Source organism: Streptomyces sp. NPDC090022, from assembly GCF_044748145.1.
Classification (GTDB): domain Bacteria; phylum Actinomycetota; class Actinomycetes; order Streptomycetales; family Streptomycetaceae; genus Streptomyces.
Genome location: NZ_JBIVFN010000012.1, coordinates 1 through 57,671, shown reverse-complemented (window position 1 = coordinate 57,671; position 57,671 = coordinate 1). Strand labels below are relative to the sequence as shown.

The window sequence follows — 57,671 nt, the reverse complement described above, 5'->3', positions numbered from 1 at the left end:
CAGCGCCTCGGGGCGCGGCGGGCAGCCCGGCACGTACACGTCGACCGGAATGATCTGGTCCACACCCTTGGTCACCGAGTACGAGTCCCAGTACGGCCCGCCGCAATTGGAGCAGGCGCCGAAGGAGATGACGTACTTCGGCTCCGGCATCTGCTCGTAGAGGCGCTTGACGGCCGGGGCCATCTTGTCCGTCACCGTGCCGGAGACGATCATCAGGTCGGCCTGGCGCGGGCCCGGCGCGAAGGGGATCACGCCGAGCCGGATGAAGTCGTGCCGGGCCATCGACGCCGCGATGAACTCGATCGCGCAGCAGGCGAGGCCGAAGTTGAACACCCACAGGCTGTAGCGGCGGCCCCAGTTCAGGACCACCTTCATCGGCTCCGGGGCCAGGCGGGAGAGCACGCCCAGCCGCTTGGGCTCCGGGAGCAACTGCGGGTCCGGGAGCAGCTGCGGCTCCGGCAGGGGCTGCTGCGGGACCGGGCCCGGGCCCGGTGTCGTCACGTCCATTCGAGGACGCCCTTCTTGTACGCGTAGAGCAGGCCGACGGCCAGGAAGCCCAGGAAGATGAACATCTCGACCAGGGTCGTGGCGCCGTAGCCGGCTGCGGCGAAGACCGTCGCCCACGGGAAGAGGAAGATCGAGTCGACGGCGAAGATGACGTAGAGGAACGCGTAGACGTAGTAGCGGACCTGGGTGTGCGCCCAGCCCTCGCCCACCGGGTCGACGCCGCATTCGTACGTCAGGAGCTTCTCGGGGGTCGGCACGACGGGCCGGAGCAGGCGGCCCGCGCCGAACGCCACGGCCACGAAGAGCACGCCGAGGACCGCGAGCAGACCGACGACCGAATAGCTCCGGAAGTAGTCCGCCGCCAGCACGGTTGCGGTCGATACCGTCGGGTCGGGCACGTCCGTTCCTCGCTCCTTGGCAGCTGTCGGCGATCTGTTACGGACGGGAGTCTAGGCCCTGCGTTACGCAGGGTGGGGTTATCCCCCGTTCACTGAGACAAGGGCACCCCATGGCATGACGGGGCCGGGGTTGGCAGGCTGTCGCCCATGACCGCGATCAAGCCAGCCCCCGACGACGACCGGCCTCCGCCGGTGCGCGCGCCCTTCGGCGCGGCGACGTGGAAGGAGATCACGCATCTCCTGACCAACCTTCCCGAATCGATCATCGGATTTGTTTACACAGTTGTCATGGTCTCGCTCGGCGCCGGTCTGTCCGTGACCGTCGTCGGACTGCCGCTGCTCGCGTGCGGGCTGTGGGGGGCGCGGCAGCTGGGGCGGTGGGAGCGGTGGCGGGCGCGCGTGCTGCTGGGGGTACGGATCGAGGAGCCGACGCCGATACCCGGGCCGAAGCGGTCGGGCGGCTTCTTCCCGTGGCTGTGGACGTCGCTCAAGGACCCGGTGGCGTGGCGTACCGCGCTGTACGGCCTGGTGCGGTTGCCGTGGGGCGTACTGACTTTCACCGTAACGCTGACGGGGCTGTTCGTGCTGTGGCCGGTGCTGCCGTGGGTGGTGCGGGCGCTGGCGAACGTGGACCGGGCGTTGGTGCGCGGACTGCTCGTCCCCTCGGACGAGCTGGAGCGGCGGATCGCGGAACTGGAGTCGGACCGCGGGGTCGTGGTCGACACGGCGGCGGCGGATCTGCGGCGGATCGAGCGGGACCTGCACGACGGTGCGCAGGCGCGGCTGGTCGCGCTGGCGATGGGGCTGGGCCTGGCGAAGGAGAAGCTGCTGGAGGACCCGGACGCGGCGGCGCTGATGGTCGACGAGGCGCACGGCGAGGTCAAGCTGGCCCTGCAGGAACTGCGGGACCTGGCGCGCGGCATCCATCCGGCCGTCCTGACGGACCGGGGGCTGGACGCGGCGCTGTCGTCGGTGGCGTCGCGGTGCGTGGTGCCGGTGCGGGTGGAGGTGGACCTGCCGGCGCGGCCGGCGGAGGCGATCGAGGGGATCGCGTACTTCACGGTCTCGGAGCTGCTGCAGAACATCAGCAAGCACGCGGCGGCGCGGAGCGCGGCGGTCGAGGTGTGGCGGTCGGGGGAGCGGCTGCTGATCCGGGTGTCGGACGACGGGCGGGGCGGGGCGCGGATGGACCGCGGGACGGGGATGGCGGGGCTGGCGGAACGGCTGGGGGCGGTGGACGGGGTGTTCGTCGTGGATTCGCCGGAGGGCTCCGGCACGACGGTGACGGCGGAACTCCCCTGGCGCGACCGCTCGGTCCCCCGGACCACGGCCGCGCGCGGAGCCTGAGCCTCCGCCGTCCGCGCCACGGGTACGGCGACCGCCCCACCGGTGGCGGCACACCTGACGCCGGTACGCCGCCCGACGCGCCCGTGACCGTACACCTGCCCGGCACAGCCCGGGCCGGTAGGCCAGCCGACGCCGGCGGGCAGTACGCCGCCCGACGCGGCGATGGCCGCACACCCGCCCGGCACGCCGGTGGCCGTAGGCCCGGCCGCTCGCCCGGGGCCGATACGTCGGCCGACGCCGGTTGGCACGCCGGCCGACGCGCCTGTGGCCGTACACCCGCCCAGCCCGCCCCGGGCCACTACGCCGACCAGCACGTCGCCGCCCGCAGCCTGCGGGCCTGTGCGCCCGCCGCGCGCCGCGCGCCGAGCACCACGTGCCGCCGGGGCGACCGTGCGGGGCCGGGTGCGCGGGGCGTGGCTGACACCGATCAGCGGATCCGGGCATTCCGGGACCCGAGGCCGAGGGGCCAGGCCCGTCGTCGAGGCGAGGCCGGTAAGGCCCGCGGCGTCTGGCGCCGTGCATCGCAAGGCGGAGGAGCTCCCGGGTACGGGACGTACGTGGGTGCTCCGACAACGCAGCGAGGTGCCGTGCCTGGGGGCACCCCAGCGGTAGCTGGGGGATCGTCGTGTACCTGGGCGGGACTACGACGACGGGGCCTGGTGACCTGGGCGTTCGGAGGCCGCGGCGACCGGCGCCCGGATGCGCCGCGGGTGTCGGCCGGGACTCGGGTGGCCCGCACCGGGCCATGGGTGCAGTCGTCGACCGTGGCTGACCTGCGAAGCCGGGGAGCCGGACGCCTTGGTAACCGGGGCGCCACCAGGCCCGCGCCACCCCGGGCAACCGGGCCAACCGGGCCAGCCCGCGCCCGAACGCGGACCCCGCCCCCCGTTACGCCCGGCCCCCCTATTACGTCGGACCCCGCCTCCGCACGGCCCCGGACACCCGCCCCCGCGCCGCGCCCGGGGCAACCGGGCCGGCTCGCACCCGTACGCCGGGCCCCCGACCCGCGGTGACGCCAGGCCCGCCCCGGGTGAGGCGAGCCCCCGTCCCTCAGCGACGCCGGACCCCGCCCCGGCGCGGCCCCCGGCAACCGGGCCGACCCGCGCCCGTACCCGGGCCCCCGGTTACGCCGGACCCCCGTCCGTCGGTGACGTCGGCCCCCGCCCCCGGGTCACGCCTGACCCGCCTCCGCGCGACCCCGGACACCCACCCCGCACGGCCCCGGCCAACCGCACCAGCCCACGCTCATACCCCGGACCCCGGACCCCGGACCCACCCCCGTTCCGCCGGGTCCCCGTCCCCGTCACCCCGGCCCCGCCCCCCCCGGTAGGGATAACCCCCCGTCTCGGACGCCGACCCGCCGGATGGTGGGTCGGGGGTGGGGGCGGGGAGGGTGGGGGCATGGTTGGACGTGGAGAGGACGGGGTGGGGAACATGGTGCGCGTGTTGCGGGGGCCCGTGTCGCGGCGGACGTGGCGGGCGTTCGGGTATCTGATGCTCGGGCTGCCGTTGAGCACCGTCTTCTTCACCCTCACGATCACCGGCGTGAGCCTCGGCGCCGGTCTGCTGGTGACCTTCCTCGGGGTGCCGCTGCTCGCCGGGGTGCTCGCCATGTGCCGGGGTTTCGGCCACGTGGAGCGGGCCCGGGCCCGGGCACTGCTGGGCCTGGAGATCGCCGACCCCGCGCCCGTCCGCCCGTCCAAGCCCGGCGGCATGGGCCTGATCGGGGCCACGCTCAAGAACGGCAGCGCCTGGCGGCACGTGCTGTACTGCGTGATCCACTTCCCGTGGTCCGTGTTCGCGTTCGTCGTCTCGCTCTCCCTGTGGGCGTACGGCTGGGCCTTCCTGCTGTACCCCGCCTGGTTCTGGGTCTTCCCGGCCTTCACCGACCAGCCCGGCCTGCAGGTCTTCCAGAACGGCGACTACGCCCTCCACCTCGACTCGCCCGCCGACATCGTCCTGACCACCCTGACCGGGCTGGCCCTGACCCTGGTCACCCCCGCCGTCATCCACGGGCTCACCGCCGTCGACAAGGCGCTGGTGACCGGGCTGCTCGGGCCCTCGCGGCTGGCCAGCCGCGTCACCGAGCTGGAGTCCGACCGCGGGGTGGTCGTGGACACGGCGGCCGCCGATCTGCGGCGTATCGAGCGGGATCTGCACGACGGGGCGCAGGCCCGGCTCGTCGCGCTCGCGATGGATCTGGGGCTGGCCAAGGAGAAGCTCGCCGACGACCCGCAGGCCGCCGCCCGCATGGTCGACGAGGCGCACGGCGAGGTGAAGGTCGCCCTGCAGGAGCTGCGTGACCTGGCCCGCGGGATCCACCCGGCGGTCCTGACCGACCGCGGCCTGGACGCCGCGCTGTCGTCGGTGGCCTCTCGGTGCGCGGTACCCGTACGGGTACGGGTCGACCTCCCGGCGCGGCCCGCCGCCGCGATCGAGGGCATCGCCTACTTCACCGTCTCCGAGCTGCTGCAGAACGTCAGCAAGCACGCGCGGGCCCGCTCCGCCTCCGTCGACGTGTGGAAGTCGGGCGACCGGATGCTCATCGAGGTCGCCGACGACGGGCTCGGGGGTGCGGGACACAGCCACGGCTCCGGCACCGGCACCGGCCACGGCTCCGGTACCGGGCTCGCCGGGCTCACCGAGCGGATCGGGGCCGTCGACGGGGTGCTCGTGGTGGAGTCGCCGACCGGCGGCGGCACCACGGTCACCGCCGAGCTGCCCTGGCGGGAGCAGGCGGGAGCAGACGGGAGCAGGCGGGCGTAGGCCCCGACCGCTGGTTTCCCGCAGCCACCGGACACGTCATACCCCCGGATCCACGACGAAATCCGGGCGATCCCTGGGATGCTTACGGCATCACAGTGATCGTCGCAGTGATCGCCGAGTGGATACGGGGGCTTGTGAGTCGTGGACGACAGGGTGCGGGTGGTCATCGCCGAGGATTCAGTGCTGCTCCGTGAGGGCCTGACCCGGCTCCTGACCGACCGGGGGCATGACGTCGTGGCCGGCGTCGGGGACGCGGAAGCCCTGCTGAAGACGGTGTCGGACCTGGCGGGCGAGGGTGCGCTGCCGGACGTGGTGGTGGCAGACGTACGGATGCCGCCGACCCACACCGACGAGGGGGTCCGGGCGGCGGTGCGGCTGCGCAAGGACTATCCGGGCATAGGGGTGCTGGTCCTGTCGCAGTACGTGGAGGAGCGCTACGCCACCGAACTGCTGGCCGGTTCCAGCACCGGCGTGGGCTACCTGCTCAAGGACCGGGTGGCCGAGGTGCGCGAGTTCCTCGACGCCGTCGTACGGGTGGCCCGGGGCGGTACGGCGCTGGATCCCGAGGTCGTGGCGCAGCTGCTGGGCCGCAGCCGCAAGCAGGACGTGCTGGCGGGGCTGACGCCGCGCGAGCGCGAGGTGATGGGCCTGATGGCGGAGGGCCGGACGAACTCGGCGATCGCGAAGCAGCTGGTGGTCAGCGACGGGGCGGTCGAGAAGCACGTCAGCAATATCTTCATGAAGCTGGGGCTGTCCCCCAGTGACGGGGATCACCGGCGCGTCCTGGCGGTGCTCACCTATCTGAATTCATGAATAGCTGACACTCTGTCAGACAGCCGGTTTTTGACCAGGCCGTCTCAAAAGACAGTCCACCATGTGAGCGGTCCGGGGAAGGCCACCCCTACCGACGTAGGGTTGGTTTTGGGAACGTGACGCCTCGAAGGAGGTCCAGTTCAGTGACCAGCCAGGTCAGTACCCCAGCCGAGCAGGCCGACGGGGCGGGAGGGGCTGTTGTCGGTGAACAACGCTCGTCCGAGGGCTCGGGGGGCAAGGAAATCCGCCGTCTCGACCGTGTGATCATCCGGTTCGCGGGTGACTCGGGTGACGGTATGCAGCTCACCGGTGACCGGTTCACGTCGGAGACGGCTTCCTTCGGGAACGACCTCTCCACGCTGCCGAACTTCCCGGCCGAGATCCGGGCGCCCGCCGGCACCCTGCCGGGCGTGTCCTCGTTCCAGCTGCACTTCGCCGACCACGACATCCTCACTCCGGGTGACGCCCCGAACGTCCTCGTAGCCATGAACCCGGCCGCCCTGAAGGCGAACATCGCCGACGTACCGCGCGGCGCGGAGATCATCGTCAACACGGACGAGTTCACCAAGCGCCCGATGGCCAAGGTCGGCTACACGACGTCCCCGCTGGAGGACGGTTCGCTGGAGGCCTACAACGTCCACCCGGTGCCGCTGACCACGCTCACCGTGGAGGCGCTGAAGGATTTCGGGTTGTCGCGGAAGGAGGCCGAGCGGAGCAAGAACATGTTCGCGCTGGGTCTGCTGTCGTGGATGTACCACCGGCCGACGGAGGGCACGGAGAGTTTCCTGCGGCGGAAGTTCGCGAAGAAGCCCGACATCGCCGAGGCGAACGTGGCCGCGTTCCGGGCGGGCTGGAACTTCGGCGAGACCACCGAGGACTTCGCGGTCTCCTACGAGGTCGCCCCCGCCACACAGGCCTTCCCCACCGGCACCTACCGCAACATCTCCGGCAACCTCGCCCTCTCCTACGGCCTGATCGCCGCGAGCCGCCAGGCCGACCTGCCCCTCTACCTCGGCTCCTACCCCATCACCCCGGCCTCCGACATCCTGCACGAGCTCAGCCGGCACAAGAACTTCGGTGTCCGCACCTTCCAGGCCGAGGACGAGATCGCCGGCATCGGCGCCGCCCTCGGCGCGGCCTTCGGCGGGTCCCTGGCGGTGACCACCACCTCCGGGCCGGGCGTGGCGCTGAAGTCGGAGACGATCGGGCTGGCGGTCTCGCTGGAGCTGCCGCTGCTGGTCGTGGACATCCAGCGCGGCGGCCCCTCGACGGGACTGCCGACCAAGACCGAGCAGGCCGACCTGCTCCAGGCCATGTACGGGCGCAACGGTGAGGCGCCGGTGCCGGTGGTGGCCCCGCGGACCCCGGCGGACTGCTTCGAGGCGGCGCTGGAGGCGGCGCGGATCGCGCTGACCTACCGGACGCCGGTGTTCCTGCTCTCCGACGGCTACCTCGCCAACGGTTCCGAGCCCTGGCGGATCCCCGATCCCGAGGAGCTGCCCGACCTGCGGGTGCGCTTCGCCGACGGCCCCAACCACACCCTCGCGGACGGCACGGAGGTGTTCTGGCCGTACAAGCGTGATCCGCGGACCCTGGCACGGCCGTGGGCGGTACCGGGGACGGCGGGCCTGGAACACCGGATCGGCGGGATCGAGAAGCAGGACGGCACGGGCAACATCTCCTACGACCCGGCCAACCACGACCTCATGGTCCGCACCCGGCAGGCCAAGATCGACGGGATCGAGGTCCCCGACCTCGACGTCGACGACCCCGACCACGCCACCACCCTCGTCCTGGGCTGGGGCTCCACCTACGGCCCCATCACCGCCGCGGTACGGCGGCTGCGCGCCGCCGGGCTCCCGATCGCACAGGCCCACCTGCGCCACCTCAACCCCTTCCCGCGGAACCTGGGCGACGTACTCGGCCGCTACGGGAAGGTCGTGGTGCCGGAGATGAACCTCGGGCAGCTGGCCACCCTGATCCGGGCGAAGTACCTGGTCGACGCCCAGTCGTACAACCAGGTCAACGGAATGCCGTTCAAGGCGGAGCAGCTCGCGACGGTCCTCAAGGAGGCCATCAATGACTGACACGACGGCAACCGAAGAGACCGCGACCGAGAAGGCGGCGGGCGGAAAAACGGCGGCGGGCGGAACGGCGGCTGCAGGCGGAGAGGCGGCGGGCAGCGCGACGGCGCGCCCGGGCGGCTCGCGCTCGCTGCTCTCGCTGGTGCCGAAGACGGCGGCCCGGCAGTCGATGAAGGACTTCAAGTCGGACCAGGAGGTCCGCTGGTGCCCCGGCTGCGGCGACTACGCCGTCCTGGCCGCCGTCCAGGGCTTCATGCCCGAACTCGGCCTCGCCCGCGAGAACATCGTCTTCGTCTCCGGCATCGGCTGCTCCTCCCGCTTCCCCTACTACATGAACACCTACGGGATGCACTCCATCCACGGCCGCGCCCCCGCCATCGCCACCGGCCTGGCCACCTCCCGCCGCGACCTCTCCGTCTGGGTCGTCACCGGCGACGGCGACGCCCTCTCCATCGGCGGCAACCACCTCATCCACGCCCTCCGCCGCAACGTCAACCTCAAGATCCTCCTCTTCAACAACCGCATCTACGGCCTCACCAAAGGCCAGTACTCCCCCACCTCCGAAGTCGGCAAGATCACCAAATCCACGCCGATGGGCTCGCTCGACGCCCCCTTCAACCCCGTCTCCCTCGCCCTCGGAGCCGAAGCCACCTTCGTCGCCCGCACCATCGACTCCGACCGCAAACACCTCACCGAGGTCCTGCGCGCCGCCGCCGACCACAACGGCACCGCCCTCGTCGAGATCTACCAGAACTGCAACATCTTCAACGACGGCGCCTTCGAAGCCCTCAAGGACCAGACCCAGGCCCAGGAAGCCGTCATCCGCCTCGAACACGGCCAGCCCATCCGCTTCGGCGCCGACGGCGGCCAGGGCGTCGTCCGCGACCAGGCCACCGGAGACCTCCAGGTCGTCGACGTCACCCCCGACAACGAAGACCGGATCCTGGTCCACGACGCCCACGCCCCGTCCCCGACCACCGCCTTCGCCCTCTCCCGCCTCGCCGACCCCGACACCCTCCACCGCACCCCCATCGGCGTCTTCCGCAGCACCGATCGCCCCGTCTACGACACGCAGATGGCCGAGCAGCTGGAGACGGCGGTCGAGCAGAAGGGCAAGGGCGACCTGGCGGCGCTGCTCGCCGGCAACGACACCTGGACCGTCGTCGGCTGATCCGCCAGCCCTCCCCCTGCCGGAACCCGGAACAGGCCACGGCCCGCGGCTCCTCGGAGCCGCGGGCCTTGTGCCGTTCCTCGACCGCCTTCCCGCAGGTCACAGCACTGTCATGACTGTCACCCACAAACGGGCATGACATCCGCCCCGTACGGCGCTACCTTCGTGAGGTTGGCTTGAAGTGACCCAGGAGGGCCCGTGAAGGCAGAGTCGGAGCAGCGCGCGGGTCTGCTCTACGGAATCGGCGCGTACGCGATGTGGGGGCTGGTGCCCCTGTTCTGGCCGCTCCTGAAGCCCTCCGGAGCCATCGAGATCCTCGCCCACCGCATGGTGTGGTCGCTGGCCGTCGTCGGTGTCGCCCTGCTCGCGCTGCGCCGCTGGGGCTGGATACGCGACCTGCTGCGCGCACCGCGCAAGCTCGCCCTGACCACGCTCGCCGCCTCCGTGATCACGGTGAACTGGGGCGTGTACATCTGGGCCGTCAACAACGACGCGGTGGTCGAGGCGAGCCTGGGCTACTTCATCAACCCCCTGGTCACGATCGCCATCGGGGTGCTCGTCCTCGGCGAGCGGCTGCGCCGCGCGCAGTGGGCGGCGGTCGGTATCGGCGCCCTCGCGGTGCTGGTTCTGGCCATCGGGTACGGCCGGCCGCCGTGGATCTCCCTGGTGCTGGCCTTCTCCTTCGCCGCGTACGGACTGATCAAGAAGAAGATCAACATCGGCGGCCTGGAATCGCTGGCGGCCGAGACCGCCGTCCAGTTCCTGCCGGCCCTGGCCTACCTGCTCCTGCTGGGTTCGCGCGGCGAGTCCACGTTCGCCGCCGAGGGCGCCGGACACGCGGCCCTGCTGGCCGCGACCGGCCTGGTCACCGCGATCCCGCTGGTCTGTTTCGGGGCGGCCGCGATCCGCGTCCCGCTCTCCACGCTCGGCCTGCTGCAGTACCTGGCGCCGGTGTTCCAGTTCATCCTCGGCGTCGTCTACTTCCACGAGGCCATGCCGCCGGAGCGCTGGGCCGGCTTCTCGCTGGTCTGGGCCGCGCTGGCGCTGCTCACGTGGGACGCGCTGCGGGCCGCCCGCCGCTCCCGCGTTCCGCTTCCGGTTACGGCGCCGGACGCCGGCGCGGCGACCCCGGCGCGCGAGCCCGCGTAGGCGCGGACCACGGCGCGCGAGCCCGCGCAGACGCGGGCGCGGCCTTCTCTCCTACCCCTCGACCCCCGGTACGGAACATCCGTAACGGGGGTCGTCCGTTATACGAACTCCCCTGACCGGATTGTGGTCTTGACGCACAGTCATATCATCACTGACCATCGGGCTCGCACTGACGCTCCAACCTCGCACGTTCCGTTCCCATCCCCGTTCGGAATCACGGAGCCCCCACATGAGCCTCTCCGTTCCCCGGCGTCTTGCTGCCGTCACCGCGCTCGCGGTCGCCGGCCTCTTCGCCTCCGCCGCCCCCGGTGCGTCCGCCGCGCCGGCCGCGGTCGCCGCGGCGCCCACGCCGCCGGACATCCCGGTTGCCAACGTCAAGGCGCACCTGTCGCAGCTCCAGACGATCGCCACGAACAACGGCGGCAACCGCGCCCACGGCCGGGCCGGCTACAAGGCCTCGATCGACTACGTGAAGGCCAAGCTGGACGCCGCCGGGTTCACCACCACGGTGCAGACCTTCACCTCCGGCGGTGCCACCGGCTACAACCTGATCGCCGACTGGCCGGGCGGCGACCCCAACTCGGTCCTGATGGCCGGCTCGCACCTGGACTCGGTGTCCTCCGGTCCCGGCATCAACGACAACGGCTCCGGCTCGGCGGCGGTCCTGGAGACCGCGCTCGCCGTCTCCCGGGCCGGCCTGCAGCCCACCAAGCACCTGCGGTTCGGCTGGTGGGGTGCGGAGGAGCTGGGCCTGATCGGCTCGAGGTACTACGTCAACCAGCTGCCGGCCGCCGAGCGCTCGAAGATCTCCGGCTACCTGAACTTCGACATGATCGGCTCGCCGAACCCGGGCTACTTCGTCTACGACGACGACCCCACGATCGAGCAGACCTTCAAGACGTACTTCGCGGGCATCGGCGTCCCGACGGAGATCGAGACCGAGGGCGACGGCCGCTCCGACCACGCCTCCTTCAAGAACGTGGGCATCCCGGTCGGCGGCCTGTTCACGGGCGCCAGCAACACCAAGTCCTCGGCCCAGGCGCAGAAGTGGGGCGGCACCGCGGGCCAGTCCTTCGACCGCTGCTACCACTCCTCGTGCGACACCACGTCGAACATCAACGACACGGCCCTGGACCGCAACAGCGACGCCATCGCCTACGCGATCTGGAACCTGGGCGCGTCCACCCCGGTCCCGCCGGGCCCGTCCTTCGAGAACACCGCGGACGTGAACATCCCCGACTCCCCCGGTGCCGCGGTGAACTCGCCGATCACCGTCTCGGGTGTCGCGGGCAACGCCCCGGCCACCACCAAGGTGGACGTGAACATCGTCCACACCTACCGCGGTGACCTGGTGGTCGACCTGGTCGCCCCCGACGGGAGCGTCTACAACCTGCACAACCGCTCGGGCGGCAGCGCGGACAACCTGGTCCAGTCCTACACGGTGAACGCCTCCAGCGAGGTCGCGAACGGCGTCTGGAAGCTCCAGGTGCGGGACACGGCCGCACAGGACATCGGCTACATCAACTCCTGGAAGATCACCTTCTAGGAGGCCGCTCCACCGGCAGGACTCCCGCCGGCAGGACCCGTACGACGAGGACCCGCGCTAGGAGGACCTTCTCTGTAGGTCCTCCTCCAGCGGATCCGGTTCCCTTATCTGCGCCCGCAGTTCCTCGGCGACCGCCGCGACGTCCGCGCGGCCCAGCTTCGCGGCCTCCACCAGGTCGCCGAGGACCTCGGGCGACGGCAGCTGCTTGGCCCCCGCCACCCGCAGGTACGAGCGGGTGGCGGCGGCCGCGTAGAACTCGTTCATCGGCGATTCCAGCGCCGGGCACACCGCGAGCGTGTGCAGGAACGCCGCCGCCCGCCACGCGGTGTCGGGGGCGGGCTGTTCCGGCACCATCACCAGGTCGTTCTGGTGCCGGGCCACGGCGGCGACCACTCCGGAGGGGTCCCACACGGCGGGATCGGACGGGAGATGGTGGGCCAGAGCGGTCCAGGCCCACTCCATGGTGATCTTCAATTGCCGAACCGCTCCTGGAAGTAGCCCCAGTGGTCGGCGAACTCCTCGATGCCGGAGAGGAACGTCTTGCGGTCCTCGTCCAGTTCGCGTTCGGTGACCTCGGTGATCAGCGCGGTGACCGTCGTGCCCAGCGCCGCCGCGCGCGCCTTGAGGCGTTCATGGAACTCTTCGTCCAGGCGGATGGTGACGTGTCTCGACATGCCCTTCACGGTACGGCACGCGGGGCGGGCCGGGACATGGTCCCGGCCCGCCCCGGCGTTCGTGGGAGAACCGGCCCGGCCGGGCCGGCCGCCGGCTACTTGCTGGCGTCCGCAGTCTTCACCAGCGCGTCCTTGGTGACGGCGCCGACGTAGACCTTGCCGTCGTCGGTGATCAGGGCGTTGACCAGACGGGTCGAGAAGACGCGGCCCTCGCCGAACTTCCCGGAGACCTTGTCCCCGAGGGAGTTCAGGAACTGCTCGGCCTCCTTCGGCGCGTTCTTGTCGTTCTCGATGTCCTTCAGGCCCTTGCCGGTGCCCGAGTCGATCCGCGCGACCGTGGCCCAGCCCTCGCCGAGGACCTTCACCTCGCCCTTGCCGTCCATGCCGGCGCCGCCGGTCAGGCCGCCCAGGCCCGGCAGCGACTCCAGGCCCTTGAGAGCGCTGCCGTCCTTGCCGTCCTTGCCGAGGTGCTCCGGGCCGCCGCCCTCGTTCACCTTGGCGCCCTTGGGCGGGGTGAAGTCGAAGGTCTTCGCGGCCGGGGCGGCGAACTCCACCTTGGTGAAGCCCGCGTCCACGATCGGCTTGCCGCCCTGGCTGGAGAGCAGCTGGAAGCGCAGCGGCACGCCGTTCCTGGCGTCGACCGCGATCTGGATCGAGCCGACCGTCGAACCGGCCTGCTTGGGCTTGAGGACCAGCTGGTACGCGTCCCGGCCGGCCACCTGCGCGGTGTCGCCGACGCTGACGTCGGTGGTGGTGCCCGCGGCCTTCAGGGCCTCCTCGGCGAGCTCCTTGGGCGTGGCGGGCAGCCGGTCGGCCGTCTTGCGCTCCTTGCCCTTGCCCTTGCCCTCGCCCTGCGGCGCGCCGTGGCCCTTCTCGTGGAAGACCTCGTTGGACTTGCTGTCGTAGCCCCACAGGTCGTCGCCGTTGTGGATGAGGCTGTACTCGTGCTTGCCGTCGAGGAAGGTCAGCTTCTGCTTGTCCGGGCCGTCGGCGGCGACCTGGAAGGTGTGCGTGCCGCTGGCGAGCTGGGCGACCTTGTCCTCCGGGCTGGCGGAGCCGCCGGTGACCCCGCCGCCGCCCAGCAGACCGGAGGCCAGCGACGGCAGGCCCAGGTCGGTGCTGATCCTGGCGGTGCCGGACAGCTGCTGGACCTCCGAGGCGGCGATCTTCTCGATGAGCTGCTGCGCCGTGACCTTCGGCAGGTCCGGGCCGCCGGCGTTGGCGAAGGCCGGGACCATCGCCACCGTCGCCGCGGCCACACCGGCCACCGCGACCGGCACGGCGTACCGAGCGGCCTTGCGAGACGTCTTCGTGTTCCCTGCCATGTCAGTGACCTGCCCTCTGTGTCTACGGCGGCGATCCCCGTGTCGCCACGCTCACCCGATCCGGTGGGTGGCGTACATCCATATGACCAAACAGAGGGCCTGCGCGGCGTCAGCCCCCGGAGCCAACTGCGCGTACGACCGTGGGATGACACGGAACGGGCCGCCCGCCCCCATCCCGTAGGGGTCGGACGGCCCGTTCCCGAACCGGAAGGGGGACCCGGCGAGGGATCCCCGGGGCGGCGTCAGCCCGCGCGGTGGACCACCGCGTCGCACAGCTCCTCCAGTGCCGCCTTGGCGAAGCACTCGGGCAGCGGCGCCAGCGTGGCGCGCGCGTCCTGCGCGTAGCGGACGGTGTCGCGGCGGGCCTGCTCCAGCGCCGGGTGGACCCGCAGCCTGGCCAGGACCTCGGCGTGCCGGCCGTCGTCGGTGAGGTCGCCGTCCAGGAGGCGGACGAGCTCCAGGTCCTCCGCCAGGCCCTCGCGGGCGGCCTTCTCGCGCAGCAGCAGCACCGGCAGCGTGGGGATGCCCTCGCGCAGGTCGGTGCCGGGGGTCTTGCCGGACTCGTGGCTGTCGGAGGCGATGTCCAGGACGTCGTCCGCCAGCTGGAAGGCGGTGCCCAGGCGCTCGCCGTACTGCGTGAGGATGTCGACGGTCGCCTCGTCCGCCCCGGACATCAGCGCGCCGAAGCGGCCGGAGACGGCGATCAGCGAGCCGGTCTTGCCGGCGATGACGTCGAGGTAGTGGGCGACGGGGTCGCGTCCGTCGCGCGGGCCGGCCGTCTCCAGGATCTGACCGGTGACCAGCCGCTCGAAGGCCTCGGCCTGGATGCGTACGGCCTCCGGGCCGAGGTCGGCCAGGATGTGCGAGGCGCGGGCGAAGAGGAAGTCACCCGTCAGGACGGCGACGGAGTTGCCCCAGCGGGTGTTGGCGCTGGCCACCCCGCGCCGGACGTTCGCCTCGTCCATGACGTCGTCGTGGTAGAGGGTGGCGAGGTGGGTCAGCTCCACGACCACGGCGGAGGGGACGATCCCGGGGGCGTACGGGTCCCCGAACCGCGAGGCGAGCATGACCAGCAGCGGCCGGAACCGCTTGCCGCCCGCCCGCACCAGGTGTTGCGCGGCCTCCGTGATGAAGGGGACTTCGCTCTTGGTGGCCTCCAGCAGACCCGCCTCGACGGCGGCCAGTCCGGCCTGGACATCGGTCTCAAGAGCCTGGTCCCGCACGCTCAGTCCGAACGGCCCGACGACGGTCACGAGGGGTACTCCTGTCTGCTGACGATCACGCTGACGATCACCTGGATTGTCGATGTGTCGCTGCCATCACTCAAGCCAGCGTATCCCGTCCGTTTTCGATCACCGAGAGCGCCTGTCCGGTCTCCACACGCGCACCGCCCGAAGAGCCCCGGTATGTTCGAGTGGAGCCGATAACGACCGGAGATTGTGTTTTGTCCAGAACTGTTCTTGACCGAGACGAGCCGGTGGACCCGGAGTTCGACACTCCGCCGGCCCGCGACGACCGTGGTTTCCTCGGCCACCCCCGGGGCCTGGCCACCCTGTCCGGGCTGGAGGTCTGGGAGCGTTTCTCGTTCCTGGGCATGCAGGCGATCCTCGTCCTCTACTTCGCGGACACCGTGGCCGACGGCGGCCTGGGGATGAGCCCGGCGACCGCCGCCTCCGTCTCGGCGGCGTACGCAACCATGGTCTACCTCGTCTCCGTCGCCGGCGGATGGCTCGCCGACCGGATCCTCGGTTCCTACCGGGCCGTGCTGTGGGGCGGCATCCTCATCGCCTGCGGCCACTACCTGATGGCCGTCCCGGCCACCGCGGCGACCTGGGGCGGCCTCGGCCTGATCAGCGCGGGCACCGGCCTGCTCAAGCCCAATGTCGCCAGCATGGTCGGCACGCTCTACCGCACGGACGACGACCGCCGCGACGCAGGCTTCGCCCTCTACTACATGGGCATCAACATCGGCGCGTTCGCCGGCCCGCTGGTCACCGGCTGGCTGGGCGAGCACCGGGGCTGGCACTGGGGCTTCTCGGCCGCCGCGATCGGCATGACCGCAGGCCTCGTCCAGTACGTGCTCGGCCGCCGCCACCTGGCCGGGCGCAAGCACTCCGCCGAGTTCCCCCTCGCACCGGACGCCATGCGGCGCGCCGTACGGCTGATCGCGGGCGGACTGGTCGCCCTGGCCGCGCTGGGCGTGCTGCTGGCCGCCGCCGGATGGCTGACGATGGCCCGGTTCGTCGACGTCCTCACCCTCGTCTCGGTGATCGCCCCGGTCGTCTACTTCACGGTGATGTTCCGCAGCCCACGGGTGACACCCGCCGAGCGGGGCCGGCTGCGCCCGTACGGGGTGCTCTTCCTGGCCTCGGTCGCCTTCAACTTCATCCTCTTCCAGGCGTACTCGACGATGATGCTGCTCGCGTCGGCCAACGCCCGCACCACCCTCCTCGGCTTCGACTTCCCGGCGAGCTGGTACGCCTCGGCGCTCGGCGCGTTCGAGGTGGCGCTGGCGCCGGTGGTGGCGGCCGTGTGGGCCCGGATGGGGCACCGGCAGCCGCACGCCTCCAACAAGATCGCGATCGGTGTGATCCTGGGCGGCCTGTCGTTCCTGCTGATGGTCGTGCCCACCTCCGGCCACGTCGGCGACACGTACACCATCGCCGCCTGGTGGATCGTCGGCTCGTACCTGCTGCTCGGCCTCGGCGACGTGCTGCTGGAGACCTCCGGGATGTCCGCGACCAGCAAGCTCGCGCCCAAGGCGTTCAGCAGCCAGACGATGGCCCTGTGGTTCCTGTCGCTGGCGCTCGCCAACGGCATCCAGGCCCAGGTCGTCAAGATCTACGGGACGGTCCCCGACCCCGTGTACTTCGGCCTGAACGGCGCCGTCGCGGTGGCCGCCGGCCTGGCCGTGATCGCGCTCGCGCCGTGGCTGCGGCGCACGATGCACCCCGTCCACTGAGGCCGAACGGACTGCCGATGAACATCGTCAAGGAGTTCCCCCACGCGACGGCCCACGAGGACGTCCGCATCCCGCTGCGCGACGGGACCCTGCTCTACGCCCGGATCTGGCGGCCGGTCACGGACGAGCCGGTTCCGGCGCTGCTGGAGTACCTGCCCTACCGGCTCACCGACTGGACCGCCCCGCGCGACGCCCAGCGCCACCCCTGGTACGCCGGCCACGGCTACGCCTCGGTCCGGGTCGACGTGCGCGGGCACGGCAACAGCGGCGGCCGGGTGGGCGACGAGTACGACGCCCGCGAACTCGCCGACGGGGTCGAGGTCGTGGAGTGGCTGGCCGCGCAGCCCTGGTGCGACGGCTCGGTCGGCATGTTCGGGATCTCGTGGGGCGGCTTCAACTCCCTCCAGATCGCTGCCCTCGCGCCCGAACCGCTGAAGGCGGTCGTCACGGTGTGCTCCTCCGACGACCGCTACGACAACGACGTGCACTACATGGGCGGCTCGGTGCTGGCCGTGGACATGCACGCGTGGGCGGCGACCATGCTGGCCTTCGCCTCCCGCCCGCCCGACCCGGAGTTCGTGGGCGAGGGCTGGCGGGACGCGTGGCTCGCGCGGCTGGAGTCGGTGGAGCCGCCGGTCCACACCTGGCTCGCGCACCAGACCCGCGACGACTACTGGCGCCACGGCAGCGTCTGCGAGGACTACGGGGCGGTGCGCGCGGCCGTCCTGGCGGTCGGCGGCTGGCACGACCCGTACCGGGACACGGTGCTGCGGCTGGTCGAGCACCTGCCCGAGGGGCGGGTGCGCGGGCTGATCGGGCCGTGGTCGCACCAGTACCCGGACCGCGGGCTGCCGCCGGGCCCGGCGATCGGCTTCCTCCAGGAGACGCTGCGCTGGTGGGACCACTGGCTCAAGGGGGCGGACAACGGCGTCATGGACGAGCCGCTGCTGCGGTCGTGGATCTCGCGGTCGCACCGCCCGGCGACGACGTACGCCGAGCTGCCCGGGCGCTGGGTCGCGGACCCCGCCTGGCCCTCCCCCGCGGTGACCCCCGTGACGTACGCGCTCCAGGGCGCCCCCGTGCAGGTCGCCTCCCCGCAGCACACGGGCCTGGACGCGGGGCGGTTCTTCCCCTTCGGCAACGACGCCGACCTGCCGCCGGACCAGCGCGAGGAGGACGCGAAGTCGGCGTGCTTCGAGTTCCCCGTCCCGGGCACGGGGCCGGTGGAGATCCTGGGCCGCCCGCGCGTGGCCCTGCGGCTGCGCCTGGACGTGCCGTACGGGCAGGTGATCGCCCGGCTGTGCGACGTGGCCCCGGACGGCTCCTCCACCCTGGTCACGCGGGGCGCCCTCAACCTCTCCGCGCGCCGTGGCCGGGACCGGGCCGAGCCGTGGCCGGCGGGCGCGTACGAGGACGTGGCCCTGGAGCTGAACGGCATCGGGCACGCCTTCCCGCCGGGCCACCGGATCCGGCTGGCGCTGTCCTCGGCGTACTGGCCGTGGATCTGGCCGCGGGCCGGCTCCGAGGCGGGCTGGACGCTGGACCCGGCCGCCAGCGCGCTGACCCTGCCGGTGCGCGAGCCGCGGGAGGCGGACGCCGCGGTCGCCTTCGAGGCCCCCGAGCAGGCCGAACCGCTGGGCGTGGTGGTCCCGGAGACCCTGGACGAGCCGCGCCCGGAGCGGCTGGTGGTGCGGGACGTGGCGCGCGGCACCTGGCGGCTGGAGGTGGACCCGCGCTACGGCGGCACGCGGGTCTACCCGGACGGGCTGGAGTTCACCGAGGACGCGCTGGAGGTGTACGAGATCCAGGAGGACGACGCGCTGTCGGCCCGGACCCGCTCGGACTGGCGGATCCGGCTGCACCGGCCGGAGCGGGGCTGGGACGCGCGGATCGAGACCCGCTCGGAGATCAGCTGTGACGCGGGGGGCTTTCTGACGTCGAACGAGGTGGTGTGCCGGGACGGGGAGGAGGTGGTCTTCCACCGCACGTGGGAACGCCGACTGCCGCGGGCCGCGGGCTGACGCTCGCCCTGGCGGCCGGCCGGGGCTCCGCCCCGCACCCCGCGCCTCGAACGCCGGCGGGGCTGGGTTGCGTGCCCGGCGGCGCCGGAAGGCTGCCCGGTGGGCGGCGTTTTCGGGGGCTCCGCCCCCGCACCCCCCGCGCCTCAAACGCCGGCGAGGCTGAGATGGTGCCCGGCGGCGCTGGAGGGCCGCCCGGCGGGACTGGGTGGGGTGCCCGGTGGCGCTGGGTGGGGTGCCCGGTGGCGCTGGGCGCGTGCCGCTGCGCGGCGGCTGGTTGCCGCGCAGCGGCACATCCAGCCCGCGCGGCGTGTGAGCGCACGGGCGCGCAGCGCACGTACGGTGACCGGGGCCCCAGCGGCGCAGGCGTCAGCCGTAGAGGCGTTCCAGGACCACCGCGATGCCGTCCTCCTCGTTGGACAAGGTCACCTCGTCCGCCACCGCGCGCAGTTCACGGTGGGCGTTGGCCATGGCCACGCCGTGGGCGGCCCACGCGAACATCGGGATGTCGTTGGGCATGTCGCCGAACGCGATCGTCCCCGACGCGCAGACCCCGAGGACCTCCGCCGCACGCGCCAGACCGCTCGCCTTGTCGATGCCCGGCGGCTGGAGCTCGACCGTGTGCTCCCCGGCCATCGTCACGTTCACCAGGTGCCCGACCACCGACCGCGCCACCCGCGTCAACTCGTCGTCGTCCAGCTCGGGATGCTGGAGCAGCACCTTGTTGATCGGCGCCGACCACAGGTCCGCGCGCCGCCGCACCCGCACCGTCGCCAGGTGCGGACGCGGCATCCGGTACCCCGGTCCCATGAGCATCTCCACGTCCACCCCCTCCCGGTTCACGGCCACGTACACCTCGCCGATCTCGGCCTCGATCTTGCCGAGCGCCACCTCCGCCAGCTCCCGGTCCAGGGGGACGGAGTGCAGCACACGGCCGCGCGCCGCGTCGTACACCTGCGCGCCCTGCCCGCACACCACGAGCCCCCGGTACCCCAGCCCGTAGAGCACGTGCCGCACCTGCGGAACGGGGCGTCCGGTCACGATGATGTGCTGGGCGCCGACGGCGCGCGCCGTCGCGAGAGCCGTGTACGAGCGGGGCGAGACGGTGTCACCGGCGCGCAGCAGAGTCCCGTCCAGGTCGGTGGCGATCAAGGTGTAGGGGAGGGCGGAAGTCACCCGGCCAAGGATACGGACCCCCTTGGACAAGTCCTACAAATAGCGCCCCAATCCGGCCTCCCGCACGCCCCACCCGCCACGTAACGTGTCGTCCCACACTGTGGCACCGTTGACCAAGCCGCCGGGCCATCCCCGGACCACGTCGGAAGCGAGGCAGTACCCCATGCCCCAGCAGAGCCCCCTCGATGTCCCCGAGGGCGACCCGTTCGGGCCGCACAACCTCCCCTACGGCGTCTTCAGCACCGCGGACGAGCCGCGGCGCCGCATCGGCGTGCGCATCGGCGGGCACGTGCTCGACGCCGGGGCCGTCGCCGTCGCGCTCGGCTCCCCCTACGCCGGCGTGCTGCTGCACCCCAGCCTCAACCCGCTGCTGGCCGCCGGCCGCACCACCTGGCACGACGTACGCCGCGCGCTGACCGCGTGGGTCACCGACCCCGGTCACCGCGAGACGGTCGAGGCGCACCTGCTGCCGCTGGGCGAGGTCACCCTGCACCTGCCGTACGAGGTCGCCGACTACGTCGACTTCTACGCCAGCGAGCACCACGCCACCAACGTGGGCCGGATGTTCCGGCCCGACGGCGACCCGCTGACCCCCAACTGGAAGCACCTGCCCATCGGTTACCACGGCCGCTCGGGCACGATCGTGGTCTCCGGGACCGATGTCGTACGGCCCTCCGGCCAGCGCAAGGCCCCCGCCGACGCCGCCCCCGTCTTCGGGCCGTCCGTCAAGCTCGACATCGAGGCCGAGGTCGGCTTCGTCGTCGGCGCCCCCTCCGAGCAGGGCCGGCCCGTCTCCCTGGGCGAGTACCGCGACCACGTCTTCGGGTTGTTCCTGCTCAACGACTGGTCGGCGCGCGACATCCAGGCCTGGGAGTACGTGCCGCTCGGCCCGTTCCTCGGCAAGTCCTTCGCCACCTCCGTCTCGGCCTGGGTGACGCCGCTGGAGGCCCTCGACGCGGCCCGCGTCGCGACGCCGGCCCGCGACGTCCCGCTGCTGCCCTACCTCGACGACTCCGACGCCGAGGAGCCCGGCGGCTACGACCTGCACATCACGGTGTCGATCAACGGGCAGGAGGTGGCCCGGCCGCCGTTCTCCACCATGTACTGGAGCGCCGCCCAGCAGCTGGCCCACATGACCGTCAACGGTGCCTCGCTGCGCACCGGCGACGTCTTCGGCTCCGGCACGGTCAGCGGCCCGGAGGTCGGCCAGCGCGGCTCGCTGCTGGAGCTGACCTGGAACGGCCGCGACGCCATCGAACTCGCCGACGGCAAGCGCACCTTCCTGGAGGACGGCGACGAGGTCACCCTCACCGCCTGGGCCCCCGGCCCCGACGGCGTCCGCGTGGGCCTCGGCGAGGTCACCGGCCGCATCGTGGGCGCCCCGTAGGACACCCGGCGGGACGGCGGGGCGGCGGACGACACCGCCGCCCCGCCCCCGTTCGGCGGCGTACCGCGTGCGCCCCGCCGGGCCGGCCGGGATGGTGGACGGACGAATGGACAGCGGGAACCCGTACCCCGTACCCCCATCGCGAGGAGCCGCCACCATGCCCGTACGCCGTCCGAAGACCGTCAGGACCGCCCTGGCCTGCGCGGCCGCCGTCTCGCTGGGCCTGCCCACCGTGGCCCCGGCCGCCGCGGTCGAGGGGCCCGCGCCCGACCCGCGCAACGCCAAGGCCATGCGGGACATGGCGACGGCGATCCGGGCCACGGCCAAGTACGCGGACGAGCGGCGGGCGATCAAGGACGGGTACGTTCCGCACGGCGAGGCCTGCATGAACAACCCGTTCGGGACGGGTGCCATGGGCTACCACTACGTCAAGCAGGCCAACTGGGGCTCCACGGACCCCAGCAGGCCCACCGCGCTCCTCTACAGCTACGAGAAGGACAGCCGGGGCCGCCGCACGCTCCAGACCGTGGAGTGGATGGCCACCGACCGGGACCAGGACCTGAAGACCGCCGACGACCGCCCGAGCATGTTCGGCCTCCCCTTCGACGGGCCCATGCCGGGCCACTGGAAGGGCATGCCCAAGCACTACGACCTGCACATGTGGGCGTACAAGGAGAACCCGGCGGGCCGCTTCCACAACTGGAACACGGCGCTGACCTGCCCCCTGAAGACCCCCACCCCACCGACCCCGGGGCACGCCCACTAGGACGTTGGAGTCAGTCGTCCTCGCGGCGCCACTTGTACCGCCACGCCACCTCGAGGCAGGCCATTTCCTCGTCGTGGTAGCCGGGCCGCGGGGGACCCAGACGGTTCGCACCTTCCACGCAGCGCTCGTCTTCGTGGAGTGCGAGGCCGTACACGGCGACGAGCTGGACCCGGCGTTCCGGGTGGTCGAGGAGGGCCGCCATCGCGTCAGTCAACGCGGGATCGCCGGTGCGGGTCTGGCCGGCACTGTGGCAGGCCTCGATCCGTACGTCCGTATCAGGGTCGCTCATCAGCGTCAGGAGCGCGTCACGAGCTTCGTCGGACAGGTACGTCGAGTCCGAGCGTGTGCCGAGACCGGCGGCCACCGCTCGCCGGACGCCGGCGTCGTGGTGATCGACGTGCGCCAGCAGAGCCGCTTCGGCGCGCGGTCCGGCGTACGAGCGGAGGCCCCACAACAGCATGGCGAGGACGGTGCTGTCCGTCTCCTCGGCCGACCATTCGGTGAGGGCGTCCTTGGCGAGGACGCACCACTCCTCCTCGTGGCTGTCGGCGAAGAGCTCGAGCAGCCGCAGCAGCTCGGCACCGAACAACCGGCGGGACGGATCCGCGTCGGCGCGCAAGGCCTCGGCAGCTGACCAGGTCTCCTGCTCACGTCGGTGAGACAGCAGAATGGCGGCCTCGTTCCACGCAGGGTGGTGCTGGTCGCCCTCCAGGGCGCGTGCGATGAGTTCCTCGCACGAGGCACGGACTCCGAGCAGTTCCTCCAGGCGTGTGAGGATCGCCCCGTGCCCGTCCCGCACGGTCACTCCGCCGAGAGCGAGCTCCCCGATCGTGTCGTCCTCACGGTCCGGGACCCGGGTACGCACGACATCGTCTGCGGAGCCGGTGCGACGCCGCAGCTCGGCCTCGGTCCCCGCCTCGTACCAACTGCGGGCGAGATCACGCATCTCCATCAGTTCGGACGCCGGATACCTGTCCCGGATGCTGCCGTCCAGAAGGGCATCGACCAGGGCGGGCGAACCCGAATCGACCGCCTCGCGCAAGGACAGCAGTTCGGCCGGCGCGCACTGACTGGCATCGGCGCCGCGCATGAGAAGCAGTACAGCGATGCCCCCGTGGAACGCCTGGACGGCCGCAGCGAACGCGGCGGACCGGTCGTCGTAGTTCCCGTCGTGCCCGTCATCCTCCAGGAGCTGCCTCACGAGGAACATGTCCCCGGCCCGAGCAGCAGCGATCAGAGGACTCTCCACCGCACCGCTCACACGCCCACCCGCACTCATGAATTCGCTCCCCCACCGTGTTTCCGCAGCTCAGTCTAGGTACCTGTCCACCCGCCGCGGTGGGGGGTACTAGGGGGCGCCGCGCCGGGGCGTGATCAGGGAGAGGTCGAGGTCCATGGGGAAGGGGACCGAGACCTTGAGGCGGTCGTGGAAGATGCCGGTGGCCACGTACGCGCCGGTCGCCGGGTCGAGCTCGTAGACGTAGACGACCGCCCGGCCCTCCTTGTTCTCCACCCTCCAGAAGTGCGGGATCCGGGCGCGGGCGTACTTCAAGGGCTTGGTCTCGCGGTCGCGGCCCACCGTCGGGGGAGACCACCTCGACGGCGAGGCGGACGGACGAGGCGGGGAAGCGGGTCAGTTCCGGACCGCCGACGGCCTCCTCGTCGACCACGACGACATCGGGTTCGGGCCGGTTGTGCCGGTCGATGTCGATGGTGAACTCCCGGACGACCTCCAGTCCGGCCGGCACCAGTGACTGGATCTGCCAGTTGAAGAAGTCGACCGCGCGCATGTGGAAAAGAGTCTGCGGACTCGCGAAGACCAGGCTCCCGTCGATCAGCTCCGTGTGCGGAGGCAGGTCCGGAAGCCGGTCGAGGTCGTCGGCGGTCCAGCCGCCCGCGGGCGGGACCGGCCAGCGGAGCGAGGGCTCCGGCTCGGGGATCTCGGGATCGACGCTCATGTGTGGTGCTCCATGCGACGGAGTCTCGCGAGTGCGTCCAGCATGTCGCCGGGAGATCCCAGGAGAGTTCGCTCTCACGGGTGAGGAATATGCCCCGAGCAAGTGAATTCCGAGCACGTGATGCACGTGGTCCACGTGGTCCACGCGAAAGGGCCCGGCTCCCCCGAGGGAGCCGGGCCCTTGGCCGTACCGGGACCGGGTCAGCGGACGAAGACGCTCGCCTGGCCCGCCAGGTCCAGGAAGTACTGCGGGAACACGCCCAGGGCCACCGTCACCGCCACGCCCACCGCGATCGTCGTCATCGTCAGCGGCGAGGGGACCGCCACCGTCGGGCCGTCGGCCTTCGGCTCGCTGAAGAACATCAGCACGATCACGCGGATGTAGAAGAACGCCGCGATCGCCGACGAGATGACACCGACCACGACCAGCACGCCCGCCCCGCCCTCGGCCGCCGCCGAGAACACCGCGAACTTGCCGGAGAAGCCCGACGTCAGCGGGATGCCGGCGAAGGCCAGCAGGAACACCGCGAACACCGCCGCCGTCAGCGGCGAGCGCCGGCCCAGGCCCGCCCACTTGGACAGGTGCGTGGCCTCGCCGCCCGCGTCGCGCACCAGCGTGACCACCGCGAACGCGCCGATCGTCACGAACGAGTACGCCGCCAGGTAGAACAGCACCGAGGAGACGCCCTTCTCCGACGTCGCGATCACACCGGCCAGGATGAAGCCCGCGTGCGCGATCGAGGAGTACGCCAGCAGCCGCTTCACATCGGTCTGGGTGACCGCGATGACCGCGCCCGCCAGCATCGTGACGATCGCGACGCCCCACATCACCGGCCGCCAGTCCCAGCGCAGGCCCGGCAGGACCACGTACAGCAGCCGCAGCAGCGCGCCGAACGCGGCCACCTTCGTCGCCGCCGCCATGAAACCGGTGACGGGCGTGGGAGCGCCCTGGTAGACGTCCGGGGTCCACATGTGGAAGGGGACCGCGCCCACCTTGAACAGCAGGCCCGTCAGGATCAGCGCACCGCCGATCAGCAGCAGCGCGTCGTTGCCCATGGTCGCGGCCAGTGCCGGGTCGATCTGCGTGACGGTGCCGTCCACCACGTCCGCGATCGCGGCGTACGAGACGGAGCCCGCGTAGCCGTAGACGAGCGCGATGCCGAAGAGCAGGAACGCCGACGAGAACGCGCCGAGCAGGAAGTACTTCACCGCGGCCTCCTGCGACATCAGCCGCTGGCGGCGGGCGACGGCGCAGAGCAGGTACAGCGGCAGCGAGAAGACCTCCAGGGCCACGAACAGCGTCAGCAGGTCGTTGGCCGCCGGGAAGATCAGCATGCCGGCGACCGCGAACAGCGCCAGCGGGAAGACCTCGGTGGTGGTGAAGCCCGCCCGGACGGCGGCCTTCTCGCTGTCGCTGCCCGGTACGGACGCCGCCTGCGCGGCGAACGAGTCGACCCGGTTGCCGTGCGCCTTCGGGTCCAGGCGCCGTTCGGCGAAGGTGAAGACCGCGACGACCGAGGCCAGCAGGATCGTGCCCTGGAGGAACAGCGCCGGCCCGTCCACCGCGATCGCGCCCATCGCCGCGACGTGCGCCTTGCCGGAGCCGTAGCCCGCCCCGGCCAGGGCCACCACCGCCGCGAAGGCCGAGGCCAGCGCGGCGAAGGCCAGGAAGACCTGGACGTAGTAGCGGGACCTGCGCGGGACGAACGCCTCGACGAGGATGCCGACGATCGCCGCGCCCACCACGATCAGCGTGGGCGCGAGCTGGGCGTACTCGATGTGCGGGGCAGGGATCTTGTCGATCGGGTCGGCGGCGGCCAGGCTCCACAGCCCCGCCGCGCCCTGGACTGCTGTCGTGCTCACTTGGCCGCCTCCACCTCAGGAGCAGGGTCCTTCTGCTTCACGTCCGACAGGGTGTACTGCACCGCCGGGTTCACGATGTCCGTCAGCGGCTTGGGGTACACGCCCAGCCCGATCAGCAGCACGATCAGCGGTGTGACCACGAGCATCTCCCGCAGGCGCAGGTCCTTCATGGGGCGGACCTCCTCCGTCACGGGGCCGGTCATCGTGCGCTGGTAGAGCACCAGCGTGTACAGCGCGGCCAGCACGATGCCGAAGGTGGCGACGATGCCGACGACCGGGTACCGGGCGAACGTGCCGACCAGGACCAGGAATTCGCTGACGAAGGGGGCCAGGCCCGGCAGCGAGAGGGTGGCCAGGCCACCGATCAGGAAGGTGCCGGCCAGCACCGGGGCCACCTTCTGTACGCCGCCGTAGTCGGCGATGAGCCGCGAGCCGCGCCGCGAGATCAGGAAGCCGGCGACCAGCATCAGGGCCGCCGTCGACAGACCGTGGTTGACCATGTAGAGCGTCGCGCCGGACTGCCCCTGGGAGGTCATGGCGAAGATGCCGAGGATGATGAACCCGAAGTGCGAGATCGAGGCGTACGCGACCAGCCGCTTGATGTCGCGCTGCCCGACCGCGACCAGCGCGCCGTAGACGATGCTGATCAGGGCCAGGACCAGGACGACCGGCGTGGCCCACTTGCTGGCGTCGGGGAACAGTCCGAGGCAGAAGCGGAGCATCGCGAAGGTGCCGACCTTGTCGACCACCGCGGTGATCAGGACGGCGACCGGGGCGGTGGCCTCCCCCATCGCGTTGGGCAGCCAGGTGTGCAGCGGCCACAGCGGGGCCTTGACGGCGAAGGCGAAGAAGAAGCCGAGGAAGAGCAGCCGCTCGGTGTCGGTGGCCATGTCGAGCTTGCCGGCGGCGCGCGCGTCCATGATCTCGACGAGCGAGAAGTTACCGGCGACCACGTACAGGCCGATGACCGCGGCCAGCATGATCAGGCCGCCGACCAGGTTGTAGAGGAGGAACTTCACGGCCGCGTACGAACGCTGCGCGGCCGCGTTCTCGTCGGACCCCGCGTGGGCGCGGTCCCCGAAGCCACCGATGAGGAAGTACATCGGGATGAGCATGGCTTCGAAGAAGATGTAGAAGAGGAAGACGTCGGTCGCGGCGAACGACATGACGACCATCGCCTCGACCATGAGGATCAGGGCGAAGAAGCCCTGAGTCGGCCGCCACCGCTTGGACGAGGTTTCCAGAGGGTCGGCGTCGTGCCAGCCGGCCCCGATCACGAACGGGATCAGCAGCGCGGTCAGCGCGATCAGCGCCACCCCGATGCCGTCGACGCCCAGTTCGTAGCGGACCCCGAAGGCCGGGATCCACGCGTGCGATTCGGTGAGCTGGTAGCGGGCGCCGCCCGGTTCGAAGCGGACCGCGACGAGCACGGCCAGGGCCAGCGTCGCCAGCGAGAAGAGCAGCGCGAGCCACTTGGCGGCGGTCCGGCGGGCGGCCGGGACGGCCGCCGTGAGGATCGCGCCGACCGCGGGCAGCGCGGCCGTGGCCGTCAGAAGCGGGAAGTTCATGTCACACCGCCCTCATCAGCAGGGTCGCGGCGATGAGGATCGCCGTGCCCCCGAACATCGAGACCGCGTACGAGCGGGCGTAGCCGTTCTGCAGCTTGCGCAGCCGGCCCGAGAGTCCGCCGACGCCGGCGGCCGTCCCGTTGACCGCGCCGTCGACGAGGCTGTGGTCGACGTAGACCAGGGAGCGGGTCAGGTGCTCGCCGCCGCGCACCAGCACGACGTGGTTGAAGTCGTCCTGGAGCAGGTCGCGCCGGGCGGCGCGGGTCAGCAGCGAGCCGCGCGGGGCGAGGACGGGGACCGGCTTGCGGCCGTACATCACCCAGGCGATGGCGACGCCGATCACCAGGGTCACCATGGTGGCGCCGGTGACCACGGCCGCGCTGACCGGCGGGTGGCCGTGCTCGTAGCCGGTGACGGGCTCCAGCCAGTTCAGGAACCGGTCGCCGATCGCGAAGAACCCGCCGGCGAAGACCGACCCGAAGGCCAGCACGATCATCGGGAGGGTCATGGACTTCGGGGACTCGTGCGGGTGCGGCTCGTGACCCTCTTCGTCCGGCTGCCAGCGCTTCTCGCCGAAGAAGGTCATCAGCATCACGCGGGTCATGTAGAACGCGGTGATCGCCGCGCCCAGCAGGGCCACGCCGCCCAGGATCCAGCCCTCGGTGCCGCCCTTCGCGAAGGCCGCCTCGATGATCTTGTCCTTGGAGAAGAAGCCCGACAGGCCCGGGAAGCCGATGATCGCCAGGTAGCCGAGGCCGAACGTGACGAAGGTGATCGGCATGTACGTCCGCAGGCCGCCGTACCTGCGCATGTCCACCTCGTCGTTCATCCCGTGCATCACGGAACCCGCGCCGAGGAAGAGGCCGGCCTTGAAGAAGCCGTGCGTGACCAGGTGCATGATCGCGAAGACGTAGCCGATCGGACCCAGGCCGGCGGCCAGGATCATGTAGCCGATCTGCGACATCGTCGAACCGGCGAGCGCCTTCTTGATGTCGTCCTTCGCGCAACCGACGATCGCACCGAAGAGCAGCGTCACCGCGCCCACGATGGTCACCACCAGCTGCGCGTCCGGAGCGGCGTTGAAGATCGCGCCGGAGCGCACGATCAGGTACACGCCCGCGGTCACCATGGTGGCCGCGTGGATCAGGGCCGAGACCGGGGTCGGGCCCTCCATCGCGTCACCGAGCCAGGACTGCAGCGGCACCTGGGCGGACTTTCCGCAGGCCGCCAGCAGCAGCATCAGGCCGATCGCGGTCAGCGTGCCCTCGCTCGTCTCACCGACCGAGGAGAGCACGGGGCCGAAGGCGAAGGTCCCGAACGTCGTGAACATCACCATGATCGCGATCGACAGGCCCATGTCGCCGACCCGGTTGACCAGGAAGGCCTTCTTCGCGGCGGTCGCCGCGCTGGGCTTGTGCTGCCAGAAGCCGATGAGCAGGTACGAGGCCAGGCCCACGCCCTCCCAGCCGACGTACAGCAGCAGGTAGTTGTCGGCGAGGACCAGCAGCAGCATCGCCGCGAGGAAGAGGTTCAGATAACCGAAGAAGCGGCGCCGGCGCTCGTCGTGCTCCATGTACCCGATCGAGTACACGTGGATCAGCGAGCCCACGCCCGAGATCAGCAGCACGAAGGTCATCGACAGCTGGTCGAGCTGGAAGGCCACGTCCGCCTGGAAGCCCTCGACGGGGATCCAGGTGTACAGGTTCTGCGTCAGGGTCCGGTCGTCGGCGCTGCGGCCCAGCATGTCCGCGAAGAGCACCGCGCCGATCCCGAAGGAGACGGCTGCCAGCAGGGTGCCGATCCAGTGGCCGGTGCGGTCCAGGCGGCGGCCGCCGCACAGCAGCACCACCGCTCCCAGCAGGGGCGCCGCCACCAGCAGCGCAATCAAGTTCTCCACTGTGTACGCCCCTTACAGCTTCATCAGGCTGGCGTCGTCGACCGAGGCCGAGTGGCGGGTACGGAACAGCGACACGATGATCGCCAGGCCCACCACGACCTCCGCGGCGGCGACGACCATCGTGAAGAAGGCGATGATCTGCCCGTCGAGGTTGCCGTGCATCCGGGAGAAGGTGACGAACGCGAGGTTGCAGGCATTGAGCATCAGCTCGATGCACATGAACAGCACGATCGCGTTCCGCCGGATCAGCACGCCGGCCGCGCCGATGGTGAACAGCAGGGCCGACAGGTACAGGTAGTTGACCGGATTCACTGCGGGGCCTCCTCACGCGCGTCCCGGCCCAGGCGCTCGGCCGAGGCCTGCTCCAGGGCCTTCAGGTCGTCCAGCGCCTTGCCGGAGACGTCGCGGATCTGGCCGCGGTCGCGCAGGGTCTTGTTGACGGTCAGCTCGGACGGGGTGCCGTCGGGGAGCAGACCGGGCACGTCCACCGCGTTGTGCCGGGCGTACACGCCGGGCGCGGGCAGCGGCGGGAGCTGGACGCCCTCGCGCACGCGCCGCTCGGCCAGCTCGCGCTGGGTGGCGGCCCGCTCGGTGCGCTCGCGGTGGGTGAGCACCATCGCGCCGACGGCCGCCGTGATCAGCAGCGCGCCGGTGATCTCGAAGGCGAAGACGTACTTGGTGAAGATCAGCGCGGCCAGGCCCTCCACGTGCCCGGCGGAGTTGATCCGGCCGAGTCCGTTGAACTGGGTGAGCCCGGCCTGGGCGAGACCGGCGATCAGCAGGATGCCGAAGCCGAGCGCGCACAGCAGGGCGAGCCAGCGCTGCCCCTTGAGGGTCTCCTTGAGGGAGTCGGCGGCCGTGACACCGACGAGCATGACCACGAAGAGGAAGAGCATCATGATCGCGCCGGTGTAGACGATGACCTGGACGACGCCCAGGAAGTAGGCACCGTTGGCGAGGTAGAACACCGCCAGGATGATCATCGTGCCGGCCAGGCACAGGGCGCTGTGGACGGCCTTCTTCATCAGGATCGTGCACAGCGCCCCGATGACGGCGATCGTGCCGAGCACCCAGAACTGCACGGCCTCGCCGGTGGAGGCGGCAGCGGCGAGCACGCCGTTCACGCGCCCACCTCCCCGTTGCCGGTGCCCGCCGCGTCCGCCGGCTCGCCCTTGGAGACGGCCGCCTGCCGGACCGTCCCCGGCGCCGCGCCCGTGACCAGACCCCGGTAGTAGTCCTGGTCGTCCGTCCCCGGGTACATCGCGTGCGGGGCCTCGACCATGCCCTCCGTCAGCCCGGCGAGCAGCTGCTCCTTGGTGTAGATGAGCGACTCGCGGCTGGCGTCGGCCAGTTCGAACTGGTTCGTCATGGTCAGCGCCCGGGTGGGGCACGCCTCGACGCACAGCCCGCACAGGATGCAGCGGGCGTAGTTGATCTGGTAGACGCGGCCGTAGCGCTCGCCCGGGGAGTAGCGCTCCTCCTCGGTGTTGTCCGCGCCCTCCACGTAGATCGCGTCGGCGGGACAGGCCCAGGCGCACAGCTCGCACCCGATGCACTTCTCCAGACCGTCCGGATGCCGGTTGAGCTGGTGCCGTCCGTGGAAGCGCGGAGCGGTGGTCTTGTGCTCCTCCGGGTACTGCTCGGTGAGCCGCTTCTTGAACATGGCCTTGAAGGTCACGCCGAAGCCGGCCACCGGGTTCTGCCACTTCTCGTCAGCGTCAGACATGTCCAGCACCCTCCTCTCGGTCGCTGTCGGAATTCGTCCCGCCGGCGACCAGCTCCCGCTCGGAGCGGGACCGTCGGCGCGGTACGGGAGCCAGGTGCTGGCCGGGCTTGGGCGGGACCGGGAAGCCGCCCGCCATCGGGTCGAACGGTTCGGCCTCGGCGGCCTTGCCGGCCCGGTCCGCGGCCGCCTTCTCCTTGCGGTCGCGGAAGAGGTCCACGACCAGGGAGAGCAGGAGGACGGCGACCACACCGCCGCCGACGTACAGGACGATCTCGCTGAAGTCGTAACTCTCGTTGCGCAGCGCCCGGACGGTCGCCACCAGCATCAGCCAGACCACCGAGACCGGGATCAGCACCTTCCAGCCGAGCTTCATCAGCTGGTCGTAGCGGACGCGCGGCAGCGTGCCGCGCAGCCAGATGAAGAAGAACAGCAGCAGCTGGACCTTGATGACGAACCAGAGCAGCGGCCACCAGCCGTGGTTGGCGCCCTCCCAGAAGGCACTGATCGGGTACGGGGCCCGCCAGCCGCCGAGGAAGAGGGTGACCGAGACCGCCGAGACGGTGACCATGTTGACGTACTCGGCCAGCATGAACATCGCGAACTTGATGGAGGAGTACTCGGTGTTGAAGCCGCCGACGAGGTCGCCCTCGGACTCCGGCATGTCGAACGGGGCGCGGTTGGTCTCACCGACCATCGTGACGACGTAGATGATGAAGGAGACCGGCAGCAGCACGATGAACCAGCGGTCGGCCTGCGCCTCGACGATCGCGGAGGTGGACATCGAGCCGGAGTAGAGGAACACCGACGCGAAGGCCGCGCCCATCGCGATCTCGTAGCTGATCATCTGTGCGCAGGAGCGGAGCCCGCCGAGCAGCGGGTACGTCGATCCGGACGACCAGCCGGCGAGCACGATGCCGTACACGCCGACCGAGGCCACCGCGAGGATGTAGAGCATCGCGATCGGCAGGTCGGTCAGCTGCATCGTGGTGCGCTGCCCGAAGATCGACACCTCGTCGCCGGGCGGCCCGAAGGGGATCACGGCGATCGCCATGAAGGCCGGGATCGCGGCGACGATGGGGGCCAGGACGTAGACCACCTTGTCGGCCCGCTTGACGACGATGTCCTCCTTCAGCATCAGCTTGACGCCGTCGGCGAGGGACTGCAGGAAGCCCCAGGGGCCGTGCCGGTTGGGCCCGATGCGCAGCTGCATCCAGGCGACCACCTTGCGCTCCCACACGATGGAGAAGAGCACCGTGACCATCAGGAACGCGAAGCAGAAGACGGCCTTGACGACCACGAGCCACCAGGGGTCACGGCCGAACAGCGACAGGTCCTCGGCCGCGAGGACGTGCGGCTGCGCCGCGAACTGGGCGAGGTGGATCACGCTCGCACCTCCCGTGCGGGGGCCGGGGCGGTGCCCGGCCGAAGGACGTGGGTACGGGGCCGCGGGCCTGCGGCCGCCGTGGGCGCGGTGGCGGTCACGACGCCACCTCCGCGTCCGCGCCGGCCGGGACCTCGGGGCCGGCGGGGCCGATCCGGACCAGCGTTCCGACGTGGGCGCCGGTGTCGGCACGCACGCCGTGGCCCCGGGAGTTCAGGGGGAGCCAGACCACGCGGTCGGGCATCTCGGTGATCTGGAGCGGGAGGACGACCGTGCCCGAGGGGCCGGTGACGGCGAGCGAGTCGCCGTTCTTGACACCGGTCTCGGCGGCCGTGGCGGCCGACAGGCGGGCGGTGGCCGCGTGCCGGGTGCCGGCCAGCGCGTCGTCGCCCTCCTGGAGCCGGCCGAGGTCCAGCAGCAGCCGGTGGCCGGCCAGCACCGCCTCGCCGGCGGCCGGGCGCGGCAGCGGCCGGGTCTGCGCGGCGGCCTCGGTGGCGCGGTCGCCGGTCCACGGGCCGAGCCGGTCGAGCTCGCGGCGCACGGCGTGCACGTCGGGCAGTGCGAGCGGGTGGCCGGCGGCGTCGGCCAGCATGTGCAGCACCCGCAGGTCGGCCGGGGCCAGCCGGCGGGTCATCATGTCGGGCTTGAGGGCGGCCTCGAAGGGGCGCAGCCGGCCTTCCCAGTTGAGATACGCGCCCGGCTTCTCGGCGACGGCCGCGACCGGCAGGACCACGTCCGCGTGGGCCGTGACCTCGCTCGGGCGCAGTTCCAGGCTGACCACGAAGGCCTCCTGGAGCGCCTGCCGGGCCCGCTCCGGGTCGGGCAGGTCCGTGACCTCGACGCCGCCGACCAGCAGGGCGCCGAGTTCGCCGGTGACCGCGGCCTCGACGATCTGGCCGGTGTCGCGGCCGTAGCGGTGCGGCAGCCCCGGCAGGCCCCACACCGCGGCCACCTCGTCGCGGGCCCGCGGATCGGTCGCAGGCCGGGCACCGGGCAGCAGGGAGGGCAGCGCGCCCGCCTCGACCGCCGCCCGTTCGCCGGCCCGGCGCGGGATCCACACCAGAGCGGCGCCGGTCGCCGCGGCCGCCGAGACGGCGGCGGTCAGCCCGCCGGGCACGCCCGCCAGCCGCTCGCCGACGACGATGACCGCACCGGGGGCGCGCAGCGCCTCCGCCGCCTCGGCCCCGCCCGCCTCCAGGCCGGTGCGCGAGGCCAGCGCGGCCAGCCACTCCGGCTCGGTGCCGGGAGCGGCGGCCAGCAGCCGGCCGCCCGCCTTCTCCAGGCCCCGGGTCGCGAACGGCGCCAGCGCGTACGTCTGCTGCCTGTGCTTGCGGTGGGCCTTGCGCAGCCGCAGGAAGACCCCGGGGGCCTCCTCCTCCGCCTCGATGCCGACGAGCAGGACGGCCGGGGCCGCCTCCAGCTCCGTGTACGTGACGCCCCCGCCGCCGAGGTCCACGCCGCGGCCGGCGACGGTCGCGGCCAGGAAGTCGGCCTCCTCGGCGCTGTGCACGCGCGCCCGGAAGTCGATGTCGTTGGTGTCGAGCACGACGCGCGCGAACTTGGCGTACGCGTAGGCGTCCTCGACGGTGAGCCGGCCGCCGGTGAGCACGCCCGCCCGGCCGCGCGCACCGGTCAGGCCCGCCGCGGCCGCGGCCAGGGCGTCCGGCCAGCTCGCCTCCTTCAGCACCCCGTCCGCGTCCCGCACCAGCGGGGTCGTCAGCCGGTCCGGGCGCTGCGCGTAGCGGAACGCGAAGCGGCCCTTGTCGCAGATCCACTCCTCGTTGACCTCGGGGTCCTCCGCGGCCAGGCGGCGCAGCACCTTGCCCCGGCGGTGGTCGGTGCGGGTGGCGCAGCCGCCGGCGCACTGCTCGCACACGCTCGGGGAGGAGACGAGGTCGAAGGGGCGGGAGCGGAACCGGTAGGCGGCCGAGGTGAGCGCGCCGACCGGGCAGATCTGGATGGTGTTGCCGGAGAAGTACGACTCGAACGGGTCGCCCTCGCCGGTGCCGACCTGCTGGAGCGCGCCGCGTTCCAGGAGCTCGATCATCGGGTCGCCGGCGACCTGGTTGGAGAAGCGGGTGCAGCGCGCGCACAGCACGCACCGCTCGCGGTCCAGGAGCACCTGGCTGGAGATCGGCACGGGCTTCTCGTACGTGCGCTTGCGGCCCTCGAAGCGGGAGTCGCTGTTGCCGTGCGACATCGCCTGGTTCTGCAGCGGGCACTCGCCGCCCTTGTCGCAGACCGGGCAGTCCAGCGGGTGGTTGATGAGCAGCAGCTCCATCACGCCGCGCTGGGCCTTGTCGGCGACCGGGGAGGTCGCCTGCGTCTTGACCACCATGCCGTCGGTGCAGGTGATGGTGCACGACGCCATCGGCTTGCGCTGGCCCTCGACCTCGACGATGCACTGCCGACAGGCGCCGACCGGGTCGAGGAGCGGGTGGTCGCAGAAACGGGGGATCTCCACGCCGATCTGCTCGGCGGCCCGGATGACCAGCGTGCCCTTGGGCACGGACAGCTCGACGCCGTCGATCGTCAGGGAGACCTGGTCCTCTGCCGGGGCGGTCATGCGGTCACCTCCGTGGCCGTGTCGGCCCAGAGGGTCGACTTCCTGGGGTCGAAGGGGCAGCCCTTGCCCGTGATGTGCTGCTCGTACTCGTCGCGGAAGTACTTCAGCGAGGAGAAGATCGGGCTGGCCGCGCCGTCGCCGAGCGCGCAGAAGGACTTGCCGTTGATGTTGTCGGCGATGTCGTTCAGCTTGTCGAGGTCGGACATGACGCCCTTCCCGGCCTCGATGTCGCGCAGCAACTGGACCAGCCAGTACGTGCCCTCGCGGCACGGCGTGCACTTGCCGCAGGACTCGTGGGCGTAGAACTCCGTCCAGCGGGTCACGGCACGCACCACGCAGGTCGTCTCGTCGAAGCACTGGAGCGCCTTGGTGCCCAGCATCGAGCCGGCCGCGCCGACGCCCTCGTAGTCCAGGGGCACGTCGAGGTGCTCGTCGGTGAACATCGGCGTGGAGGAGCCGCCCGGGGTCCAGAACTTCAGCCGGTGCCCGGGCCGCATCCCGCCGCTCATGTCGAGCAGCTGGCGCAGGGTGATGCCGAGCGGGGCCTCGTACTGGCCGGGGCCGGCGACGTGGCCCGAGAGCGAGTAGAGCGTGAAGCCCGGGGACTTCTCCGTCCCCATCGCCTTGAACCACTCCTTGCCCTTGTTGAGGATCGCGGGAACCGAGGCGATCGACTCGACGTTGTTGACGACAGTGGGGCAGGCGTAGAGGCCTTCCACCGCGGGGAAGGGGGGACGCAGCCGGGGCTGTCCGCGCCGGCCTTCGAGCGAGTCGAGGAGAGCGGTCTCCTCACCACAGATGTACGCGCCCGCGCCCGCGTGCACCGTCAGTTCGAGATCGAGACCGCTGCCCAGGATGTCGCGGCCGAGGTAGCCGGCTTCGTACGCCTCGCGCACCGCCTCGTGCAGGCGTCGCAGCACCGGCACGACCTCGCCGCGCAGGTAGATGAAGGCGTGCTGCGAGCGGATCGCGTAGCAGGCGATGACGATGCCCTCGATGAGGGAGTGCGGATTGGCGAAGAGGAGGGGGATGTCCTTGCAGGTTCCCGGCTCGGATTCGTCGGCGTTGACGACGAGGTAGTGCGGCTTGCCGTCGCCCTGCGGAATGAACTGCCACTTCATTCCGGTGGGGAAGCCCGCGCCGCCGCGTCCGCGCAGACCCGAGTCCTTCACGTACGCGATCAGGTCGTCCGGCGACATCGCGAGCGCCTTGCGCAGGCCCTCGTAGCCCTCGTGGCGCCGGTAGGTCTCCAGCGTCCACGAACGGGGGTCGTCCCAGAAGGCCGAGAGCACGGGGGCGAGGAGCTTCTCCGGGCTCGTGCCTCCCCCAGCCTCCGGCTGGGAGGTGCCCCCGTGACTTTCCTTTGACGACACGGACATCACTCCCCTCCTTCTGCCGCGGTCTCACCACGCGGGTGGACGATCTTGTGCTGCTCCGGGGATTCGCCGCGGGCGATGCGCAGACCGATCAGGGAGGCGCGGCCGGCGCCGCCGGAGGCCTCGACCGCGCCCTCGCGCTGGTCGGGGAACCCGGCCAGGATCCGGGCGGTCTCCTTGTACGTGCACAGCGGCGCGCCGCGGGTCGGCGCGACCTCGCGGCCGGCGATCAGGTCGTCGACCAGGGCCTTGGCGGACTCGGGGGTCTGGTTGTCGAAGAACTCCCAGTTGACCATCACCACGGGGGCGAAGTCGCAGGCCGCGTTGCACTCGATGTGCTCCAGCGTGACCTTGCCGTCGGCGGTGGTCTCGTTGTTGCCGACCCCGAGGTGCGCCTTGAGCTCGTCGAAGATGGCGTCGCCGCCCATCACCGCGCACAGGGTGTTCGTACAGACGCCCACCTGGTAGTCGCCCGACGGCTTGCGCCGGTACATCGTGTAGAAGGTCGCCACCGCCGTGACCTCGGCGGTGGTCAGGCCGAGCACCTCGGCGCAGAAGCGGATGCCGGTACGCGAGACGTAGCCCTCCTGCGACTGCGTCAGGTGCAGCAGCGGCAACAGCGCGGAGCGGCTGTCGGGGTAGCGGGCGATGATGTCCGCCGCGTCGGCTTCGAGCCGCGCGCGGACGTCCGCCGGGAAGTCGGGGGCCGGCAGCTGGGGCATGCCCAGCGCGACCCCTTGGTTCGAAGGACTGGCGGTCATCGGTCGACGCCTCCCATCACGGGGTCGATGGAGGCGACGGCGACGATGACGTCGGCGACCTGGCCGCCCTCGCACATCGCGGCCATGGCCTGCAGGTTGGTGAAGGACGGGTCGCGGAAGTGGACCCGGTAGGGGCGGGTGCCGCCGTCGGAGACGACATGGACGCCGAGCTCGCCCTTGGGGGATTCGACGGCCGTGTACGCCTGGCCGGGCGGGACCCGGAAGCCCTCGGTCACCAGCTTGAAGTGGTGGATGAGGGCCTCCATGGAGGTGCCCATGATGTTCTTGATGTGGTCGAGCGAGTTGCCGAGCCCGTCGGGGCCCATGGCCAGCTGCGCCGGCCAGGCGATCTTCTTGTCGGCGACCATGACCGGGCCCGGCTCCAGCCGGTCCAGGCACTGCTCCACGATGCGCAGCGACTGGCGCATCTCCTCCAGGCGGATCAGGAAGCGTCCGTAGGAGTCGCAGGTCTCGGTGGTCGGGACGTCGAAGTCATAGGTCTCGTAGCCGCAGTACGGGTCGGTCTTGCGCAGGTCGTGCGGCAGGCCGGCGGAGCGCAGGATCGGTCCGGTGGCGCCGAGCGCGAGGCAGCCGGTCAGGTCGAGGTAGCCGACGTCCTGCATACGGGCCTTGAAGATCGGGTTGCCGGTGGCGAGCTTGTCGTACTCCGGCAGGTTCTTCTTCATGGTCTTCACGAAGTCGCGGAGCTGGTCGACGGCGCCCGGGGGCAGGTCCTGGGCGAGTCCGCCGGGGCGGATGAACGCGTGGTTCATGCGCAGGCCGGTGATCAGCTCGTAGATGTCGAGAATGAGTTCACGATCACGGAACCCGTAGATCATGATCGTGGTGGCGCCCAGTTCCATGCCGCCGGTGGCGATGCACACCAGGTGCGAGGAGAGCCGGTTGAGCTCCATCAGCAGCACGCGGATGACGGTGGCGCGGTCGGGGATCTGGTCGGTGATGCCGAGCAGTTTCTCGACGCCCAGGCAGTACGCGGCCTCGTTGAAGAACGGGGTCAGGTAGTCCATGCGCGTCACGAAGGTGGTGCCCTGCGTCCAGTTGCGGAATTCGAGGTTCTTCTCGATTCCGGTGTGCAGGTAGCCGATGCCGCAGCGGGCCTCGGTGACCGTCTCGCCGTCGATCTCCAGGATCAGGCGGAGCACTCCGTGGGTGGACGGGTGCTGGGGACCCATGTTGACGACGATCCGCTCGTCGTCGGCCTTGGCGGCGGACCGGACGATCTCGTCCCAGTCGCCGCCGGTGACGGTGTAGACGGTGCCCTCGGTGGTCTCGCGGGAGGACGCGTGGTGCGATGCGTTGCCGGTGTTCATCAGCTGTACGACCTCCGCTGGTCGGGAGCCGGGATCTGGGCGCCCTTGTACTCGACGGGAATGCCGCCGAGCGGGTAGTCCTTGCGCTGCGGGAAGCCCTGCCAGTCGTCCGGCATCATGATCCGGGTGAGGGCCGGGTGCCCGTCGAAGATCAGGCCGAAGAAGTCGTACGCCTCGCGCTCGTGCCAGTCGTTGGTCGGGTAGACGGCGACGAGCGACGGGATGTGCGGGTCGGCGTCGGGGGCCGTGACCTCCAGCCGGATCAGCCGGCCGTGGGTGAGCGAGCGCAGGTGGTAGACCGCGTGCAGTTCCCGCCCCTTGTCCCCGGGGAAGTGCACGCCGGAGACGCCGGTGCACAGCTCGAAGCGCAGCGCCGGGTCGTCACGCAGGGTGCGTGCCACTTGTACGAGGTGTTCGCGGGCGATGTGGAAGGTGATCTCGCCGCGGTCGACGACCGTCTTGTCGATGGCGTTCTCGGGGACGAGGCCCTGTTCCTCCAGGGCGCCCTCCAGCTCGTCGGCGACCTCGTCGAAGTAGGAGCCGTACGGGCGCGGGGAGGCGCCGGGCAGGGTGACCGCGCGGACCAGGCCGCCGTAGCCGCTGGTGTCGCCGCCGCCCCGGGCGGCGCCGAACATGCCGGTGCGGACGGCGATGACCTCGGGCCCGTCCTGGGCGCGCGGAGCCGGAACACCGTTCCCGTTCCCGTTCCCGTTGCCGTCGCCGCTGCCGTTCCCGTTCTGCGGCTCGTGGGTCTCGCTCATCGGAGCAGCCCCTTCATTTCGATGGTGGGGAGTGCCTTCAGGGCTGCCTCCTCCGCCTCGCGGGCCGCTTCCTCCTGGTTCACACCGAGCTTGGAGCTCTGGATCTTCTGGTGGAGCTTGAGGATGGCGTCCAGCAGCATCTCGGGGCGCGGCGGGCAGCCGGGGAGGTAGATGTCGACCGGGACGATGTGGTCGACGCCCTGGACGATCGCGTAGTTGTTGAACATGCCGCCCGAGGAGGCGCACACGCCCATCGAGATGACCCACTTGGGAGCGGGCATCTGGTCGTAGACCTGACGCAGCACCGGCGCCATCTTCTGGCTGACCCGCCCCGCCACGATCATCAGATCGGCCTGGCGCGGCGAGCCGCGGAAGACCTCCATGCCGAAGCGGGCCAGGTCGTAGCGGCCCGCACCCGTCGTCATCATCTCGATGGCGCAGCAGGCCAGGCCGAAGGTGGCGGGGAAGACGGATGCCTTGCGCACCCAGCCCGCGGCCTGTTCGACGGTGGTCAGCAGAAAGCCGCTCGGCAGCTTCTCTTCCAGTCCCATGGAAAACTCAGCCCCTCAGTCCCATTCCAGGCCGCCGCGCCGCCAGACGTACGCGTAGGCGACGAAGACGGTGAGCACGAAGAGCAGCATCTCGACGAGCCCGAAGATCCCCAGGGCGTCGAAGGTGACGGCCCAGGGGTAGAGGAAGACGATCTCGATGTCGAAGACGATGAAGAGCATCGCCGTCAGGTAGTACTTGATGGGGAAGCGGCCGCCGCCGGCCGGCACCGGGGTCGGCTCGATGCCGCACTCGTATGCCTCTAGCTTCGCTCGGTTGTACCGTTTCGGGCCGATCAGCGTGGCCATGACCACGGAGAAGATCGCAAACCCTGCGCCGAGGGCGCCGAGCACGAGGATGGGCGCGTAGGCATTCACGCTCCTCGCTCCTTCCAGTCGTCCTTGACCGTTGGACCGCTGTGGGCCGGCCAGGGAGCCCCGCCCCGAAGATCGCCCTCCATGGTGCGAGGTCGCATGTGAGGCAGTTCACAAGCCGGACTGGTGCGCATCCTATGCCTGTCGGTCTGTGATCTGCGACACGGGTAACAACAACGAGTTTGTGATCTCCACCACCAGACGAAGGATCATGAAGCCCGAACAGTGGTGATCTTCATACGCGAAGCATCCATGTGATCACCAAAGGTGACATCCACAGCCGTTACCGCAGGTGGAACGGGTGCCGCACTATCAAATGATGGTCCGTGCAGGCAAATTGGCAGGGCGGTCGCCCAACTGGTAAGGGAATCCGCCTCACCCGGGCGGATGAGGACCCGCGCCCGGAAGTGGACGCGTGCATCCGTTCACGAACCCGCGACGGATACCTCACAGACGGATCACGGGCCGGACACAGCCACCTCACGGCGAGATATTTCTGTGACCTGCATCACACCACAGAAGGCCCTTCAAAAGGGGGCTTGGCCAACTGTTGCGATGAGTGCTAAGTGGCGGTCAAAACGGACTAAATATGGAAAGCCCATGATCACGGGCTTGTGAGGGGGTGTCCGAATCGTCCGTTACGGCGTCAATAAGGAATGCAGGGCGCCCGGTTCGCGCCATCGGCGCGCAACTGTGGTGCAGACCACGTTTCTTGATGGGACCCCCACAGCCCTGATAGCGGTTGTTCTCATGTCCCACACCGCTCACATACCCAGCCACCGGAAGCCCCGTCGCAGCGCCTCGAAGCTCGCGGTTCGCGCCGGAGTTGCCGGTGGCGTTCTCAGCACCCTGGCGATGGCCGGCACGGCGAGCGCGTCCCCCGCCGCCGAGCCCGTGACCGAGACGCTCGAGATGCCGGTCCTGAACATGGACCTGAGCACCGAGGTGTCCACCGCCGTTGCCAAGGCCGCGGACAACACGCGTGCGGCGGCCCTCCAGGGCGAGCTGAGCTCGCTCGAGGAGACCGCCCGCACCGGTGCCGCCGCCGAGGCCAAGCAGGCCAAGGAGCAGGCGCAGAAGAAGGCCGAGCAGAAGGCGAAGGAGGAGGCCGAGCGCAAGGCCGCCGCCGAGCGCGCCACGCGCGGCACCGAGCGCACCGACCTCTCCACCAAGTCCGCCTCCACGGGCTCCGGCTCGGGCTCCTCGGTCACCACCCCGAGCGCCCCGGCGACCGGCAACGCCGCCACCATCGTGAACTTCGCCCGCGCGCAGGTCGGCAAGGCGTACGTCATGGGCGCCACCGGCTCCTCCGCGTACGACTGCTCGGGCCTGGTGCAGGCCGCGTACCGCGCGGCGGGCATCAAGCTGGACCGCACCTCCCAGGACCAGTCCCTGGCCGGCCGCTCCGTCTCGCTGAGCGCGCTGCAGCCGGGCGACATCCTCTACTGGGGCGGCAAGGGCAGCGCCTACCACGTCGCCATCTACGTCGGCGGCGGCAAGTTCGTCGGCGCGCAGAACCCCAGCACGGGCATCGTCGAGCGCTCCCTGAGCTACGACAAGCCGTCGGGCGCCGTCCGCGTCCTCTGACGGCGACCACGCCACACACCAAGGCCGGTACTCCCCCGCTCGGGGGCGGAGTACCGGTCTTCGTGCGCCACGGCGCCTGCCTCTACCATCCCTTCGGAAGGGGTGGTCGCATGAACACACCGCGGGACGTGGACGCACCGCGGGCTCCGCGCGTCCCCGACCCCGACGGCCGGACGGGCCTCCTCGCCGCCCTCGGCCTCGGGCTGTTCGCCCTGGGCGGCTGGCTGATCAACACCACCCGGCCGTGGAACCGCCCCTTCGACCTCACCCTGCTCCTGACGGGCTGGGGCCTGTCCCTGGCCGCCCTCGCCGCCGGCGTGGTCCTCACCCTGGCCTGCGTCCGCGCCGTCCACCGCACCCCGGACCCCGTGAACCCCACTCACCCCACCCACCCCGCGGACCCCACGCACCCCGGCCGGCCCACGCACCCCCGGTAGGACGTCTCTTCCGGCACGCCGCCGTGACGCGCGCCCCGCCGGGCGGGACCATGCCGGAGGTGAGCACCAGCGCCGGTACGACGCCGCAGCACCGCCGTTTCCACGACCCGGGACGGCGTACGTTCCTGACCGCCCTGGGCGCGGCGGCGACCTTCGCCACCGGGGTCCCCGCCCATGCCACCCCCGCCGCCCGGGACGCCGCCGGCGCCGACGAGTACGTCGACGTCCAGCTGCTCAGCATCAGCGATCTGCACGGCTACCTCCAGGGCGCCCCCGGCGGACACTCCGTCATCACCGGCAACGGCGGCCTCACCTACACCGTCGGGGGCGTGGCCGCCATGGCCACCCATCTGGAGCGGCTGCGCGACGGCCGCCGCAACTCGCTCTTCTTCACGCCCGGCGACGCCTTCTGCGGCTGGGAGTTCGACGCGGCCGCCTTCGCCGACGAACCGACGATCGAGGCCCTGAACCGCATGGGGCTCGACTTCGCCACCGCCGGCAACCACGAGTTCGACAAATCGCCCGCCATGCTGCAAAGGCATATGGAACAGGGCATCCCGTTCCCGGTGGCGGGCCGGGACACCGCCTTCACCGACTCCTCCGGCCTGCCCTTCCACGGCGCCGACTTCCGCTACTACAGCGCCAACGTCGTCCGCACCACCGACGGCCTGCCGGTGCTGCCGCCGTACCACGTCGAGTACGTCACCGCCCCCGACGGCCGGCTCCTGCCGATCGGTTTCATCCACCTCACCGCGCTGGGCACCGAGCGCTTCCCCGGCTCCTTCCAGCCCGGCCTGGCCACCCTCGACGAGATCGCCACCGCCGACTCCTGCGCGGCGCTGCTCAAGGCCCGGGGCGTCAACGCGATCGTGCTGAGCATGCACGACGGCGCCGTGGCCGGCGGTGACTTCAACAGCGGCACCGACCCCTCGGGCCCCGCCCTCGACCTCGCGCTGCGCGTCTCCCCCGACATCGACGCGATCGTCACCGGGCACTGGCACACCCGCTTCACGATGATGGTCCCCGACCCGGACGGCCGCCCCCGTCCGTTCGTCGAGGCCGGCTGCTACGGGCAGGTCGTCAACGAGATCAGCCTGCGGCTCGACCCGGCCACCGGCGCGGTGGTCCGCGAGCTGACCGTCTCCACCAACCACCCCAACACCCGCGACGTCACCCCCCACCCGGAGCTGAAGGCCGTCGCCGACTACTGGGCGGGCCAGGCCACCGCCCGCGACCGTTCCCGCATCGGCCGCCAGACCGGCTCCTTCTCCCGTACGCGGAACACGGCCGGCGAGTCCACCATGGGCGACCTCGTCGCCGACTGGGCCCTGTGGGCGGGCCAGCGGCCCACGGATCCCGAGAACGACGCCAACATCCACCCCAACGTCCCCGCCCAGCTCGCCCTGGTCGCCGTCGCCCCCCGGTTCGGGCAGGCCGTCATCGCCGGGGACCTGCCCCTGGACACGGCCTCCGGCGGCGCCGTCACCTTCGGCCGCGCCTGGCGGGCGGTCGGCTTCGGGGACCCGGTCGTCAGCGCCTGGGTGACCGGGCAGCAGCTCCACGACGCCCTGGAGCAGCAGTGGACGCGGGAGGAGGACGGGGCCTTGCGTTTCGCGCCCCTGGCGGTCTCCCGGAACGTCCGCTACTCCTTCGACGCGCAGGGCCCCGCCGGGGACCGCGTGGAGCCCTCCGACGTCCTCGTGGACGGCGTACCGCTCGACCCCGCCCGCAGCTACCGGCTGGCGGCCCCCTCGTACACGTTCCTCGCCCATGACGGCTACCCGGCGCTGGAGGGCTTCCGGGAGCCGTACCGGCACCAGCGCGACTACGAGAGCTTCATCGCCTTCGTCCGCGCGGCCCAGGTCCTCTCACCGCCGCCCACGAACCGGGTCACGGCCCGCAACACCGGCCGGCCCGCCGCCGACGTGGGCACCGTCACCGAGCCCCCGGTACCGCTGCGGCCGGACGGGACCCCGCTGCCCCGCCCGGAGGCCGCGATCGTCACGGCGGGCGGCCCGCGCACCCCCGAGGAGGGCTACCGCCCGCCCTGCTGAAGGAACGGACCCGGACCCCGGGCCTATGCCTTGGGAGCCACCTTGCTCAGACCGTTGATGATGCGGTCCATCGCGTCGCCGCCCGTCGGGTCCGTCAGGTTGGCCAGCATCTTCAGCGTGAAACGCATCAGCACCGGGTGCGTCAGACCGCGCTGGGTGGCGATCTTCATGACGGCCGGGTTGCCGATCAGCTTCACGAAGGCGCGGCCCAGCGTGTAGTAGCCGCCGTAGGTCTCCTTGAGCACCTTCGGGTAGCTGTGCAGCGCCAGTTCGCGCTGCGCCGGGGTCGCCCGGGCGTGTGCCTGCACGATGACGTCGGCCGCGATCTGGCCCGACTCCATGGCGTACGCGATGCCCTCGCCGTTGAACGGGTTGACGAGCCCGCCCGCGTCGCCGACCAGCAGCAGGCCCTTGGTGTAGTGCGGCTGGCGGTTGAAGGCCATCGGCAGGGCCGCGCCGCGGATCGGCTGCGTCATGTTCTCGGGGGTGTAGCCCCAGTCCTCGGGCATGGACGCGCACCAGGCCTTGAGGACCTCGCGCCAGTCCAGCTCCCGGAAGGCGGAGGAGGAGTTGAGGATGCCCAGGCCCACGTTGGACGTGCCGTCGCCCATGCCGAAGATCCAGCCGTACCCGGGCAGCAGCCGGTCCTGCGGGCCGCGCCGGTCCCACAGCTCCAGCCAGGACTCCAGGTAGTCGTCGTCGTGGCGCGGGGAGGTGAAGTACGTCCGCACGGCCACGCCCATCGGGCGGTCCTCGCGCCGGTGCAGCCCCATCGCCAGCGACAGCCGGGAGGAGTTGCCGTCGGCGGCGACCACCAGCGGGGCGCTGAAGGTGACCGGGGTCTTCTCCTCGCCCAGCTTCGCGTGCACGCCGGTGATGTGGCCCGTCCGCGGATCCCGGACCGGCTCGCCGACGGTGCACCGCTCGTACAGCCGCGCGCCGGCCTTCTGCGCCTGCCGGGCCAGGGTCTCGTCGAAATCATCACGCTTACGGACGAGTCCGTAGTCCGGGTACGAGGCCAGCTCGGGCCAGTCCAGCTGGAGCCGCTGCCCGCCGCCGATGATCCGCAGGCCCTTGTTGCGCAGCCAGCCGGCCTCCTCGGAGATGTCGATGCCCATCGCCACGAGCTGCTTGGTGGCGCGCGGGGTGAGTCCGTCGCCGCAGACCTTCTCGCGCGGGAAGGCCGTCTTCTCCAGCAGCAGGACGTCCAGACCGGCCTTGGCCAGGTAGTACGCGGTCGTCGAACCGGCGGGCCCGGCCCCGACGACGATCACATCCGCGGTGTGTTCGGAGAGGGGCTCGGTCACTGCGGGGTCTCCCGAAGACTCAAAGGGGGTGCCGGCCGGCACAGGACATGTGCAGTCTATGCAGCGAGAGAGATCGCGAATCCGAAGGGCCGCCACGATGACCAACTCGCCCGTCTCGCCGACCCGGCCGCTCCCCGCCGTATCGCTGCGCGTCCCCACCGACGAGGACGCCCACGCCTGGCACCGCGTCTTCGCCGACGGGGACGTCATGGAGTTCCTCGGCGGCCGCGCCGAACTGTCGGTGTACGAGGAGCTCACCGCACGCCAGCGGCTGCACGACGCCCGGCACGGCTTCTGCCTGTGGACCCTGCTCGACGACGGGGGCCGGGTCATCGGCTTCACCGGCGCGCAGCCGTGGCCGGAGGAGAAGGAGTGGGGCCCGGTCGGCGAGATCGAGATCGGCTGGCGCCTGGGCCGGGAGTACTGGGGCCGCGGCTACGCGACCGCGGCCGCCGAGGCGACGGTCGCCCGCGTACGGGCGGCCGGCCTCCCCCGGGTCTGCGCGATGGTCGACGCCCGCAACGCCCGCTCGGTGGCGGTGGCGGAACGTCTCGGCATGCGCCTGGCCGCGGAGTTCACCACCCCGAGCGGCAACCCGGCCCGCCGCTACGAACTGGACCTCTAGCCCCGGCCCGGGCGGCGGCGCGCCACCGGATGAGCGTCTAGAAGACGGACAGTCCGGTCAGGGTGGTGAAGCGGTCCAGGGCCGCCACGCCCGCCACGGAGTTCCCGCGCGCGTCCAGTCCGGGGCTCCACACGGCGAGCGTGCAGGCGCCCGGTACGACGGCGACGATCCCGCCGCCGACCCCGCTCTTGCCGGGCAGCCCGACGCGGTAGGCGAACTCGCCCGCCGCGTCGTACGTGCCGCAGGTCAGCATGACCGCGTTGATCTGCTTGGCCTCACTGCGCGTCAGCAGCCGCGAGCCGTCCGCCCGCAGCCCGTGGCGGGCCAGGAAGCGGGCGGCGAGGGCGAGGTCGGCACAGCTCATCTCGATGGAGCACTGCCAGAAGTAGTGCTCCAGCAGGGCCGGGACCGGATTGTCGATGTTGCCGTACGCCGCCATGAAGTGGGCCACGGCGGCGTTGCGGTCGCCGTGCGCCTGCTCGGACGCGGCGACGTCGGCGTCGAAGCCGAGGCCGGGGTTGCCGCTCTCCTGGCGGAGGAACTCCAGCAGTTCGCTGCTGGCGTCGCCGGTGAGCGTCTGCAGCCGGTCGGTGACGACGAGCGCGCCCGCGTTGATGAACGGGTTGCGCGGGATGCCGTTCTCGTACTCCAGCTGCACCAGCGAGTTGAAGGGGTTGCCGGACGGCTCGCGCCCGACCCGCTCCCACAGGCTGTCGCCGCCCTCGGCGAGGGCGAGGGCGAGCGCGAACACCTTGGTGACGGACTGGGCGGAGAACGGCGTGCGCCAGTCGCCCACGCCGTACAGGTTGCCGTCGAGGTCGGCGAGCGCCATCCCGAACTGGCGGGGGTCGACTCCCGCGAGCGCCGGGATGTACTCGGCCGGCGTACCGCTGCCGATGAGCGGGGCGACGTCGTCCGCGATCCGCTCCAGCACCGCCTGGTAGTCCACTACGCGTCCTTGAAGCCTCGGTGCAGCGCGACGATGCCGCCGCTCAGGTCGCGCCAGGCGACCCGGCCCCAGCCGGCCTTGCGCAGCAGCGCGGCGAGCGCGGGCTGGTCGGGCCAGGCGCGGATGGACTCGGCGAGGTAGACGTACGCGTCGGGGTTGGAGGACACGGCGCGGGCGACCGGGGGCAGGGCGCGCATCAGGTACTCGGTGTAGACGGTACGGAAGGGCCCCCAGACGGGCTGCGAGAACTCGCAGATGACCACCTTGCCGCCGGGCTTGGTGACCCGGTACAGCTCGCGCAGCGCGGTGTCGGTGTCCTGGACGTTGCGCAGGCCGAAGGAGATGGTGACGCTGTCGAAGGTGTCGTCCTTGAACGGGAGCCGGGTGGCGTCGCCGGCGGTGAGCGGCAGCCAGGGATGCCGCTTCTTGCCTTCGCGGAGCATGCCGAGGGAGAAGTCGCAGGGGACGACGTACGCGCCGGTGGCGGCGAACGGCATCGAGGAGGTCGCCGTGCCGGCGGCGAGGTCCAGCACCTTCTGGCCGGGGCGGGCGTCGACGGCCCGGGCGACGGCCTTGCGCCAGAGACGGGCCTGGCCGAGGGACAGCACGTCGTTGGTGAGGTCGTAGTTCGCGGCGACTCCGTCGAACATGGAGGCGACTTCGTGCGGCTGCTTGTCCAGGGATGCGCGGGTCACTGGCGTTGGCCCCTCGGTGCTCGGTCGGGCGGGCGGTCGATACCGGCCCATTCTGGCAGGCGCCCCGCCCCCGCCCACCGGGGGCTCCGCCCCGGACCCCGCGCCTCAAACGCCGGCGAGGCTGGCAGGGATGCCCAGCGGCGCCGCAAGGCCGCCCGGCGGCCAGGTTTCGGGGGCTCCGCCCCCGCACCCCCGCGCCTCAAACGCCGGCGGGGCTGGGCTGGTGCCCGGCGGCGCTGGAAGGCTGTCCGGCGGGCAGGCTTTCGGGGCTCCGCCCCGGACCCCGCGCCTCAAACGCCGGCGGGGCTGGGCTGGTGCCCGGCGGCGGCAGAATCCAGCCCGCGCGGCGTTTGAGCGCACGGGCGCGGAGCGCACGTACGGGGGCCCGGGGGCGGAGCCCCCGCCCACCCAGCCCCGCTGGCACCCAATCCAGCCCCGTCGGCGATTGAGGCGCACCCACCCAGCCACGCCGGGCGCCCCTTCAGCCCCGCCGGCGTTTGAGGCGCACCCACCCAGCCCCGCCGGCGATTGAGGCGCAGGGGTGTGGGGGCGGAGCGCACGGGCTTCGAGCTGCGCCGGCGGGCTGGTCAGCGGCGGCGGTGGAGGAGGCGGCCGGCGATCACCGTCGCCACGCAGGCCACCCCGTCGGCCCCCGCCAGCACCGCGTCGGCGTCCCTCGTCGCGAAGACCGCGAAGTCGGCCGGGCCGCCGGCCACCAGTTCGCCGTGGAAGCCGGCAGCCGAGAGTGGGCCGACGATCGTCAGGCCCGAGCGGGCCACCGCCGTCCGGACCGCCGGCACGGTGAAGCGGCCGGCCACCGCCACCACGCCCCGCGCCAGCAACCGCTGCGTACCGCGCCGCGCGCTCTGCCCCCACTGGACCTCCGTCAGCGGCGGGGGCGGGGGCGCCTCCTCCCGGGCGTCCAGGAAGTACGTGCCCTCCAGCAGCGCGTCGGCGCCCGGCATGACCAGGCCCGGCGTCAGCAGGCCGGGCCACCGCCGCACCCGCGCCCGCGGATCGGCGGCCGCCAGGTCCTCGTACCGGCCGATGGCCACCACCCGGCCGCCGTCCGTCAGGACCGCGCCGTCAGCGAGGACGCCGGACGACGGGGCCGTCAGTACCGCGTCCGCCGCGTGCAGCGTGACGGTCACGTCGTCCTCGTCCTCACGTCGTCGGGATCAGCTTCAGCTCGGGGTGCGCCGTCCCGCCCTCGATGGCCGTCGAGGAGATGTGCGAGACCACGCGGTCGTCGACCGGGTCGTTCGCCGGGTCGTCGTGCACGAGCAGGTGCTCGTACGTCGTCGCCCGCTGCGCCGGCGTCCGCCCCGCCTTGCGGATCAGGTCGATCAGCTCCAGACGGTTCGAGCGGTGCTTCGCGCCCGCCGAGGAGACCACGTTCTCCTCCAGCATCACCGAGCCGAGGTCGTCCGCGCCGTAGTGCAGCGACAGCTGCCCGGCCTCCTTGCCGACGGTCAGCCACGAACCCTGGATGTGCGCGACGTTGTCGAGGAACAGCCGCGCGATCGCGATCATCCGCAGGTACTCGAAGATCGTGGCCTGCGTCCGGCCCTTGAGGTGGTTGTTCTCGGGCTGGTACGTGTACGGGATGAACGCCCGGAAGCCGCCCGTCCGGTCCTGCACGTCCCGGATCATCCGCATGTGCTCGATGCGCTCGGCGTTCGTCTCGCCCGTGCCCATCAGCATCGTGGAGGTGGACTCCACGCCCAGGTTGTGGGCGATCTCCATGATCTCCAGCCACCGCTCGCCGGACTCCTTCAGCGGCGCGATCGCCTTGCGCGGCCGCTCCGGCAGCAGTTCGGCGCCCGCGCCCGCGAACGAGTCCAGGCCCGCCGCGTGGATCCGGCGGATCGCCTCCTCCGCCGAGACCCCGGAGATCCGGGCCATGTGCTCGACCTCGGACGCGCCCAGCGAGTGGATCACCAGCTGCGGGTAGGCCTTCTTGATCGCGGAGAAGTGCTCCTCGTAGTACTCCACGCCGTACTCCGGGTGGTGCCCGCCCTGGAACATCACCTGGGTGCCGCCCAGCTCGACCGTCTCCGCGCAGCGGCGCAGGATGTCGTCGAGATCGCGCGACCAGCCCTTCTTCTTGTCCTTCGGGGCCGCGTAGAAGGCGCAGAACTTGCAGGCGGTCACACACACGTTGGTGTAGTTGATGTTGCGCTCGATGATGTACGTCGCGATGTGCTCGGTACCCGCGTAGCGGCGGCGGCGCACGGTGTCGGCCGCGGAGCCGAGGGCGTGCAGCGGCGCGTACCGGTAGAGGTCGAGCGCCTCCTCCGGGGTGATCCGGCCCCCTGCGGCGGCACGGTCGAGGACAGACTGGAGAGCGGCCTGGTCGGTCACCGGTGCGTCACCTTTCGGCGGGGTCGACGAATGTCACGACGTACGGATCTCAGGACGAATGTCAAGGGTCCGGACCGATCCAGCCTACGCCAGGGGGCCGCCGCCGGATTCAGGGGCTACGGGTGAGGTCGCCCTCCGGGTTCCCGGCCGCGCGGTCGCCCGAACGGTAGTGGAGCGTGCCGCCCTCGTTGAGGGTGAACCGCTCGTCGGCGGAGCCGCCCGCGCAGATCCCGGGGTGCGGATTGGTGTTGCCGGCGCTGTCCAGGACCAGCGAGCGGTCGGTGGCGGAGGTGAGCTTCCAGTTCCCGCTGCAGTCGTACTTCGTACCCAGCAGGTCGAGCACCGACTTGTCACGGCCGACCACCTCGCCCTTCTTCCCGGCCTTGATGGTGATCTCGAACTGGACCGGCGCCCCGAGGTTGGTGGTGACCGTCCCCTTCCAGGTGCCGGTCAGCTCCTTGGGCACGTCCTCGCGCGCGGCGGCACCCGTCGACCGCGGGCTGGGGAGCGCCGAACCGGGCGAGGAGGCCGCCGGCTGCGGGGTCCTGGCCTCGCCCGCCATGTCCCGCTCCTTGTCCGCGGACGGGCTCCCGGGCAGCAGGCCCATGCTGTACAGCCCGCCCGCCGTCAGCGCCAGTACGGCGGCCGCGGCCAGCACCACGGTGCAGCTGTAGCGCCGCCCGGCCGCGGTCATCCGGACCTCGCGCCCTTCGCTCCCGCCGGGGGCCGTGCGCGGGCCGGGCACCGAGCCCAGGGGGCCGCGCGGGCCGGTCTCGGTCGGGATGCCGTACGGGCCCGCCGGAGCACCCGCCGGAACGCCCGCCGCAGCACCCGCCAGAGCATTCGCCGGGGCGCCCGTCGCAGCGCCCAGCGGCGCGCCGTACGAAGGGTCCGCCGGCCCGAAGCCGCCCGTGCCCGGGCCCGGGCCCGTGTCCGCCTGGCCGCCGTACGAGGGGCTGGTGAACGGCACCGGGCCGGAGACCGGACCGGACACCGGGCCCGACACCGCCTCCGCGCCCGGTGCGCCGGGCCCCGGCTCCGCGTTCGCGTCCAGGTCCAGCAGCCGTACCGCCGCCCGCGAGGCCTCCTCGACCAGCGGCGCCGGCAGCCAGCCCGGCACGCCCAGCGCGTCGCCGAGCGCCTGCGCGAGGGCCTGGGGCGCCGGCCGGGCGGCCGGGTCCTTGGCCAGGCAGGCCGTCACCAGCGGCACCAGCGCGGCCGGCACCCCGGTGAGGTCGGGCTCCTCGTGGACGACCTTGTACAGCAGCGTCGCCGAGTTGTCCCCGCTGAACGGGGCCCGGCCCGTCGCCGCGAACGCCAGCACCGCGCCCAGCGAGAAGACGTCCGCCGCCGCCGTGACCCCCTTGCCGAGGATCTGCTCGGGGGACATGTAGCCGGGCGAGCCGATCGAGACCCCGGTGGAGGTCAGCGACGCCGTGCCGTCCGTGGCCCGGGCGATCCCGAAGTCGATCAGCCGCGGCCCGTCCAGGGTCAGCAGCACGTTCGAGGGCTTGACGTCGCGGTGGACCAGGCCGAGCGCGTGCACGGCCACCAGGGCCCGCGCGAGCCCCGCGCCGATGGCCCGTACGGCAGGCTCCGGCAACGGCCCGAACGCGGCCAGCGCCTGGCCCAGGGCGGGCCCGGCGACGTACCCGGTGGCGACCCACGGCACCGCCGCGTCCGGATCCGCGTCGAGCACCGGCGCGGTCCACTCGCCGCCGACCCGCCGCGCCGCCTCGACCTCGCGCCGGAACCGGGCCCGGAACTCCTCGTCGGAGGCGAAGTGCGGGTGCACGATCTTGACGGCGACGGTCCGGCCGCCCCCGCTGCGCCCGAGGTAGACCCGGCCCATGCCGCCGGCGCCCAGGCGTCCCAGCAGCCGGTACGGGCCGATGGTCCGCGGCTCCCCGGCCTCCAACGGCTGCATGGCTCCCCCTCCATACGGCGACCGGCCCGTGACCGGCTTCGAACGGCGGGATGAACGGTCATGTCCACCCGCGCCCCGGCCGGAAACTCACCCGGTCGGCCCGGATGCACCCTAGTGCCACCCCGCTGCGCGGGCCGGAAAGATGCATGACACGGTGATGCCCATGAGACCCCAGACCGCCCCGGCGGCCATGGCGGCCGTCCTGCTCACGGCCCTGATATCCGCCCTCCTCACCGGCTGCTCCTCCCAGGGCGACCCGATGAGGTTCGACACCCCCGCGAAGTCGGCCAAGCCGGCCAAGGACGCCTCGCCCCGCGCCCTGACCGAGGCCGAGCGCCGCGCCCAGGACCTGACCCAGTTGCCGACGGGACCGCCCGCGGAGTTCACCAAAGAGAGCGACGTCGAGGGCGGCACGACCATCAGCGTGACGACGCTGGCGGGCAAGAAGTCGGGATTCACCGGACAGGTGTGGGTCTGGGTGCCCAAGCAGTACTTCGAACCGCGGTACGCGCAGACCGGCTTCCCGGTGATGATCACCCTCCCGGGCGGCAAGGGCTTCCCCAAGAACTACTGGGCCGGCACCAACCTCGGGCTGCACAGCGGCATCACCAAGTGGTCGCAGGAGGGCAAGAGCCTGCCGTTCATCGTGGTCATGCCGGTCCTCAACCCCGACAAGGAGTACTACCAGGACGGCAGTGACATACCCGGCCGGCCGCGGATCGGAACCTGGCTGTCGGAGGACGTCCCCGATCTGGTCAAGGCGAATTTCCGGACCTTCAAGTCCCGCGACGGATGGGGCCTGATGGGCTCCTCGTCCGGTGGTTTCGTCGCTCTGAAGTTCGCCCTGCAGAAGCCCGACCAATTCAAGGCCGTGATCTCTTCCGGTCCCGACACCCGCCCCGACTCCCCGCTGTGGAAGGGGTACGCCGCGGAGATGCAGGCGAACAATCCCGAGAAGCTCGCGCAGGAACTGATCGCCAAGGGCGGACCGGACGTCTACGTCGCCTTCCAGATCGGCACCGCGGAAAGCGGAATGACGAATCTCCAGAATTTCATCAAGAATTACGGCAAGGGTCCGGTGAAGACCCACCTCCAGGTGATCCAGGGCGGCGGGCACGACGCCAAGAGCTACATGCGCGGCATGGACGAGGGCGCCATGAAGTGGTTCAGCGACCAGCTCCAGGCCCCCATCGCGACCCCGTAGGCGGTCCCCGGACGGGTCTCCGGGCGGGCGTCAGCGGGTGGGCGCAGCGGCCAGCAGCTCCACGTCCACGTCCGCCGGGAACCCGGTCGTCGGGCCCGTCCGGCGCGCGAACTCCCGTACGCCGGCCAGCTGGTCGGGACCGAAGCGGAAGTCGAGCGTGGTGAAGTAGCGCTCCAGCAGGTCGGCGTCGAAGACCTCCCAGCGGGCCGCCTGCTCGGCGACCTTGGCGACCTCCTCCAGGGACAGGTCGCGGGAGGCGAGGAAGGCCTCGTGGACCTGCCGGACCACGACCGGCTCGCGGGCGAGGTAGTCCTTGCGGGCCGCCCAGACGGCGAACACGAACGGCAGTCCGGTCCACTCCTTCCACATGAGCCCCAGGTCATGGACGGTGAGCCCGAGCCGCGGGGCGTCGTGGAGGGAGGCCCGCAGCGCCGCGTCGCCGATCAGGACGGCGGCGTCGGCCTCCTGCATCATCACGCCGAGGTCGGGCGGGCAGGAGTAGTAGTCGGGCCGTACGCCGTACTGCTCGGCGAGCAGCAGCTGCGCCAGCCGAACAGACGTACGAGAGGTGGAGCCGAGGGCGACCCGGGCGCCGTCGAGCCGCTCCAGCGGCACCTGGGAAACGATCACGCAGGACATGACGGGCCCGTCGCAGCCCACCGCCAGATCGGGGAACGCCACCAGCTCGTCCGCGTTGCGCAGGAACTCCACGAGGGTGATCGGGGCGATGTCGAGGTCTCCGGCCACCAGGCGCTCGCTGAGCTTCTCGGGGGTGTCCTTGGTCAGCTCAAGATCCAGCAGCGTGCCCGTCCGGGCCAGGCCCCAGTAGAGCGGGAGGCAGTTCAGGAACTGAATGTGGCCGACGCGCGGCCGGCTGCGATTGGCGTCCACATCGCGAGACTAGCCCTCCGCCGCTCGTCAGCATCGCGGCGGGGTCTCAAACGTCCGGGTGACGTGATCTTTCCCTCTGGTCTGCCGGGGACTGTGCGTGCTACGCTCGACGCAAGTTGCAGTTTGGTTTCCCTTGCAGTACGAAGCCTGCGGAGCATGTAACCGCGGGCTTTTGTAGTTTTCAGACTTCTTAGCAGGTTCTGGAGCAGGGCGACCCTTTGGCCCATAGGAGGGCTCATGGCTACCGGAACCGTGAAGTGGTTCAACGCTGAAAAGGGCTTCGGCTTCATCGCCCAGGACGGCGGCGGCCCGGATGTCTTCGTCCACTACTCCGCGATCAACGCGTCTGGCTTCCGCTCCCTCGAGGAGAACCAGACCGTGAACTTCGACGTCACCCAGGGCCCGAAGGGCCCGCAGGCGGAGAACGTCACCCCGGCCTAATCGCCCGGGCCAACCGGATCGCGGTTGGATAGCAGTACCCAAGGAGCCCTGTCTCCCCCGCTCAGGCGGAGGAGCCGGGGCTCCTGCCTTTTGTGCGCCCCGAAGGGGTGCGACAGCGGGCCGCCGCCCCGCCCGGCCCCCCCCCCCCCGGCCCCCCGGGGGGGGGGGCCCCCCCCCGGCAGGGGGTGTGCCACGGGGGGGGGGCCCCGGGGGGGGGGGGGGCCCGGGCCCCCGCGGCGGGGGGGGGGGGGGGCGGGCCGGGGGGGGGGGCGCGCGGGGGGGGGGGGCGGGGGGGCCGCCCCCGGGGGGCCGGGGGGGGGGGGCGGCCCGCTGTGCTGTGCGCTACCGGACGGTCAGGGCTTGACCGAGGGCGTGGCGACCGGGGCGGTCGGGGTGCCCGGGACCGGCGGGGTCGTCGGGGCCGGGTCCGGGGTCTCGGCCTTGGTGACGTTGAGCACCAGGACCAGCTCGGCGCCGTCCTTGGTCCACACCCGCAGGTGGTACGGCCCCGGGACGGCCGTCTCCGGGACGAACAGCTCGGGCAGAACGATCTTGCCGTCCGCACCCGTCGGGGCCAGCGTCAGGCTGCGCTGCTCCTTGCCGTCCTTGTCCTTGAAGAACGGGCCCATCTTGTCGGCGACCCACTTGCCGTCGGCGTCCTTCACCACGCTCTCGGCGGTCACGACCGTGCCCGCGGCCGGCTTGCCCTGCGCCGTGGCCAGCAGCTCGATGCCCTTGAAGCTGGCGCCCGCGGCCGCCTCCGGCGCCTTGTCACCCTGGCGGGTGATCGTGTCGGCGCGCGGTACCGGCTTGGGGGTGACCGTTCCGGTGAACTTCACCGAGAACTCGCGGGTGCCGTAGAGCGTGGCCCGCAGGGTGAAGCTGCCGCCCTTCTCCCCCGCGCCCGCCTTCAGCTGCGGCGCGGCCGCGATGCCCTGGGCGTCGGTGCGCGCGACGACGTGGTCCTTGCCGTCCGCGGCGAAGGCCGTGCCGCCGGTCGTGTCCTCCTCGACGGCGAAGATGACGATCTCGTTCGCGGCCGGCTTGCCGTCGCTCAGGAGCGCCTTGACCGTCGCGTTCCCCGGGATCACCGCACCGGCCTCAGCCCGCAGCGCGCTCTCGCCGACGATCTGGAGCCCGTTCACGGTCGCGGGCGGCGGGGTCGGCTTCGACGGCTCGACGGGCGGCGTGGTCGGGTTGGCCGGTTTCGTAGGGTTGGTCGGGTTCGTCGGCTGGGTCACCGGCGGCGTGTACGGCGGCGGCGTCGTGGCCGGCGGGGTGGGGGTCGTGGTCGGCGGCTGGGTCGGGTAGTTCCCGGCGGGCGGGTTCGGGACTCCGGCGACGCCCTCCTGGTACTTCCGCATGAAGCCCAGGACGCTGTTCACGTACTCGCGGGAGTTGTTGTAGCTGAGGATCGCCCGGTCGAGCTGGGCGGGGTCCGAGAGGTTCCGGTCCCCCGCGCACAGGTACAGGCCGGCGCCCAGCGCCGCGTCGTAGATGTTGTTCGGGTCGCGCTTGCCGTCGCCGTTGCCGTCGGCGCCCCAGGTCGCCCAGGTCGACGGGATGAACTGCATCGGGCCCACGGCCCGGTCGTACTCGGCGTCCGCGTCGAACTCGCCCTTGTCCGTGTCCAGGATCTTGGCGAAGCCGTTGCCGTCCAGGCGGGGGCCCCGGATCGGCTTCTCGGTGTAGCCGTCCTCCTTGAGCCCGTAGCCGGAGGCGTGCACGGACTCGATGCGGCCGATGCCGGCGAGCAGCTCCCAGGGCAGCTTGCACGTGGGCAGCGCCGCCTCCACGGACACCGCGGCGCGCTTGTACGCGTCCAGGGCGGTCCCGGGTATACCGCTGGCCGAGTCCGCGGCACCGCCCGCGCCCGCACCGGCACCGGTGCCCGGCGGCGGGTCGGAGACCAGGTCGGGCAGGTCCAGGCGCGCGTTGCCGCGGTCATTGGCCTGCGGGCTGTCGGGGGTCGGCTCGGCCTCCCCCGCGTCGGCGGTCGGGGTGTTGGTGACGACGGCGGCCGTGGTCAGGCTGGCCGCGAGCGCGGCGGTGCAGAGCACCTTGCGCGACGTGTTGACGAGGTGGCGGTGAAGAGGCTTCACAGTGCGGCGATCCCCCCAAGGCGAGCCGTGAATATTCACTGTCTATCAGGTATTCGGCGACGACTCGCCGTCCCCCCTCTGATATGTGACGCACCATTCGTCTAGCCTTCACCGGTCCTTCCCCACCCCTGAACAAACGCCACAAATCCCCGACCGATACGCGGAGAAGACCCCGAAAGTCCCCGCCTCCTCCCGATATGACACACTCCCGTGGTCAACCGACCGTCCAGGAAAGAGCGTGGAACCCGCAGTGACCGTACGCAAGGGCGCCGCCCTCCTGACGCCGCTCCTGCTGGCCGCCGTACTGACGGCCTGCGGTACGGACTCCCCGCCCCCGCAGGAGCCGAAGCCCACGGCCTCCCCGCTCGCCCAGGCCCCCGCCGCGCCGTCGGACCGCCCGGGCACCTCCCAGGCGGACGTCTCCGCCCAGGTGGTCGAGGTCATGCGCGCGCACGGCGCCGAACTGACCGACGCCCGCCAGCCCCGCCCGGGCCTGATCGCCCTGCGCTCCCCCAAGGGCATGACCCCGCAGGCGGCGGACGCGGCCATCACGGCCGGCCTCGCGGACCTGGTGGCGCGCCAGTGGCAGCAGGACGAGCCGAACGGCTCGATCCGCAAGCTCAAGAAGCCCGGCTGGGGCCTGTGGGCCACCACCCTCCCCGCCGCCCAGATCCTCAAGGACGCCTCCGCCGCCCCCTCGGACGTGGTCATCACCGTCACGGTCACCGCGATCTCCGAGTAGGCCGCCCCAGCTCCGCCCACACGGCCTTCCCCGGCCCGCCGCCGGACCGCGGCCCCACCCCCCAGGCCACGGCCAGGGCCGCCACGATCAGCAGCCCGCGCCCGCCCTCCGCGGACCAGGGGTCGACGGCCCGCCGTACCGGCCCGC

The 57,671-nt window shown here is 71.6% G+C and carries 48 protein-coding genes and 1 pseudogene (1 of these 49 running past the window's edge); 18 read left to right on the top strand and 31 right to left on the bottom strand.

Annotated elements, in window-relative coordinates:
- Positions 1-507: the 5' portion of an NADH-quinone oxidoreductase subunit B gene (locus tag ACIPXB_RS21530; RefSeq protein ID WP_401452259.1), read on the bottom strand. The gene continues 174 nt to the left of window position 1, outside the view; only the first 507 of its 681 coding nucleotides appear in the window; it begins with the start codon at positions 505-507; its stop codon lies beyond the left edge, outside the window.
- Positions 498-905 (bottom strand): NADH-quinone oxidoreductase subunit A, encoded by a 408-nt coding sequence (locus ACIPXB_RS21525; RefSeq protein ID WP_401452257.1) that lies wholly within the window; start codon positions 903-905, stop codon positions 498-500. The genes ACIPXB_RS21530 and ACIPXB_RS21525 overlap by 10 nt, the downstream gene beginning before the upstream one ends.
- Before the next feature lie 147 nt (positions 906-1,052).
- Between ACIPXB_RS21525 and ACIPXB_RS21520 the strand changes: the two genes are divergently transcribed.
- The 7 genes from ACIPXB_RS21520 to ACIPXB_RS21490 all read left to right on the top strand — a co-directional run bounded on the left by ACIPXB_RS21520 (position 1,053) and on the right by ACIPXB_RS21490 (position 11,781).
- Positions 1,053-2,252, top strand: a complete 1,200-nt coding sequence (locus ACIPXB_RS21520; RefSeq protein WP_401452255.1) for a sensor histidine kinase — start codon at positions 1,053-1,055, stop codon at positions 2,250-2,252.
- A gap of 1,401 nt (positions 2,253-3,653) precedes the next feature.
- Entirely contained in the window at positions 3,654-5,018 is a 1,365-nt protein-coding gene (locus ACIPXB_RS21515) for a sensor histidine kinase (RefSeq protein ID WP_401452253.1), read from the top strand.
- Between the two features lie 153 nt (positions 5,019-5,171).
- On the top strand, positions 5,172-5,831 hold the full coding sequence (locus tag ACIPXB_RS21510) for a LuxR C-terminal-related transcriptional regulator (RefSeq protein ID WP_401452505.1): 660 nt from the start codon (positions 5,172-5,174) through the stop codon (positions 5,829-5,831).
- 143 nt (positions 5,832-5,974) lie between these two features.
- Positions 5,975-7,918, top strand: a complete 1,944-nt coding sequence (locus tag ACIPXB_RS21505) for a 2-oxoacid:acceptor oxidoreductase subunit alpha (protein ID WP_401452251.1) — start codon at positions 5,975-5,977, stop codon at positions 7,916-7,918.
- A gap of 166 nt (positions 7,919-8,084) precedes the next feature.
- Positions 8,085-9,086 carry a 2-oxoacid:ferredoxin oxidoreductase subunit beta gene (locus ACIPXB_RS21500; protein ID WP_401452503.1) on the top strand — a complete coding sequence of 334 codons (1,002 nt, stop codon included), beginning with the start codon at positions 8,085-8,087 and terminating at the stop codon, positions 9,084-9,086.
- A gap of 198 nt (positions 9,087-9,284) precedes the next feature.
- Entirely contained in the window at positions 9,285-10,235 is a 951-nt protein-coding gene (rarD, locus tag ACIPXB_RS21495; protein WP_401452249.1) for an EamA family transporter RarD, read from the top strand.
- A gap of 229 nt (positions 10,236-10,464) precedes the next feature.
- Positions 10,465-11,781: a M28 family metallopeptidase gene (locus ACIPXB_RS21490; protein ID WP_401452247.1), complete on the top strand. Its 1,317-nt coding sequence runs from the start codon at positions 10,465-10,467 to the stop codon at positions 11,779-11,781.
- A gap of 57 nt (positions 11,782-11,838) precedes the next feature.
- Here the strand turns inward: ACIPXB_RS21490 and ACIPXB_RS21485 are convergent, their stop codons facing one another.
- From ACIPXB_RS21485 to ACIPXB_RS21470, 4 genes are all read right to left on the bottom strand, one after another.
- Positions 11,839-12,255: a hypothetical protein gene (locus ACIPXB_RS21485; RefSeq protein WP_401452245.1), complete on the bottom strand. Its 417-nt coding sequence runs from the start codon at positions 12,253-12,255 to the stop codon at positions 11,839-11,841.
- A complete protein-coding gene (locus ACIPXB_RS21480; RefSeq protein ID WP_234333790.1) occupies positions 12,252-12,455 on the bottom strand; it encodes a hypothetical protein in 204 nt (67 codons plus the stop codon). The genes ACIPXB_RS21485 and ACIPXB_RS21480 overlap by 4 nt, the downstream gene beginning before the upstream one ends.
- Before the next feature lie 95 nt (positions 12,456-12,550).
- Entirely contained in the window at positions 12,551-13,780 is a 1,230-nt protein-coding gene (locus ACIPXB_RS21475; protein WP_401452243.1) for an outer membrane lipoprotein carrier protein LolA, read from the bottom strand.
- Positions 13,781-14,022: 242 nt separating this feature from the next.
- Positions 14,023-15,033 (bottom strand): polyprenyl synthetase family protein, encoded by a 1,011-nt coding sequence (locus tag ACIPXB_RS21470; protein WP_401452241.1) that lies wholly within the window; start codon positions 15,031-15,033, stop codon positions 14,023-14,025.
- A gap of 224 nt (positions 15,034-15,257) precedes the next feature.
- Between ACIPXB_RS21470 and ACIPXB_RS21465 the strand changes: the two genes are divergently transcribed.
- The gene (locus ACIPXB_RS21465; RefSeq protein ID WP_401452239.1) at positions 15,258-16,742 is read left to right on the top strand and encodes a peptide MFS transporter; all 1,485 of its coding nucleotides are present in this window, start codon (positions 15,258-15,260) and stop codon (positions 16,740-16,742) included.
- Positions 16,743-16,759: 17 nt separating this feature from the next.
- Entirely contained in the window at positions 16,760-18,763 is a 2,004-nt protein-coding gene (locus ACIPXB_RS21460; protein WP_401452237.1) for a CocE/NonD family hydrolase, read from the top strand.
- Between the two features lie 366 nt (positions 18,764-19,129).
- On the opposite strand, the gene ACIPXB_RS21455 is transcribed toward ACIPXB_RS21460, so the two are convergent.
- Positions 19,130-19,936: an HAD family hydrolase gene (locus ACIPXB_RS21455; protein ID WP_401452235.1), complete on the bottom strand. Its 807-nt coding sequence runs from the start codon at positions 19,934-19,936 to the stop codon at positions 19,130-19,132.
- Positions 19,937-20,099: 163 nt separating this feature from the next.
- Between ACIPXB_RS21455 and fahA the strand changes: the two genes are divergently transcribed.
- Both fahA and ACIPXB_RS21445 read left to right on the top strand, forming a co-directional pair.
- The gene (gene fahA, locus ACIPXB_RS21450; RefSeq protein ID WP_401452233.1) at positions 20,100-21,323 is read left to right on the top strand and encodes a fumarylacetoacetase; all 1,224 of its coding nucleotides are present in this window, start codon (positions 20,100-20,102) and stop codon (positions 21,321-21,323) included.
- 157 nt (positions 21,324-21,480) lie between these two features.
- On the top strand, positions 21,481-22,089 hold the full coding sequence (locus ACIPXB_RS21445) for a hypothetical protein (protein WP_401452231.1): 609 nt from the start codon (positions 21,481-21,483) through the stop codon (positions 22,087-22,089).
- A gap of 10 nt (positions 22,090-22,099) precedes the next feature.
- On the opposite strand, the gene ACIPXB_RS21440 is transcribed toward ACIPXB_RS21445, so the two are convergent.
- From ACIPXB_RS21440 to ACIPXB_RS21365, 16 genes and pseudogenes are all read right to left on the bottom strand, one after another.
- Positions 22,100-23,290 carry a HEAT repeat domain-containing protein gene (locus tag ACIPXB_RS21440; protein ID WP_401452229.1) on the bottom strand — a complete coding sequence of 397 codons (1,191 nt, stop codon included), beginning with the start codon at positions 23,288-23,290 and terminating at the stop codon, positions 22,100-22,102.
- A gap of 147 nt (positions 23,291-23,437) precedes the next feature.
- Positions 23,438-24,047 (bottom strand): annotated as a pseudogene (locus tag ACIPXB_RS21435) (Uma2 family endonuclease).
- Positions 24,048-24,247: 200 nt separating this feature from the next.
- The gene (gene nuoN / locus ACIPXB_RS21430) at positions 24,248-25,876 is read right to left on the bottom strand and encodes an NADH-quinone oxidoreductase subunit NuoN (protein ID WP_401452501.1); all 1,629 of its coding nucleotides are present in this window, start codon (positions 25,874-25,876) and stop codon (positions 24,248-24,250) included.
- Positions 25,877-25,905: 29 nt separating this feature from the next.
- Positions 25,906-27,477, bottom strand: coding sequence for an NADH-quinone oxidoreductase subunit M (locus ACIPXB_RS21425; RefSeq protein ID WP_401452227.1), 1,572 nt, complete (start codon positions 27,475-27,477; stop codon positions 25,906-25,908).
- A gap of 1 nt (position 27,478) precedes the next feature.
- Entirely contained in the window at positions 27,479-29,374 is a 1,896-nt protein-coding gene (nuoL, locus tag ACIPXB_RS21420; protein WP_401452225.1) for an NADH-quinone oxidoreductase subunit L, read from the bottom strand.
- Between the two features lie 12 nt (positions 29,375-29,386).
- Entirely contained in the window at positions 29,387-29,686 is a 300-nt protein-coding gene (gene nuoK / locus ACIPXB_RS21415; RefSeq protein WP_401452223.1) for an NADH-quinone oxidoreductase subunit NuoK, read from the bottom strand.
- Entirely contained in the window at positions 29,683-30,498 is an 816-nt protein-coding gene (locus ACIPXB_RS21410) for an NADH-quinone oxidoreductase subunit J (RefSeq protein WP_401452221.1), read from the bottom strand. Before ACIPXB_RS21410 ends, nuoK begins: the two co-directional genes overlap by 4 nt.
- Positions 30,495-31,100 (bottom strand): NADH-quinone oxidoreductase subunit NuoI, encoded by a 606-nt coding sequence (nuoI, locus tag ACIPXB_RS21405; protein ID WP_401452219.1) that lies wholly within the window; start codon positions 31,098-31,100, stop codon positions 30,495-30,497. Before nuoI ends, ACIPXB_RS21410 begins: the two co-directional genes overlap by 4 nt.
- Entirely contained in the window at positions 31,093-32,484 is a 1,392-nt protein-coding gene (nuoH, locus tag ACIPXB_RS21400) for an NADH-quinone oxidoreductase subunit NuoH (RefSeq protein WP_401452217.1), read from the bottom strand. The genes nuoI and nuoH overlap by 8 nt, the downstream gene beginning before the upstream one ends.
- 94 nt (positions 32,485-32,578) lie before the next feature.
- Positions 32,579-35,047 (bottom strand): NADH-quinone oxidoreductase subunit G, encoded by a 2,469-nt coding sequence (locus tag ACIPXB_RS21395; protein WP_401452215.1) that lies wholly within the window; start codon positions 35,045-35,047, stop codon positions 32,579-32,581.
- Positions 35,044-36,426, bottom strand: coding sequence for an NADH-quinone oxidoreductase subunit NuoF (nuoF, locus tag ACIPXB_RS21390; protein ID WP_401452213.1), 1,383 nt, complete (start codon positions 36,424-36,426; stop codon positions 35,044-35,046). The genes ACIPXB_RS21395 and nuoF overlap by 4 nt, the downstream gene beginning before the upstream one ends.
- A complete protein-coding gene (gene nuoE, locus ACIPXB_RS21385; protein ID WP_401452211.1) occupies positions 36,426-37,184 on the bottom strand; it encodes an NADH-quinone oxidoreductase subunit NuoE in 759 nt (252 codons plus the stop codon). The genes nuoF and nuoE overlap by 1 nt, the downstream gene beginning before the upstream one ends.
- Positions 37,181-38,515, bottom strand: coding sequence for an NADH-quinone oxidoreductase subunit D (locus tag ACIPXB_RS21380; RefSeq protein WP_401452209.1), 1,335 nt, complete (start codon positions 38,513-38,515; stop codon positions 37,181-37,183). Before ACIPXB_RS21380 ends, nuoE begins: the two co-directional genes overlap by 4 nt.
- The gene (locus ACIPXB_RS21375; protein ID WP_401452207.1) at positions 38,515-39,276 is read right to left on the bottom strand and encodes an NADH-quinone oxidoreductase subunit C; all 762 of its coding nucleotides are present in this window, start codon (positions 39,274-39,276) and stop codon (positions 38,515-38,517) included. Before ACIPXB_RS21375 ends, ACIPXB_RS21380 begins: the two co-directional genes overlap by 1 nt.
- Positions 39,273-39,827, bottom strand: a complete 555-nt coding sequence (locus tag ACIPXB_RS21370) for a NuoB/complex I 20 kDa subunit family protein (RefSeq protein WP_401452205.1) — start codon at positions 39,825-39,827, stop codon at positions 39,273-39,275. Before ACIPXB_RS21370 ends, ACIPXB_RS21375 begins: the two co-directional genes overlap by 4 nt.
- Positions 39,828-39,842: 15 nt before the next feature.
- Positions 39,843-40,202, bottom strand: coding sequence for an NADH-quinone oxidoreductase subunit A (locus ACIPXB_RS21365; RefSeq protein ID WP_030201784.1), 360 nt, complete (start codon positions 40,200-40,202; stop codon positions 39,843-39,845).
- Positions 40,203-40,949: 747 nt separating this feature from the next.
- On the opposite strand from ACIPXB_RS21365, the gene ACIPXB_RS21360 reads away from it, so the two are divergent.
- From ACIPXB_RS21360 to ACIPXB_RS21350, 3 genes are all read left to right on the top strand, one after another.
- On the top strand, positions 40,950-41,786 hold the full coding sequence (locus ACIPXB_RS21360) for a C40 family peptidase (RefSeq protein WP_401452203.1): 837 nt from the start codon (positions 40,950-40,952) through the stop codon (positions 41,784-41,786).
- A gap of 110 nt (positions 41,787-41,896) precedes the next feature.
- The gene (locus ACIPXB_RS21355; RefSeq protein WP_401452201.1) at positions 41,897-42,223 is read left to right on the top strand and encodes a hypothetical protein; all 327 of its coding nucleotides are present in this window, start codon (positions 41,897-41,899) and stop codon (positions 42,221-42,223) included.
- A 59-nt stretch (positions 42,224-42,282) separates the two neighbouring features.
- The gene (locus ACIPXB_RS21350; RefSeq protein ID WP_401452199.1) at positions 42,283-44,277 is read left to right on the top strand and encodes a bifunctional metallophosphatase/5'-nucleotidase; all 1,995 of its coding nucleotides are present in this window, start codon (positions 42,283-42,285) and stop codon (positions 44,275-44,277) included.
- Positions 44,278-44,300: 23 nt separating this feature from the next.
- On the opposite strand, the gene ACIPXB_RS21345 is transcribed toward ACIPXB_RS21350, so the two are convergent.
- Positions 44,301-45,584 carry a geranylgeranyl reductase family protein gene (locus ACIPXB_RS21345; protein ID WP_401452197.1) on the bottom strand — a complete coding sequence of 428 codons (1,284 nt, stop codon included), beginning with the start codon at positions 45,582-45,584 and terminating at the stop codon, positions 44,301-44,303.
- Positions 45,585-45,681: 97 nt separating this feature from the next.
- On the opposite strand from ACIPXB_RS21345, the gene ACIPXB_RS21340 reads away from it, so the two are divergent.
- Positions 45,682-46,209, top strand: a complete 528-nt coding sequence (locus ACIPXB_RS21340) for a GNAT family N-acetyltransferase (protein WP_401452195.1) — start codon at positions 45,682-45,684, stop codon at positions 46,207-46,209.
- 37 nt (positions 46,210-46,246) lie between these two features.
- Here ACIPXB_RS21340 and ACIPXB_RS21335 read toward each other — a convergent pair whose 3' ends face one another.
- From ACIPXB_RS21335 to ACIPXB_RS21315, 5 genes are all read right to left on the bottom strand, one after another.
- Positions 46,247-47,158 (bottom strand): glutaminase, encoded by a 912-nt coding sequence (locus ACIPXB_RS21335; RefSeq protein WP_401452193.1) that lies wholly within the window; start codon positions 47,156-47,158, stop codon positions 46,247-46,249.
- Positions 47,158-47,853: a demethylmenaquinone methyltransferase gene (locus ACIPXB_RS21330; protein WP_401452191.1), complete on the bottom strand. Its 696-nt coding sequence runs from the start codon at positions 47,851-47,853 to the stop codon at positions 47,158-47,160. Before ACIPXB_RS21330 ends, ACIPXB_RS21335 begins: the two co-directional genes overlap by 1 nt.
- A gap of 587 nt (positions 47,854-48,440) precedes the next feature.
- The gene (locus ACIPXB_RS21325) at positions 48,441-49,004 is read right to left on the bottom strand and encodes an imidazolonepropionase-like domain-containing protein (protein ID WP_401452189.1); all 564 of its coding nucleotides are present in this window, start codon (positions 49,002-49,004) and stop codon (positions 48,441-48,443) included.
- Positions 49,005-49,017: 13 nt separating this feature from the next.
- On the bottom strand, positions 49,018-50,217 hold the full coding sequence (gene mqnC / locus ACIPXB_RS21320) for a cyclic dehypoxanthinyl futalosine synthase (RefSeq protein WP_401452187.1): 1,200 nt from the start codon (positions 50,215-50,217) through the stop codon (positions 49,018-49,020).
- A 109-nt stretch (positions 50,218-50,326) separates the two neighbouring features.
- Positions 50,327-52,144 carry a serine/threonine-protein kinase gene (locus ACIPXB_RS21315; protein WP_401452185.1) on the bottom strand — a complete coding sequence of 606 codons (1,818 nt, stop codon included), beginning with the start codon at positions 52,142-52,144 and terminating at the stop codon, positions 50,327-50,329.
- Between the two features lie 163 nt (positions 52,145-52,307).
- On the opposite strand from ACIPXB_RS21315, the gene ACIPXB_RS21310 reads away from it, so the two are divergent.
- Positions 52,308-53,348, top strand: a complete 1,041-nt coding sequence (locus tag ACIPXB_RS21310; RefSeq protein WP_401452183.1) for an alpha/beta hydrolase — start codon at positions 52,308-52,310, stop codon at positions 53,346-53,348.
- Positions 53,349-53,378: 30 nt separating this feature from the next.
- Here ACIPXB_RS21310 and ACIPXB_RS21305 read toward each other — a convergent pair whose 3' ends face one another.
- Complete coding sequence (locus ACIPXB_RS21305; protein WP_401452181.1) at positions 53,379-54,239, bottom strand: menaquinone biosynthetic enzyme MqnA/MqnD family protein; 861 nt, start codon at positions 54,237-54,239, stop codon at positions 53,379-53,381.
- Positions 54,240-54,476: 237 nt separating this feature from the next.
- Between ACIPXB_RS21305 and ACIPXB_RS21300 the strand changes: the two genes are divergently transcribed.
- The gene (locus ACIPXB_RS21300; protein WP_030012116.1) at positions 54,477-54,680 is read left to right on the top strand and encodes a cold-shock protein; all 204 of its coding nucleotides are present in this window, start codon (positions 54,477-54,479) and stop codon (positions 54,678-54,680) included.
- Between the two features lie 353 nt (positions 54,681-55,033).
- Here ACIPXB_RS21300 and ACIPXB_RS21295 read toward each other — a convergent pair whose 3' ends face one another.
- Positions 55,034-56,782 (bottom strand): lytic transglycosylase domain-containing protein, encoded by a 1,749-nt coding sequence (locus tag ACIPXB_RS21295; protein ID WP_401452179.1) that lies wholly within the window; start codon positions 56,780-56,782, stop codon positions 55,034-55,036.
- 238 nt (positions 56,783-57,020) lie between these two features.
- Between ACIPXB_RS21295 and ACIPXB_RS21290 the strand changes: the two genes are divergently transcribed.
- Positions 57,021-57,524: a hypothetical protein gene (locus ACIPXB_RS21290; RefSeq protein WP_401452177.1), complete on the top strand. Its 504-nt coding sequence runs from the start codon at positions 57,021-57,023 to the stop codon at positions 57,522-57,524.
- Positions 57,525-57,671: the final 147 nt, after the last annotated feature.

What these genes read in the sequence shown, in the direction of transcription:
- ACIPXB_RS21475 (WP_401452243.1), bottom strand. Translation starts at nt 13,780, where the DNA reads ATGGCAGGGAACACGAAGACGTCTCGCAAGGCCGCTCGGTACGCCGTG.
- ACIPXB_RS21490 (WP_401452247.1), top strand. Translation starts at nt 10,465, where the DNA reads ATGAGCCTCTCCGTTCCCCGGCGTCTTGCTGCCGTCACCGCGCTCGCG.
- ACIPXB_RS21460 (WP_401452237.1), top strand. Translation starts at nt 16,760, where the DNA reads ATGAACATCGTCAAGGAGTTCCCCCACGCGACGGCCCACGAGGACGTC.
- ACIPXB_RS21500 (WP_401452503.1), top strand. Translation starts at nt 8,085, where the DNA reads ATGAAGGACTTCAAGTCGGACCAGGAGGTCCGCTGGTGCCCCGGCTGC.
- ACIPXB_RS21395 (WP_401452215.1), bottom strand. Translation starts at nt 35,047, where the DNA reads ATGACCGCCCCGGCAGAGGACCAGGTCTCCCTGACGATCGACGGCGTC.
- ACIPXB_RS21515 (WP_401452253.1), top strand. Translation starts at nt 3,654, where the DNA reads ATGGTTGGACGTGGAGAGGACGGGGTGGGGAACATGGTGCGCGTGTTG.
- ACIPXB_RS21445 (WP_401452231.1), top strand. Translation starts at nt 21,481, where the DNA reads ATGCCCGTACGCCGTCCGAAGACCGTCAGGACCGCCCTGGCCTGCGCG.
- ACIPXB_RS21520 (WP_401452255.1), top strand. Translation starts at nt 1,053, where the DNA reads ATGACCGCGATCAAGCCAGCCCCCGACGACGACCGGCCTCCGCCGGTG.
- ACIPXB_RS21480 (WP_234333790.1), bottom strand. Translation starts at nt 12,455, where the DNA reads ATGTCGAGACACGTCACCATCCGCCTGGACGAAGAGTTCCATGAACGC.
- ACIPXB_RS21340 (WP_401452195.1), top strand. Translation starts at nt 45,682, where the DNA reads ATGACCAACTCGCCCGTCTCGCCGACCCGGCCGCTCCCCGCCGTATCG.
- ACIPXB_RS21300 (WP_030012116.1), top strand. Translation starts at nt 54,477, where the DNA reads ATGGCTACCGGAACCGTGAAGTGGTTCAACGCTGAAAAGGGCTTCGGC.
- fahA (WP_401452233.1), top strand. Translation starts at nt 20,100, where the DNA reads ATGCCCCAGCAGAGCCCCCTCGATGTCCCCGAGGGCGACCCGTTCGGG.
- ACIPXB_RS21310 (WP_401452183.1), top strand. Translation starts at nt 52,308, where the DNA reads ATGAGACCCCAGACCGCCCCGGCGGCCATGGCGGCCGTCCTGCTCACG.
- ACIPXB_RS21355 (WP_401452201.1), top strand. Translation starts at nt 41,897, where the DNA reads ATGAACACACCGCGGGACGTGGACGCACCGCGGGCTCCGCGCGTCCCC.
- nuoI (WP_401452219.1), bottom strand. Translation starts at nt 31,100, where the DNA reads ATGTCTGACGCTGACGAGAAGTGGCAGAACCCGGTGGCCGGCTTCGGC.
- nuoF (WP_401452213.1), bottom strand. Translation starts at nt 36,426, where the DNA reads ATGTCCGTGTCGTCAAAGGAAAGTCACGGGGGCACCTCCCAGCCGGAG.
- ACIPXB_RS21375 (WP_401452207.1), bottom strand. Translation starts at nt 39,276, where the DNA reads ATGAGCGAGACCCACGAGCCGCAGAACGGGAACGGCAGCGGCGACGGC.
- ACIPXB_RS21370 (WP_401452205.1), bottom strand. Translation starts at nt 39,827, where the DNA reads ATGGGACTGGAAGAGAAGCTGCCGAGCGGCTTTCTGCTGACCACCGTC.
- ACIPXB_RS21380 (WP_401452209.1), bottom strand. Translation starts at nt 38,515, where the DNA reads ATGAACACCGGCAACGCATCGCACCACGCGTCCTCCCGCGAGACCACC.
- ACIPXB_RS21360 (WP_401452203.1), top strand. Translation starts at nt 40,950, where the DNA reads ATGTCCCACACCGCTCACATACCCAGCCACCGGAAGCCCCGTCGCAGC.
- ACIPXB_RS21425 (WP_401452227.1), bottom strand. Translation starts at nt 27,477, where the DNA reads ATGAACTTCCCGCTTCTGACGGCCACGGCCGCGCTGCCCGCGGTCGGC.
- ACIPXB_RS21315 (WP_401452185.1), bottom strand. Translation starts at nt 52,144, where the DNA reads ATGCAGCCGTTGGAGGCCGGGGAGCCGCGGACCATCGGCCCGTACCGG.
- nuoE (WP_401452211.1), bottom strand. Translation starts at nt 37,184, where the DNA reads ATGACCGCCAGTCCTTCGAACCAAGGGGTCGCGCTGGGCATGCCCCAG.